This is a genomic window from Vibrio sp. bablab_jr001, from assembly GCF_016464285.1.
Taxonomy (GTDB): Bacteria; Pseudomonadota; Gammaproteobacteria; order Enterobacterales; family Vibrionaceae; genus Vibrio; species Vibrio fluvialis.
Genome location: NZ_JACDWZ010000092.1, coordinates 460,608 through 518,278 on the forward strand (window position 1 = coordinate 460,608; position 57,671 = coordinate 518,278).

At 48.1% G+C, this 57,671-nt stretch carries 55 protein-coding genes (2 of these 55 cut by a window edge); 37 read left to right on the forward strand and 18 right to left on the reverse strand.

Going from position 1 to position 57,671, the window contains the following annotated elements; genetic code table 11:
* Nucleotides 1-1,152, reverse strand: the 5' portion of a protein-coding gene (gene nagE / locus JIG40_RS15755; RefSeq protein WP_020327960.1) for an N-acetylglucosamine-specific PTS transporter subunit IIBC. The gene continues 339 nt to the left of window position 1, outside the view; 1,152 of the gene's 1,491 nt are visible here — the first part of the coding sequence; it begins with the start codon at nt 1,150-1,152; its stop codon lies off the left edge, out of view.
* A gap of 480 nt (nt 1,153-1,632) precedes the next feature.
* Here nagE and nagA point away from each other — a divergent pair, with 480 nt between their 5' ends.
* From nagA to asnB, 4 genes are all read left to right on the forward strand, one after another.
* Entirely contained in the window at nt 1,633-2,769 is a 1,137-nt protein-coding gene (nagA, locus tag JIG40_RS15760; RefSeq protein WP_158142301.1) for an N-acetylglucosamine-6-phosphate deacetylase, read from the forward strand.
* Between the two features lie 2 nt (nt 2,770-2,771).
* Nucleotides 2,772-3,986 (forward strand): ROK family protein, encoded by a 1,215-nt coding sequence (locus tag JIG40_RS15765; protein WP_020327962.1) that lies wholly within the window; start codon nt 2,772-2,774, stop codon nt 3,984-3,986.
* Nucleotides 3,987-4,065: 79 nt separating this feature from the next.
* Complete coding sequence (locus tag JIG40_RS15770; protein ID WP_199465626.1) at nt 4,066-5,652, forward strand: cation:proton antiporter family protein; 1,587 nt, start codon at nt 4,066-4,068, stop codon at nt 5,650-5,652.
* 218 nt (nt 5,653-5,870) lie between these two features.
* Complete coding sequence (gene asnB, locus JIG40_RS15775) at nt 5,871-7,535, forward strand: asparagine synthase B (protein ID WP_020327964.1); 1,665 nt, start codon at nt 5,871-5,873, stop codon at nt 7,533-7,535.
* Between the two features lie 65 nt (nt 7,536-7,600).
* Here asnB and rfaH read toward each other — a convergent pair whose 3' ends face one another.
* Nucleotides 7,601-8,104 (reverse strand): transcription/translation regulatory transformer protein RfaH, encoded by a 504-nt coding sequence (gene rfaH / locus JIG40_RS15780; RefSeq protein WP_020327965.1) that lies wholly within the window; start codon nt 8,102-8,104, stop codon nt 7,601-7,603.
* A gap of 399 nt (nt 8,105-8,503) precedes the next feature.
* On the opposite strand from rfaH, the gene dtpA reads away from it, so the two are divergent.
* A complete protein-coding gene (dtpA, locus tag JIG40_RS15785) occupies nt 8,504-9,988 on the forward strand; it encodes a dipeptide/tripeptide permease DtpA (RefSeq protein ID WP_020327966.1) in 1,485 nt (494 codons plus the stop codon).
* Nucleotides 9,989-10,090: 102 nt separating this feature from the next.
* Here the strand turns inward: dtpA and hemH are convergent, their stop codons facing one another.
* From hemH to htpG, 3 genes are all read right to left on the reverse strand, one after another.
* Nucleotides 10,091-11,053 (reverse strand): ferrochelatase, encoded by a 963-nt coding sequence (hemH, locus tag JIG40_RS15790; RefSeq protein ID WP_199465627.1) that lies wholly within the window; start codon nt 11,051-11,053, stop codon nt 10,091-10,093.
* A 183-nt stretch (nt 11,054-11,236) separates the two neighbouring features.
* Nucleotides 11,237-11,881, reverse strand: coding sequence for an adenylate kinase (gene adk, locus JIG40_RS15795; RefSeq protein WP_020327968.1), 645 nt, complete (start codon nt 11,879-11,881; stop codon nt 11,237-11,239).
* 309 nt (nt 11,882-12,190) lie between these two features.
* On the reverse strand, nt 12,191-14,098 hold the full coding sequence (gene htpG, locus JIG40_RS15800; protein ID WP_020327969.1) for a molecular chaperone HtpG: 1,908 nt from the start codon (nt 14,096-14,098) through the stop codon (nt 12,191-12,193).
* Between the two features lie 280 nt (nt 14,099-14,378).
* Here htpG and JIG40_RS15805 point away from each other — a divergent pair, with 280 nt between their 5' ends.
* The 3 genes from JIG40_RS15805 to JIG40_RS15815 all read left to right on the forward strand — a co-directional run bounded on the left by JIG40_RS15805 (nt 14,379) and on the right by JIG40_RS15815 (nt 16,124).
* Complete coding sequence (locus tag JIG40_RS15805; protein WP_020327970.1) at nt 14,379-15,242, forward strand: transcriptional regulator; 864 nt, start codon at nt 14,379-14,381, stop codon at nt 15,240-15,242.
* Between the two features lie 11 nt (nt 15,243-15,253).
* Nucleotides 15,254-15,775, forward strand: a complete 522-nt coding sequence (locus JIG40_RS15810) for a regulatory protein ToxS (RefSeq protein ID WP_020327971.1) — start codon at nt 15,254-15,256, stop codon at nt 15,773-15,775.
* A 70-nt stretch (nt 15,776-15,845) separates the two neighbouring features.
* Nucleotides 15,846-16,124 carry a SelT/SelW/SelH family protein gene (locus JIG40_RS15815; protein WP_020327972.1) on the forward strand — a complete coding sequence of 93 codons (279 nt, stop codon included), beginning with the start codon at nt 15,846-15,848 and terminating at the stop codon, nt 16,122-16,124.
* Nucleotides 16,125-16,168: 44 nt separating this feature from the next.
* Here JIG40_RS15815 and yfcE read toward each other — a convergent pair whose 3' ends face one another.
* The 5 genes from yfcE to JIG40_RS15840 are packed head-to-tail and all read right to left on the reverse strand — an operon-like array spanning nt 16,169 to nt 19,035.
* Entirely contained in the window at nt 16,169-16,720 is a 552-nt protein-coding gene (gene yfcE / locus JIG40_RS15820) for a phosphodiesterase (RefSeq protein WP_020327973.1), read from the reverse strand.
* Between the two features lie 45 nt (nt 16,721-16,765).
* A complete protein-coding gene (locus tag JIG40_RS15825; protein ID WP_020327974.1) occupies nt 16,766-17,173 on the reverse strand; it encodes a CBS domain-containing protein in 408 nt (135 codons plus the stop codon).
* Nucleotides 17,170-17,520 (reverse strand): P-II family nitrogen regulator, encoded by a 351-nt coding sequence (locus JIG40_RS15830; RefSeq protein WP_020327975.1) that lies wholly within the window; start codon nt 17,518-17,520, stop codon nt 17,170-17,172. Before JIG40_RS15830 ends, JIG40_RS15825 begins: the two co-directional genes overlap by 4 nt.
* A complete protein-coding gene (locus tag JIG40_RS15835; protein WP_020327976.1) occupies nt 17,510-18,304 on the reverse strand; it encodes a DUF1538 domain-containing protein in 795 nt (264 codons plus the stop codon). The genes JIG40_RS15830 and JIG40_RS15835 overlap by 11 nt, the downstream gene beginning before the upstream one ends.
* Entirely contained in the window at nt 18,301-19,035 is a 735-nt protein-coding gene (locus JIG40_RS15840) for a DUF1538 domain-containing protein (protein ID WP_020327977.1), read from the reverse strand. The genes JIG40_RS15835 and JIG40_RS15840 overlap by 4 nt, the downstream gene beginning before the upstream one ends.
* 186 nt (nt 19,036-19,221) lie before the next feature.
* Here JIG40_RS15840 and JIG40_RS15845 point away from each other — a divergent pair, with 186 nt between their 5' ends.
* From JIG40_RS15845 to JIG40_RS15865, 5 genes are all read left to right on the forward strand, one after another.
* Nucleotides 19,222-20,136 (forward strand): TIGR01777 family oxidoreductase, encoded by a 915-nt coding sequence (locus tag JIG40_RS15845; RefSeq protein WP_020327978.1) that lies wholly within the window; start codon nt 19,222-19,224, stop codon nt 20,134-20,136.
* Nucleotides 20,137-20,159: 23 nt separating this feature from the next.
* Nucleotides 20,160-20,987 carry an SDR family oxidoreductase gene (locus JIG40_RS15850; RefSeq protein ID WP_020327979.1) on the forward strand — a complete coding sequence of 276 codons (828 nt, stop codon included), beginning with the start codon at nt 20,160-20,162 and terminating at the stop codon, nt 20,985-20,987.
* Between the two features lie 321 nt (nt 20,988-21,308).
* Entirely contained in the window at nt 21,309-22,163 is an 855-nt protein-coding gene (locus JIG40_RS15855; protein ID WP_020327980.1) for a co-chaperone YbbN, read from the forward strand.
* A 148-nt stretch (nt 22,164-22,311) separates the two neighbouring features.
* The gene (locus JIG40_RS15860) at nt 22,312-23,241 is read left to right on the forward strand and encodes an SPFH domain-containing protein (protein WP_020327981.1); all 930 of its coding nucleotides are present in this window, start codon (nt 22,312-22,314) and stop codon (nt 23,239-23,241) included.
* Nucleotides 23,238-23,696 (forward strand): NfeD family protein, encoded by a 459-nt coding sequence (locus tag JIG40_RS15865; protein ID WP_075988765.1) that lies wholly within the window; start codon nt 23,238-23,240, stop codon nt 23,694-23,696. The genes JIG40_RS15860 and JIG40_RS15865 overlap by 4 nt, the downstream gene beginning before the upstream one ends.
* 37 nt (nt 23,697-23,733) lie before the next feature.
* Here the strand turns inward: JIG40_RS15865 and cueR are convergent, their stop codons facing one another.
* From cueR to zipA, 5 genes are all read right to left on the reverse strand, one after another.
* Complete coding sequence (gene cueR, locus JIG40_RS15870) at nt 23,734-24,138, reverse strand: Cu(I)-responsive transcriptional regulator (protein WP_020431870.1); 405 nt, start codon at nt 24,136-24,138, stop codon at nt 23,734-23,736.
* Between the two features lie 67 nt (nt 24,139-24,205).
* A complete protein-coding gene (locus tag JIG40_RS15875) occupies nt 24,206-25,012 on the reverse strand; it encodes a hypothetical protein (RefSeq protein WP_199465628.1) in 807 nt (268 codons plus the stop codon).
* Nucleotides 25,013-25,093: 81 nt separating this feature from the next.
* Nucleotides 25,094-26,131 carry a chitoporin gene (gene chiP, locus JIG40_RS15880; RefSeq protein WP_020327985.1) on the reverse strand — a complete coding sequence of 346 codons (1,038 nt, stop codon included), beginning with the start codon at nt 26,129-26,131 and terminating at the stop codon, nt 25,094-25,096.
* Nucleotides 26,132-26,618: 487 nt separating this feature from the next.
* Nucleotides 26,619-28,628 (reverse strand): NAD-dependent DNA ligase LigA, encoded by a 2,010-nt coding sequence (gene ligA, locus JIG40_RS15885; RefSeq protein ID WP_199465629.1) that lies wholly within the window; start codon nt 28,626-28,628, stop codon nt 26,619-26,621.
* A 65-nt stretch (nt 28,629-28,693) separates the two neighbouring features.
* Nucleotides 28,694-29,557 carry a cell division protein ZipA gene (zipA, locus tag JIG40_RS15890; RefSeq protein ID WP_199465630.1) on the reverse strand — a complete coding sequence of 288 codons (864 nt, stop codon included), beginning with the start codon at nt 29,555-29,557 and terminating at the stop codon, nt 28,694-28,696.
* A 240-nt stretch (nt 29,558-29,797) separates the two neighbouring features.
* On the opposite strand from zipA, the gene cysZ reads away from it, so the two are divergent.
* The 5 genes from cysZ to crr all read left to right on the forward strand — a co-directional run bounded on the left by cysZ (nt 29,798) and on the right by crr (nt 34,704).
* A complete protein-coding gene (gene cysZ, locus JIG40_RS15895; protein ID WP_154184650.1) occupies nt 29,798-30,544 on the forward strand; it encodes a sulfate transporter CysZ in 747 nt (248 codons plus the stop codon).
* A gap of 157 nt (nt 30,545-30,701) precedes the next feature.
* Complete coding sequence (gene cysK, locus JIG40_RS15900; RefSeq protein ID WP_199465631.1) at nt 30,702-31,670, forward strand: cysteine synthase A; 969 nt, start codon at nt 30,702-30,704, stop codon at nt 31,668-31,670.
* 300 nt (nt 31,671-31,970) lie between these two features.
* Nucleotides 31,971-32,228 carry an HPr family phosphocarrier protein gene (locus tag JIG40_RS15905; protein ID WP_020327990.1) on the forward strand — a complete coding sequence of 86 codons (258 nt, stop codon included), beginning with the start codon at nt 31,971-31,973 and terminating at the stop codon, nt 32,226-32,228.
* A 136-nt stretch (nt 32,229-32,364) separates the two neighbouring features.
* On the forward strand, nt 32,365-34,086 hold the full coding sequence (gene ptsI / locus JIG40_RS15910; protein ID WP_024373355.1) for a phosphoenolpyruvate-protein phosphotransferase PtsI: 1,722 nt from the start codon (nt 32,365-32,367) through the stop codon (nt 34,084-34,086).
* A 108-nt stretch (nt 34,087-34,194) separates the two neighbouring features.
* Nucleotides 34,195-34,704 (forward strand): PTS glucose transporter subunit IIA, encoded by a 510-nt coding sequence (crr, locus tag JIG40_RS15915; protein ID WP_014205560.1) that lies wholly within the window; start codon nt 34,195-34,197, stop codon nt 34,702-34,704.
* 62 nt (nt 34,705-34,766) lie between these two features.
* Here the strand turns inward: crr and JIG40_RS15920 are convergent, their stop codons facing one another.
* A complete protein-coding gene (locus JIG40_RS15920) occupies nt 34,767-35,918 on the reverse strand; it encodes a 2-octaprenyl-3-methyl-6-methoxy-1,4-benzoquinol hydroxylase (RefSeq protein WP_055452357.1) in 1,152 nt (383 codons plus the stop codon).
* A 296-nt stretch (nt 35,919-36,214) separates the two neighbouring features.
* Between JIG40_RS15920 and miaB the strand changes: the two genes are divergently transcribed.
* The 5 genes from miaB to lnt all read left to right on the forward strand — a co-directional run bounded on the left by miaB (nt 36,215) and on the right by lnt (nt 41,795).
* Nucleotides 36,215-37,639: a tRNA (N6-isopentenyl adenosine(37)-C2)-methylthiotransferase MiaB gene (miaB, locus tag JIG40_RS15925; RefSeq protein ID WP_199465632.1), complete on the forward strand. Its 1,425-nt coding sequence runs from the start codon at nt 36,215-36,217 to the stop codon at nt 37,637-37,639.
* A gap of 69 nt (nt 37,640-37,708) precedes the next feature.
* On the forward strand, nt 37,709-38,818 hold the full coding sequence (locus JIG40_RS15930; protein ID WP_020431859.1) for a PhoH family protein: 1,110 nt from the start codon (nt 37,709-37,711) through the stop codon (nt 38,816-38,818).
* Entirely contained in the window at nt 38,815-39,279 is a 465-nt protein-coding gene (gene ybeY, locus JIG40_RS15935; protein WP_024373353.1) for an rRNA maturation RNase YbeY, read from the forward strand. Before JIG40_RS15930 ends, ybeY begins: the two co-directional genes overlap by 4 nt.
* Nucleotides 39,280-39,357: 78 nt before the next feature.
* A complete protein-coding gene (gene corC, locus JIG40_RS15940) occupies nt 39,358-40,233 on the forward strand; it encodes a CNNM family magnesium/cobalt transport protein CorC (RefSeq protein ID WP_020327996.1) in 876 nt (291 codons plus the stop codon).
* Between the two features lie 44 nt (nt 40,234-40,277).
* On the forward strand, nt 40,278-41,795 hold the full coding sequence (gene lnt / locus JIG40_RS15945; protein WP_020327997.1) for an apolipoprotein N-acyltransferase: 1,518 nt from the start codon (nt 40,278-40,280) through the stop codon (nt 41,793-41,795).
* Between the two features lie 49 nt (nt 41,796-41,844).
* Here the strand turns inward: lnt and JIG40_RS15950 are convergent, their stop codons facing one another.
* The gene (locus tag JIG40_RS15950) at nt 41,845-42,315 is read right to left on the reverse strand and encodes a zinc ribbon-containing protein (RefSeq protein WP_020431856.1); all 471 of its coding nucleotides are present in this window, start codon (nt 42,313-42,315) and stop codon (nt 41,845-41,847) included.
* Nucleotides 42,316-42,436: 121 nt separating this feature from the next.
* On the opposite strand from JIG40_RS15950, the gene leuS reads away from it, so the two are divergent.
* From leuS to JIG40_RS16015, 13 genes are all read left to right on the forward strand, one after another.
* A complete protein-coding gene (gene leuS, locus JIG40_RS15955) occupies nt 42,437-45,013 on the forward strand; it encodes a leucine--tRNA ligase (RefSeq protein ID WP_199465633.1) in 2,577 nt (858 codons plus the stop codon).
* Nucleotides 45,014-45,122: 109 nt separating this feature from the next.
* Nucleotides 45,123-45,746, forward strand: coding sequence for an LPS assembly lipoprotein LptE (gene lptE, locus JIG40_RS15960; RefSeq protein WP_199465634.1), 624 nt, complete (start codon nt 45,123-45,125; stop codon nt 45,744-45,746).
* A gap of 8 nt (nt 45,747-45,754) precedes the next feature.
* The gene (gene holA, locus JIG40_RS15965) at nt 45,755-46,780 is read left to right on the forward strand and encodes a DNA polymerase III subunit delta (RefSeq protein ID WP_199465635.1); all 1,026 of its coding nucleotides are present in this window, start codon (nt 45,755-45,757) and stop codon (nt 46,778-46,780) included.
* 68 nt (nt 46,781-46,848) lie between these two features.
* Complete coding sequence (rsfS, locus tag JIG40_RS15970; RefSeq protein ID WP_020328002.1) at nt 46,849-47,166, forward strand: ribosome silencing factor; 318 nt, start codon at nt 46,849-46,851, stop codon at nt 47,164-47,166.
* Nucleotides 47,167-47,168: 2 nt separating this feature from the next.
* On the forward strand, nt 47,169-47,639 hold the full coding sequence (gene rlmH, locus JIG40_RS15975) for a 23S rRNA (pseudouridine(1915)-N(3))-methyltransferase RlmH (protein ID WP_020328003.1): 471 nt from the start codon (nt 47,169-47,171) through the stop codon (nt 47,637-47,639).
* A gap of 6 nt (nt 47,640-47,645) precedes the next feature.
* Nucleotides 47,646-49,529: a penicillin-binding protein 2 gene (gene mrdA, locus JIG40_RS15980; RefSeq protein ID WP_020328004.1), complete on the forward strand. Its 1,884-nt coding sequence runs from the start codon at nt 47,646-47,648 to the stop codon at nt 49,527-49,529.
* Nucleotides 49,529-50,650 (forward strand): rod shape-determining protein RodA, encoded by a 1,122-nt coding sequence (rodA, locus tag JIG40_RS15985; RefSeq protein ID WP_020328005.1) that lies wholly within the window; start codon nt 49,529-49,531, stop codon nt 50,648-50,650. Before mrdA ends, rodA begins: the two co-directional genes overlap by 1 nt.
* Nucleotides 50,650-51,438, forward strand: coding sequence for a septal ring lytic transglycosylase RlpA family protein (locus JIG40_RS15990; RefSeq protein WP_199465636.1), 789 nt, complete (start codon nt 50,650-50,652; stop codon nt 51,436-51,438). Before rodA ends, JIG40_RS15990 begins: the two co-directional genes overlap by 1 nt.
* A gap of 97 nt (nt 51,439-51,535) precedes the next feature.
* Nucleotides 51,536-52,711, forward strand: a complete 1,176-nt coding sequence (locus JIG40_RS15995) for a serine hydrolase (protein WP_020328007.1) — start codon at nt 51,536-51,538, stop codon at nt 52,709-52,711.
* 119 nt (nt 52,712-52,830) lie between these two features.
* A complete protein-coding gene (ybeD, locus tag JIG40_RS16000) occupies nt 52,831-53,109 on the forward strand; it encodes a DUF493 family protein YbeD (protein ID WP_020328008.1) in 279 nt (92 codons plus the stop codon).
* A 194-nt stretch (nt 53,110-53,303) separates the two neighbouring features.
* On the forward strand, nt 53,304-53,960 hold the full coding sequence (lipB, locus tag JIG40_RS16005) for a lipoyl(octanoyl) transferase LipB (protein ID WP_024373345.1): 657 nt from the start codon (nt 53,304-53,306) through the stop codon (nt 53,958-53,960).
* Nucleotides 53,961-53,963: 3 nt separating this feature from the next.
* Nucleotides 53,964-54,929, forward strand: a complete 966-nt coding sequence (gene lipA / locus JIG40_RS16010; protein ID WP_199465637.1) for a lipoyl synthase — start codon at nt 53,964-53,966, stop codon at nt 54,927-54,929.
* A gap of 287 nt (nt 54,930-55,216) precedes the next feature.
* The gene (locus JIG40_RS16015) at nt 55,217-55,543 is read left to right on the forward strand and encodes a hypothetical protein (RefSeq protein WP_020431846.1); all 327 of its coding nucleotides are present in this window, start codon (nt 55,217-55,219) and stop codon (nt 55,541-55,543) included.
* Nucleotides 55,544-55,599: 56 nt separating this feature from the next.
* Here the strand turns inward: JIG40_RS16015 and glyA are convergent, their stop codons facing one another.
* Entirely contained in the window at nt 55,600-56,850 is a 1,251-nt protein-coding gene (gene glyA / locus JIG40_RS16020; RefSeq protein WP_055452362.1) for a serine hydroxymethyltransferase, read from the reverse strand.
* 343 nt (nt 56,851-57,193) lie between these two features.
* Here glyA and JIG40_RS16025 point away from each other — a divergent pair, with 343 nt between their 5' ends.
* Nucleotides 57,194-57,671 carry the 5' portion of a YitT family protein gene (locus JIG40_RS16025; RefSeq protein ID WP_075988775.1) on the forward strand. Its footprint extends 125 nt past the window's final position, so 478 of the gene's 603 nt are visible here — the first part of the coding sequence; its start codon is at nt 57,194-57,196; its stop codon lies beyond the right edge, outside the window.

The following is a 57,671-nucleotide window of genomic DNA, read 5'->3' on the forward strand; positions in this document are numbered from 1 at the left end:
TTTCACGATAACGGTGCGGAATACCACGTAGTAAAGGGTGAAGAATACCAAGCCTTGAACAATCAGCATGTACCAGTTCACAGCCAGTGGGTTACGAGAAGAGAGAACCATATCCACCAGACCCGCAGAGAAGCCGAAGCCTGCAATCCAGTGCATTGATGCCGCGATAAACACTGAGATACCAGTTAGCAGCGCGTGCAGTACGTACAGCAGTGGAGCCAGAAACATGAACGAGAATTCTAGAGGCTCAGTTACACCAGTGAAGAATGAGGCAAATGCTGCGGCGATCATGATACCTGCGACTTTCTCTTTGTTCTTCGCTGTAGAGGTGTGGTAAATCGCCAGCGCAGCGCCAGGCAGACCAAACATCATGATAGGGAAGAAACCAGCTTGGTACATACCCGTTACACCAGGGACAGCCGTGCCTTCAGCAATAGATTTCGCGCCGCCTAGGAAGTTAGGGATATCATTAATACCAGCAACGTCAAACCAGAATACTGAGTTCAAAGCGTGGTGTAGACCTACAGGGATAAGTAAGCGGTTGAAGAAAGCGTAAATACCTGCGCCCGTCGCACCCATGCCTTGGATTGATTCACCGAAATGCACCAGACCGCCGTAAATTGCTGGCCAGATGTACATCAAAACAAAAGACAGGACGATACCAACAAAGGAGGTCAAAATTGGGACCAAACGTTTACCAGAGAAGAACGCCAGAGCTTTGTGCAGTTCTACTGAAGAGTAACGGTTGTAGATTTCAGCTGAGATGATACCCACGAGGATACCCACAAACTGGTTTTGAATTTTGCTAAACGCTGCTGGCACTGTCGCAGGGTCAATGCCCTGAATTTGAGCAACTGCACCTGGCGAAAGCAGAGTGGTTACAACGTACATACAAACCAGACCAGCCAGAGCTGCTGCACCGTCTTTGTCTTTCGACATACCGTACGCAACACCTACCGCAAACAGCCATGACATGTTGTCGATGATCGCAGCACCAGCTTTGATTAGGAACCCTGCTAGTGCGGAGTTTGCACCCCAACCGTTCGGGTCAATCCAGTAGCCGACACCCATAAGAATGGCCGCGGCTGGTAAAGTAGCAACAGGCACCATCAGGGCCTTACCTACTTTTTGAAAATATCCAAGAATATTCACCTTAAGTTCCCCCTATAGGATTTTGGTATATTTGGACCGGGCGACTTATTTTAGTCGCTCAATTTAGTCATAGTCAGTGTATGACATTAATTTTGCTCCGCAAATTAAAACCTTATCAATTGTGATCATAATCACCAGAAATGGTCAAAATTCGACTATTTTGCTAGCGAGATCATAAAACTTATTTTACAATATAAAAAAACATAAAAATAACGATACTATCTCGTGGTTTGTTACGCTAACGACGAGGATATTAGGCTATACTTAGCGGCAACACTGAGTGTGACCACGACTTACAAAGTCCTTGAGTAGTAACGCTGTTTAGTACTTATTTTTAGCCACGATATTTGTGGCCGTTTGCCCCAAAGATAATTCGCGACCTAATTGAAGTCAGCAAAGAAAGTTTTGCCCTGCACGCCTTCGCTGACCTGATGTCGCCAAATAAATTGATAAAATCTCGATAGATAAGGATTAGCTGATATGTACGCGCTAACTAACTGCAAAATCTACACAGGTAACGACGTGTTGACCGAACATGCTGTCATTGTGGATGGCGACTTAATTCAAGCCGTATGTCCCATCGAGCAACTGCCTGAAAATCTCAAAACCGTTGATCTTAATGGCGCAAACGTGAGCCCAGGCTTTATCGATGTCCAGTTGAATGGCTGTGGCGGTGTTATGTTCAACGATGAAATAACAGCTGAAACCATCCACATCATGCACGAGGCCAACTTAAAGTCTGGTTGTACTAGCTTTTTGCCTACGTTGATTACTTCGTCTGATGAAAACATGCGACAAGCTGTCGCTGCCCAGCGTGAATATCAGCAAAAGTACCAGAATCATTCTCTGGGTTTGCACTTGGAAGGTCCTTATCTGAATGTCATGAAGAAAGGCATTCACTGCGTCGACTTTATCCGCACCTCTGATGATGCCATGATCGACTTCATCTGTGACAACAGCGACGTGGTAACTAAAGTCACGTTGGCACCAGAAAACAATAAAGCGGAGCACATTGAGAAGCTCGCTAAAGCTGGTATTGTCGTTTCCATCGGTCACACCAACGCCACTTATGCAGAAGCCCGTCAAGGCTTCGAAGCTGGTATTACATTTGCCACTCACCTGTTCAATGCAATGACCCCGATGGCCGGTCGTGAACCGGGAGTTGTTGGTGCCATTTACGATACTCCGGATGTTTACACTGGCGTCATCGCAGACGGTTTCCATGTTGATTACGCCAACATTCGAATTGCGCACAAAATTAAGGGCGAAAAGCTCGTATTAGTGACCGATGCCACAGCTCCTGCAGGCGCTGAAATGGATTACTTTATTTTTGTCGGTAAGAAAGTATATTACCGAGATGGCAAGTGTGTTGATGAAAATGGCACGCTTGGCGGCTCAGCCCTTACCATGATTGAAGCAGTTCAAAACACGGTTGAGCATGTCGGCATCGCTTTAGATGAAGCTCTACGGATGGCTACTTTGTATCCAGCAAAAGCAATTGGGGTTGCTCATAAACTGGGTCGTGTCAAAAAAGGCATGATCGCCAACCTCACGGTTTTTGACCGTAACTTCAACGTGAAAGCGACTGTGGTTAACGGACAATACGAGCAAAAGTAATAATGAATGGCGGACAAATAGGTAACGTAGATCTAGTTAAGCAGCTAAATAGCGCTGCGGTTTATCGATTAATTGACCAACAGGGGCCAATTTCTCGAATCCAGGTTGCCGATGTAAGTCAGCTCGCTCCGGCCAGTGTGACTAAAATTACCCGCCAACTTCTTGAACGCGGCCTCATCAAAGAGGTCGCCCAACAAGCTTCCACAGGGGGCCGCAGAGCCATCTCTCTGACCACGGAAGTTGAACCTTTTCATTCGGTCGCTGTGCGTCTTGGCCGCGATTACATTCAACTCAGCCTTTTCAATCTTGGTGGAAAAGAGCTGGCGTTTGCTTCCTATGAGTTTCACTACACTAACCAGCCTCAGCTTATCGAAGGCCTGGTTAGTCACCTCAAAGATTTCATTGCCCAGCAAAGCCAGCTTATCGACCAGTTGATTGCTATTGGTATCGCATTGCCTGGTCTGGTCAACCCTGAAACTGGTGTTGTGGAATACATTCCAAACGTCGATGTGGACGCACTGGCATTAGGCGACATTATTCGTGAACAATTTCATGTTGAATGTTTTGTCGGCAACGACGTACGTGGAATGGCGTTAGCCGAGCATTATTTTGGTGCCAGCCAAGATTGTCAGGACTCGATTCTGGTCAGCGTCCATCGCGGTACTGGCGCAGGGATTATTGTGAACGGCCAGGTGTTTCTTGGGTCCAATCGCAACGTTGGGGAGATTGGTCACATTCAGATCGATCCACTTGGTGAACAGTGTCAGTGTGGTAATTTTGGCTGCCTTGAGACCGTGGCAACCAACCCAGCTATCGTTTCACGCGTAAAGAAACTCATCGCTCAAGGTTACGAATCGAGCTTATCCGAACTGAAAGCCATCACTATTGAAGATATTTGTCAGCATGCTAATGACGGCGATGAGTTGGCCAAGCAAGCTTTAGTTCGTGTCGGCAACCAACTGGGTAAAGCAATTGCGATTACAATTAACCTGTTCAACCCTCAGAAAATTGTCATTGCCGGCCAGATTACCGATTCTCCGGACATCATCTTTCCGGCCATTTTGCGCAATGTGGAAAATCAGTCGCTGAAAACATTCCATCGCCATTTGCCGATCGTAACATCGCAAATCGACAAGCAGCCAACCATCAGCGCGTTTGCAATGATAAAACGCGCCATGCTGAATGGAGTCCTGTTACAAAAATTGCTTGAAGATTAATCAGGCGATTGTTCTATAATATTGGGCCGTATCTCTATGAAGATACGGCCCTTTTTATTACAAAAATATAAGAAACATTATGGATCTGATTTTTATATCTGCTGCGTTCATCGTTGGCTTCGTTGCGCTCAAACTTCATTTACCTCCGTTGGTCGGATTCCTGATTGCTGGTTTCGGACTGAAACTTTACGGCTTCGAGTCTAACGAAACGATCTCGATGCTCGCAGATCTCGGTGTGACGCTGATGTTGTTCACTATCGGCTTAAAACTGGACATCAAAACGCTGCTCGAAAAAGAGATATGGGCGGGTGCAACGATTCACAATATCGTTTCAACTGCGGTCTTTACACTCGCTCTAGTTGCGTTTAAGTTCCTTGGCCTCGATAGCCTGAGTTCTGTTCCTTTCAGCAGTTTACTATTGCTCGGCTTTGCACTTTCCTTCTCCAGCACCGTATTTGCAGTAAAGTCGTTGCAAGAAAAGGGAGAAATGAATTCAACCTATGGCACGCTAGCGATAGGTATTCTGGTCATGCAGGATATTTTTGCCGTCATATTCCTCACCGCTTCGACGGGAAAATTGCCTGAATGGTACGCGGTCGGATTATTCATTCTGCCATTCCTTCGCCCGTTGTTATTCGAGCTTCTTGATTGGGTAGGCCACGGCGAAATGCTGATCCTGCTCGGTATTTTCCTTGCCCTCGTGGTGGGCGCGGGATCATTCGAACTGGTAGGTATGAAACCTGACTTAGGGGCGTTGATTCTCGGCCTAATGCTTGCCAAACATCGCAAAGCGTCCGAATTGTCCAAAGCCTTGTTCAATCTCAAGGAGCTGTTTCTGGTTTGCTTCTTCCTCAATATCGGTTTGTCTGAAGAGCCAACACCGACTGGCTTCGTGCTGGCGCTATTGCTCCTCATTCTGCTACCGATCAAAGGGGCGTTGTACTTCTGGGTGATCAACAAGTTCCATTTCAGAGTGCGAACCTCGCTCTTGGCCTCCCTGTCACTGTTTAACTTCAGTGAGTTTGGTCTGATTGTCGGCGGACTGGCGTTTAAGATGGGGTGGTTACCCGGCGACATTCTGGTCGCACTGGCGATCTCTGTCTCGCTGTCGTTTATTCTGGCAGCCCCACTCGGACGTAAAGGCCACGCAATTTATCAGCGTTCTTCGCATTGGTTTCATGAGTATCTTCCTGATGAGCTCCATCAACGCGACAAGCTGATCAATCCAGGTAAGGCACAGGTATTGATTCTCGGTATGGGGCGTATCGGTACTGGTGCTTATGAAGAGCTACATCACCGATATGGACCGATATCTCTCGGTGTGGAACTGCGCGAAGACGCGGCTCAGGGACATCGTGAAGAGGGGCGCAACGTCATTAGCGGCGATGCGACTGACCCTGATTTTTGGGAACGAATTCTGGATACAGGTCAGGTGAAAATGGTGTTATTGGCAATGCCTCATCATCAGGCAAACCAGATTGCACTTTCACTGCTTAAAAAACGCTATTTTAAAGGTCAGATAGCAGCGATTGCCGAGTATCCTGACCAAATGGAAAATCTGATCGAAGAAGGAGCGCACGCTGCGTTCAACATCTACAGTGAGGCAGGTACTGGCTTTGCTCGCCACGTATGCGAACAGTTAAAACCAACATTCATCCGCTATTGATAATTAAGAAAAAAGGAGCTTAAGCTCCTTTTTTTCATCTGTTTTGCTGTCTTTTTCACCAAAAACTAAACGTCATTCACCAATTTAGTTTATAAATTAAATAAAATTCACCACAAGGACTTTTCTTTAAACTTTTTAATACTTATGGGTTGCCTTTTTTAATCAAAGTGGCAAATTGAAGTCATCTGATTCAAAGTCGTCTAATTAAGGAAAGTTGTATGTGTTCTATCTTCGGTATTTTAGACATTAAAAGTGACGCCGCCACACTTCGCCCTGTGGCTTTGGAAATGTCTAAAAAACTTCGTCACCGTGGCCCGGACTGGTCAGGTATCTACGCATCAGACCGCGCAATTCTTGCTCATGAACGTCTGGCCATCGTAGGCCTGAATAGTGGCGCGCAACCTCTTTATAGCCCAGATAGAAAACTTATCCTTGCAGTGAACGGCGAGATCTACAACCACAAAGAAATCCGTGCCCGCTACGCGGGTAAGTATGAATTTCAGACCGATTCTGACTGTGAAGTGATTCTGGCCCTGTATCAGGATAAAGGCGCAGACTTGCTGGAAGAGCTAAACGGTATCTTTGCTTTCGTTCTGTACGACGAAGAAAAAGACGAGTATCTGGTTGGTCGCGACCACATCGGTATCATTCCACTGTACCAAGGTCACGATGAACACGGCAACTACTATGTGGCTTCAGAAATGAAGGCTCTGGTTCCAGTATGTAAAACCATCAGCGAATTTCCTCCAGGCTGTTCATACAGCTCAAAAGATGCGGAACCCAAACGCTACTACACCCGTGATTGGAACGAATTTGACGCAGTCAAAGACAACGTCAGCAGTAAAGAAGAACTGACCAAGGCGTTGGAAGATGCGGTAAAACGTCAGCTGATGACCGACGTACCTTACGGCGTACTGTTATCTGGTGGCCTAGACTCATCGATCACATCAGCAATCGCAAAACGTTTTGCGGCAATGCGTATCGAAGATGATGAGAAATCCGCAGCATGGTGGCCACAACTGCACTCGTTTGCTATCGGTCTTGAAGGCGCGCCTGACCTGAAGGCCGCGCGTGAAGTCGCAGATAAACTAGGCACGGTTCACCATGAAATGACGTACACCGTTCAGGAAGGTCTGGATGCGATTCGCGACGTGATCTACCACATCGAAACCTATGATGTAACGACAATCCGTGCGTCTACGCCAATGTTCCTGATGGGCCGCAAGATCAAAGCTATGGGGATCAAAATGGTACTCTCCGGTGAAGGTGCAGACGAAATCTTCGGTGGTTACCTATACTTCCACAAAGCACCAAACGCGAAAGAGTTCCACGAAGAGACAGTGCGTAAACTGCTGGCTCTGAATATGTTTGACTGCGCCCGTGCAAACAAATCTCTGGCGGCCTGGGGGGTGGAAGGTCGTGTGCCATTCCTGGATAAAGAGTTCATCGACGTTGCAATGCGCCTGAACCCAGCAGACAAAATGTGTGGCAACGGAAAAATGGAAAAACACATTCTGCGTGAATGCTTCCAACACTATCTACCAGATTCCATCGCGTGGCGTCAGAAAGAGCAGTTCTCTGATGGCGTAGGCTACAACTGGATTGATACTCTAAAAGCCACGGCAGAAGCGAAAGTGACTGATCAACAGATGGAAACAGCGAAATTCCGCTTCCCTTACAACACGCCAACCACCAAAGAAGGTTACGTGTACCGCGAAATTTTTGAAGAATTGTTCCCACTGGAATCAGCGGCGCGCTGTGTACCAGGAGGCCCTTCAGTCGCGTGTTCATCGGCAAAAGCAATCGAGTGGGATGAATCTTTCAAAAACTGTATCGACCCATCAGGTCGAGCAGTGAAAGCCGTCCACAACGAAGCATACTAAGAATAAAAAGGCGCCTTGAGCGCCTTTTTTCGTTCAATCATTTGTCAAATACCAACAACTGCCCGCTACTTTTTAAAATCGAGATGTTTGTTATCGATACTCAAAGCGACAGGCTGGCTAATCATTTTGACCAGCATGATAGAACGGGTTTCACCATCCGGTTCCTGATAAATTGCCTTCAAGCCACAGAATTGCCCACCTTTCACTTCGATTTCTTGACCTGGTTTTGGCAGCTCAACACTCGGTGTTTCACTCTTCGACGAAGACTCTAACTGCTTAAGGTCATAAATCAGATCGCCTTGCAGCTCTTTGGGTTCAGAGCCGAAGCGAATGAAATCGGAGACGCCACGAGTTGAGCGGACAGTTGTAAAACTCGGCCCAACATTAAAGTCAAACCGCACAAACATATAAGATGGAAACAGCGGCTCTTTAACCGTCTGACGCTTGCCACGACGAATCTTCTCCACTTCGATCTCTGGGTAAAAACACTCTACTCCCTGATTTTCAAGGTGCATTTTTGCTCTTAATTGTTCACCTCGTTTACAGTACAGCAAATACCAACGTTTCATTTCTTATCAACTCTTTTTCCAATTGGTCGCGATTTTTAGCCGAAAATCACTACTTAATACCAATATATGAATTTGTAACATCGTAAAAGCAAAGTGTAACCAAATATGAAATTTTAGATTTCACAAAAAGTTAACTTCATCATCTACGCGTAACACTTTGCATTTCAATCAGTTAGATAAAACAGTTCATAAAACAACCAAATGACGCTATTGCAGCTTTATCATCTTGGATGTATACGTAACTGCCAAATAAAAAACTTCAATGCATTACATTAACCAAAATAATACTCTTAACGAGAATTTATAACATACACCTCTATCTTAATAGGCACTCCTTGTTTATCTCGAACTAAAGACGCGTGGAGTCGCCAAGATAAGGTTGATTACAGGAAGCTCTTTATGTCTGACTTGAATATATTCAAGCAACCTAAATCATTCTATCTGATTTTTTCTATCGAATTCTGGGAACGTTTCGGTTTTTACGGGATGCAAGCCATCCTGACCGTTTACCTAGTAAAAATTCTGGGTATGAATGAGTCATCATCATTTGTCCTCTTCGGTGCATTTTCCGCTTTAGTTTATGGCTTCGTAGCGGCGGGTGGCTGGATCGGCGATAAAGTGATTGGTACCAAACGAGCAATCACGCTGGGTGCCATTATTCTGATGATCGGTTACGTCTTACTGGGTATGTCGACCACCAAAGACCATTTCGGCGGCGAAACTCTGATTTACATCGCAATGGGCTTTATCACTGTTGGTAACGGCCTGTTCAAAGCGAACCCTTCAAGTCTGCTGGCCAAAGTTTATCCTGAAAACGACCCTCGTCTCGATGGCGCCTTCACCATGTATTACATGGCGATCAACTTGGGTTCATTCTTCTCGATGATCATCACTCCAATCGTGGCAGAACGTGCAGGTTACGGCCTGGCATTTGGTGTGAGTGCCATTGGTCTGGCAATCACAGCCGTCAACTTCATCATTTGCCAAGGTATGCTGAAAAGTGTCGGCTCTCCGGCTGACCTGAAACCAGTGAACAAAAGCTACTTGCTGGCAGTAATCATCGGCTCAATCATCGCAAGCTTTGTATGTAGTTACCTCCTACAAAACCTATCGCTGGCACACGGCATCCTGGTTATTGCTGGCCTGACCATCGTTAGCTTCTACTTTAAGGAAGCGTTCTCTATCACAGGTCTAGAACGCCAGAAAATGCTGGTTGCATTTGTATTGATGCTGCAAGGTATTGTGTTTTTCGTACTCTACTTCCAGATGCCAACATCACTGAACTTCTTTGCGATTCACAACGTAAGCCACGATATTCTCGGCTTTAATGTTGAACCAGAGCAATTCCAGGCACTGAACCCATTCTGGATCATGCTGGCCAGCCCGGTACTTGCGATGATATACGGCAAACTGGGTGACCGTCTGGCAATGCCATTCAAATTCGCTATCGGTATGGGCTTGTGTGCGCTGTCATTCCTAATCCTGTCTTGGGGAGCTAACTTTGCCAATACAGATGGCATCATCAGTTCGAACTGGTTGATCCTGTGCTACGCATTCCAATCTATTGGCGAACTACTGGTTTCCGGTTTAGGTCTGGCTATGGTCGCTCAATTGGTCCCACAACGTATGATGGGGTTTGCGATGGGCATGTGGTTCCTGACCTCAGCAACCGCTGCTGTGATCGCGGGTTGGGTAGCAAGTCTGACATCAGTACCTTCGCACATTGCGTCATCAACTGAGTCTTTGGCTATTTATGGCGACGTGTTCGGTAAGATTGGTTACGCAACGGCTGCAATCACTGTGATTACTTTCCTGATTGCACCAAAGCTGGCGAAAATCTGCCGCGGTGAAAACGAAACTGCTCTGGAAACAGCGCAAGCGTAATCTCGCTGATAAGCCTCTTATCTTGCTAAAAAGCCTCAGCAACTGCTGAGGCTTTTTTATTCGTATCGATTTTCACGACGGGTTTTACTTGAAGTTAGCGCTCTAGATCATTTCTTCCACCAGCTTAGCCATCATCTGAATATGGCTGGCTGAAGCGTTAAGACACTCGATGTAGTGGAAAGCTTCTCCGCCTGCATGCAGGAAAATCTCCTGATTTTGTTCAGAGATTTCTTCGAGAGTTTCCAGACAATCCACCGAAAATGCTGGGCAGAGAATATCCAGTTTTTTGATCCCCTTGGCGGGTAAGGCTTCCATCGTTTTATCCGTATAAGGTTGTAACCACTCTTCCTTCCCGAACTGAGACTGGTAAGTCATCATAACTTTATCATCCGCCAGCCCTAACTCTGCAGCCAACAATCGGGTGGTTTCAGCACAGTGCAGCGGATAGATGTCACCATTGTCCGCATAACGTTTAGGGATACCGTGATAAGAACAAACCAACAGGTCTCCCTGACCATTTTCCTCCCACGACTGGCGCACCTTTTCTGCCAATGCACGGATGTAAAGCGGATGATTATGATAGTCACGCACAAAATGCAGCTCTGGTACCAACGAGACCTTCTTCATTGCCTTCGCCAGACCATCAAACACGGCAGCTGTGGTGGTACCGGAATACTGTGGATAGAGCGGCAACACAATGATGGATTCCACCCCTTGTTGTTGCAGACGTTCTACCCCACTTTGCAAGCTTGGTGCACCGTAAGTCATACCCAGTTCGACGGGCACGTTTAGCAGTTGTTTCAGACCCGCTTGCTGGCGCTTGGAGTAGACCATCAGCGGCGATCCCTCCTCCATCCAGATGCTTTGATAAAGCTTGGCAACTTTAGGCGAGCGAATAGGCAGAATGATACCGTGCAAAATCGGGCACCACAGCCAACGACTCATATCTACCACGCGATGATCATGGAGAAATTCACCGAGAAACCGTTTAACAGCAGGCGCAGTCGGCGCTTCCGGGGTGCCAAGATTGGCTAACAAGACACCGTATTTTTTGTTTTTTTGCATAGCTTCCTGTCGAGTTGTTTTTAGCTGCGGCTTGAGCACGCAGAGCGTAAGACATTGTCTGCCACCAAGGCAAAACACGGTCGTTGTACGCGAAATCCGCGGAAAAAGTTCATAAAAAAAGCGACCTTACGGCCGCTTAACTATAACAAAATTCTTAAAAATTTTGATAATAGGTATTATCTATTATGCTAATGCCTTCTCGATATCAGCACTCACTTCAGCAACCTGCTTGGTGCCGTCAAACTTCAGGTAAGTCGTGTTACCCGCCGCCGCTTCTTTACCGTAGTATTCGATCAGTGGTGCTGTTTGAGTGTGGTATACGTCCAGACGTGCACGAACGGTTTCTTCTTTGTCGTCATCACGAACAACCAGATCTTCACCCGTTACGTCGTCTTTACCTTCCACTTTTGGTGGGTTGTAAACAACGTGGTAAGTACGACCAGAAGCCAGGTGAGCACGACGGCCCGCCATACGCTCAACGATAACATCATCAGCAACGTCGAATTCAATCACGTAATCCACGTTTACGCCCATCTCTTTCAGGCCGTCTGCTTGTGGGATCGTGCGTGGGAAGCCATCCAGTAGGAAACCCTGTTTGCAATCTTCTTCAGCAATACGCTCTTTGATCAGGCCCAGAATGATTTCATCAGAAACTAGCTGACCTGCGTCGATAACAGCTTTTGCTTGTTTGCCAAGCTCTGTACCCGCTTTGATCGCCGCACGCAGCATGTCACCAGTAGAGATTTGTGGAATACCGTATTTCTCCATGATGAATTGAGCTTGTGTGCCTTTACCTGCACCTGGAGCACCTAGAAGAATGATGCGCATGTTTAATCCTCTTAAGAAATGATATTTATACCGAAGCTCACAGTTCCCTCTGTTTCGAGACGGTAAGTTTCGGTATAAGGAGACCAATACAGTCTGCTCAAGCAAACTGGCGTGCAAAATACACGTGTTGGTAGTGACATTCAAGTTTGCGATTCTATCACAGAAAAACGATTGTCTGACGAGTCTAAGACTAAAGAATGCCAACCTGAGTGAAATTTCTCTGCGTTTGCATGAAAGGGCGCGCAACTTCACACCACGTCGTTCATGCTTCAAGAAAAAAGCTCGCACAAGGCGAGCTTTTTCACGGAATTATTCCACCTTAGTCAAAAGCTGGTTGATCGCGGTAACAAACTGCGACGGGTCTTCCATTGAGCCTCGTTCAGCCAGCATCGCTTGCCCCAGTAGGACCTCAACCCAACGGCCAAACGCTTGCTGGTCTGGTTCATCAGCCATGCGTTTCACCATCGCATGTTCTGGGTTGATCTCCAGAATGTATTTCACTTCCGGAACCGCCTGACCAGCGGCAGCCAACAGTTTGGCCATCTGAGTCCCCATTTCAAAGTCATCAGTGACCACCACCGCAGGTGTCGATGCCAACTTGAACGTGGTACGCACGTCTTTAACCCGCTCGCCGAGATACTCTTTCACACGTTCAACAACGGATTTAAATTCCTGTTCGGTTTCTTTGTGTTTCTCTTTTTCCGCTTCGTCTTCAAACTTGCTCAGATCCAAGCCCGCTTTGGTGATGGACTGGAAATGTTTGCCATCAAACTCGGTCAAGTAGTTCATCAGCCACTCATCGATGCGATCGTACATCAGGATCACTTCAATGCCTTTGGCTTTAAACTGCTCTAAGTGAGGGCTGTTTTTCGCTGCGGCATAACTGTCGGCAGTCAGATAGTAAATCTTGTCCTGGCCTTCTTTCATGCGTTCAACATAGGCATTCAATCCGACACTTTGTTCAGCCGCATCGTTATGTGTCGATGCAAAGCGCAGCAGACCAGCCACTTTCTCGCGGTTGGCGAAGTCTTCCGCCGGGCCCTCTTTCAGTACCAGACCGAACTCTTTCCAGAAGCTGAGGTATTTCTCTTCATCGTTCGAGGCCATACGCTCCAGCATGGTCAGAACTCGTTTGGTACAAGCGTTGCGCAGCGATTGCGTGATTTTGTTGTCTTGCAAGATCTCACGCGACACGTTGAGCGGTAAATCGTTCGAGTCAATCAGGCCACGTACGAAACGCAGGTAAGAAGGCATGAACTGCTCAGCGTCATCCATGATGAATACGCGCTGCACGTAAAGTTTCAAGCCATGTTTATGATCACGGTTGTACATATCCCACGGCGCTTTCGCCGGAATGTACAACAAGCTGGTGTAATCGTTTTTACCTTCAACCTTGTTGTGGCTCCAAGCCAGCGGTTCAGCGAAGTCGTGAGAGACGTGTTTGTAGAACTCTTGGTACTCTTCGTCACTGATTTCTGATTTGGAACGAGTCCACAGCGCTTGCGCTTTGTTGATCTGTTCCCACTTGGTCTCGCCACTCTCTTTACCGTCGTCATCCAGTACATTTGACTGAATATAAACCGGTATCCCAATGTGATCAGAGTACTTAGAAATCACATCGCGCAGACGCCATTCGGACAGAAACTCTTTTCCTTCATCACGCAGATGAAGAATGATATCGGTACCACGATTGGCCTTGGTAATCGTTTCAACGGTGTACTCACCTTCACCTTTGGAGTACCATTGCACGCCTTCATCAGCCGTTAAACCAGCGGCACGTGTGCGGACAGTGACCGCGTCGGCCACGATGAATGCGGAGTAGAAACCTACACCAAACTGACCGATCAGCTGCGAATCTTTTGACTGTTCTTCAGATAATTTTGAGAAAAATTCAGCCGTACCTGACTTGGCAATGGTACCCAAATGTTCAATGACGTCTTCACGACTCATACCAATACCGTTATCAGAGATAGTGATGGTATTGGCGTCCGTATCAAACGACAGCTTTACACCCAAGTCTGCGTCACCGTCATACAGTTCCGGTTTTGACAGGGCTTGAAAACGTAACTTATCTGCCGCGTCGGAAGCGTTGGAAATCAGCTCTCGCAGGAAGATCTCTTTGTTGGAATACAAAGAGTGAATCATCAGATGAAGTAGTTGCTTAACTTCAGATTGAAAACCACGAGTTTCTTTGTTTGTCATTGCAGTTTCGCTCATATTAACTCCATAGCATCATTTCGGTTCCCCATGTCAGAGAACAAAAGGGGTATGAGGAACATCGATTTGGTATTAACATGTGGATTACGAATGTAAATTCAAGGTCAAAAACCATAAAAACACTGTTTTTTGTGTTTTTTTTGATTATCCTCTATCCGTATTTTTATCAAGGAAGATAAAAGCCCGTCAGTTCAAAAGTCGTATTTTAATTTGTTAACAAGGAAGACAATCTGGGTAGTTGATAGTCCAAGCTCTAATACTAATTAAAAAGAAGATATCGATGAGTAACACAGGCACAAAGTTCATTCTTGCTGATAGATTTACTTTCGACCCAACGAGCAATTCGCTAGTAGACAAAGACACTGATAACGAGAATGTTCGTCTTGGAAGTAATGAAAGCCGTATTCTGTTAATGCTTTCTCAACGCCCTAATGAAGTAATCACCCGCAACGAACTTCACGATTTCGTTTGGCGTGAACAAGGTTTTGAAGTCGACGACTCCAGCCTGACTCAAGCCATCTCAACCCTACGTAAAATGCTGAAAGACTCGACCAAGTCGCCTCAGTTTGTGAAAACGGTTCCAAAACGTGGTTATCAGTTGATCGCGACCGTCGAAAGCGTTCAGCCCGATGCGAGTAAAGATCCTGATGCCATTGAGCTGTCAGATGAGTCTTACTCAATTGCCGTATCTTCTTCAGAACTTTCCAGTCAAGCTGCTGTTTCTGAAGCAGTTATTACTCAGACGTCGCCTTCTGTAGACTCGACACCTGCGGCACCAAAACCACGAATGGATCTGTTCACCAAATTGATTCTGTTGGTTGCCGTTATACTGCCTATTTGTGTCATTTTGTTTACGACGCCTTCGCAGTCTAAATTTCGACGCTTGGCAGTGTTTAACGATGTGACTGTCAGTACGCCAATCAATCACCCGGATCTCACGTCGTGGCTGCCGCTGATTGAAAGCTGCGTAAGAAAATATGGTGAAATGCACACTGGCGAACTGGCCCCCAAAGAAGTCATTGCAACGGGCGGACACAGTAACCAACTGGTGTTGAATTACATTCACACGCCTCAGTTCTCAGGCGAAAACATCACCTTGAGAATCTTCGCTAACCAAGAAGATGTGAGTAAGATTTGCCAATGAAGAGTCATACCATGAACCGTAAATTCGCCTCTTTCCTGCTGTTTATCTCTGCTGCGTTCAGTGCTTGGTTCTACTGGGGCAGCGATCTTAAAATCGAACAGGTTCTGACCTCGCGAGAGTGGCAATCCAAAATGGTCACCCTGATTGGCAATAAGCAGCAGAACGATTCGGTCGGTCCTCTACGCCGCGTGGACATGACTTCCAACGTCAAATACCTGCCGAACGGCACTTACGTTCGAGTATCGATCGTCAAGCTGTATGCGGTTGATAAGACGGTGCCGGAGGACGTGATCAATATTTCCGAATCGGGCGACTGGGACGTCAGTGATAATTATCTGCTGGTATCACCCACTGAATTTAAAGACGTTTCATCAACGCAAAGCAAAGACTTCACGCCACAGCAACTCGACCTGATCACCCAACTGTTTAAGATGGATTCAGAACAGAGCCGTCGCATTGACATTGTGAACGAGAAAACGCTGCTACTCACCAGCCTGAATCACGGTTCGACGGTGCTGTTTAGTAACGGTTAACCGCAAAGAAATGATGTTTGCGAGCAATCCAGCTTGAATTTTTCGCTCGCAAACTGACGAGAAGGACATCATGGATAAAGCTAAGATTGATATCTACTACTGCCGCCAATGCAACTGGATGTTGCGTTCAACCTGGCTCACGCAGGAATTGCTGCACACTTTCAGTGAAGAAATTGAAACCGTGAGTTTGCATCCCGATACTGGCGGTCGATTCGAAATCTTCTGCAACGGCGTGCAAATCTGGGAACGAAAACAGGACGGTGGCTTTCCAGAGGCTAAAGAACTCAAACAACGCGTGCGCGATTTGATTGATCCCGAACGCGACCTTGGTCACTCAGACCGAAAGTAAGCAATGAATATTTTAAGGGCACCCATCGGTGCCCTTAATTGTCTTTACGCGCGAGTATCGGTTTGAGCAATGACATCGCCATCAAAGCTGCACACCTCAATGATACCGTGACGAAAACGGCCAAAACTGGCGGCAAAACCATTACGGGGAAAAGTCACGGATCCCGGATTAAACAGGTAGTTATGTGGTTGTTTTTCCGCTACCGGCACATGGGTGTGTCCGTGCACCAGTACATCCCCCTCTTTAAGGGGTGGTAGCTTATTCTGGTTGTACAGATGTCCGTGAGTGAGAAACAAACGCTGCCCAGACTCCAGAATGACCCAGGCGTAGTCCGCCATCATCGGAAACGTCAGTAACATCTGGTCGACTTCACTGTCACAATTTCCCCGCACCGCAATAATGCGATCAGCAAATGCATTGAGCCGCTCAGCGACAGCTGGCGGATTGTAACCTTCTGGAATGGGGTTTCTCGGCCCATGATTAAGAATATCACCCAGTAAAACCAGCGTATCGGCACCCGATTGCTGATACGCTAGCAAGACGCGTTCGGTGGCTGGCAGTGAACCGTGTAGATCTGAAGCAAAAAATAATTCCATTGCACACCTCTCGAATTAAACCCTGAGATTGTACGGTTTATGGTGTTATTCGTCATCTCTCGCCATGCCGTTGATCACGATATTGTTGTAACTGACCATGCCAATCACTTTACCATGTTCAATGACTGGCGCCCGGCTGATCCCAAATCGTTCAAACAATCGCGCGCAATATTTGACGTTCATATCCGGCGAAACCGTCAGCGCTGGCTTGGTCATGATTTCGTAAATGTTGGTACGCTTTGGTGAGCGGTTTTTGGCCAACACTTTCTTGGCGATATCGTTCATCAACACAATGCCAAATTCGTCATCTTCGTGACGTTTGTTGACGATCAAGGCTTTTACCTCGTACTTTTTCGCGAGGCAGATCCCTTCATGAACCGTGGTTAAACCGTCCACCATCACGTAGGTATTTGCCATCACGTCGCGCACATGGATTTTGTCTTCACGATTCATAGGTTGTCCTCGACCACTTTAGTTAATGTTGCCACCTGATGCGCCACTCCCACGGCATCCTCAATGTCGATTTGAATAGCGATGCCCTGCCCGGATTCCTGATCAAACTCGCCCACTTCACAAATTGTCTCGAGAATGTGGCGCGACAAATGCTCTTCTACCATCAGCAGCACCACGTCTTTCTGCACCTCCAACGTCAAACCAAAGAAGGTGCGCTTTTTATTCAGTCCCTCTCCGCGAGCGTTATTGATCACCGTTGCACCAGTCGCCCCGGCATTACGCGCGGCGTCGAGCACGACATCAGTTTTGCTGTCTTCAACAAAGGCGAGTATCAGTTTAAACCTCATCATCTTGCTCCTTTAGATTCGCTTTTTGATTAAGCCATTGAGTGATTTGTGCATATCCCATCACCGACATCATCGGGAATAAACTCGCAAAGGCGATGAGGCCAAAGCCATCAATCATCGGATTACGTCCCGGTACCGTCGACGCCAGTCCCAGCCCCAACGCTGCCACTATCGGTACGGTGACCGTCGATGTGGTCACGCCACCAGAATCGTACGCCAGTGGTACAATCAGCTTCGGCGAGTAAAACGTTTGAATGACCACCACGATATAGCCCGCGATGATGTAGTACTGAATGGGGTCACCGACCACAATCCGATAACTGCCGAGAGCAATACCACACGCGACCCCCAGTGCAACCGCTATCCGTAAACCATTCACTTGAATCGCGCCACCGGATACCTGATTGGCTTTGATGGCAACCGCTATCAAGGAGGGTTCGGCTATCGTGGTACTGAAACCAATCAGAAAGGCGAACAGATAAACCCAGTAATAATCCCCCCACTGCAACGTCTGTCCGACGCTGAGTCGGAACTCTTCAAGAAACTCAGGGTCAGTCAGCTGGTGCGCCATCGTTTTACCCAGTGGAAACAGCGCCAATTCCAGACCAAGCAAAAACAGCGACAAGCCAAGAATCACGTAACCAAAACCAATCAACACTTTTACGGGATTAGTCAGCGGTTTTCTCAGCACCGCAAACTGAAAGCCGAAAATAATCACCGCGATGGGGACAATATCCAGAATGGTGGAAAGTAACGTGTCGAAAAAATCTTGTCCGTCGATCATGTCACCACCATGCCAAATACCATGACGAACATCATCGGCAACAGCGATGCAAACGCGATCAAGCCAAAGCCATCCAACATCGGATTCCGCTCTTTAATCGAAGACGCTAACCCGACACCCAATGCCGTCACCAGCGGCACGGTAATGGTTGATGTCGTGACACCACCCGAATCGTAGGCAATACCGATGATCGATTCGGGCGCAAACGCAGTCAGGATCACCACGCCGACATAGCCAAACGCAATCATGTAGTGAATCGGCCATCCTCTCAGGATCCTCAGTACGCCAATCACAATCGCAAGGCCCACCGATACCGCCACAGTCACCCTCAACCCTTGTGCATAATCGTGCCGAGCCAGAGGGGTGTCTGCAATCATTCCGCCTTGTGAGGCAACTTTTGCCGCTTCTTCCGCCACCGCGGTCAGCGCGGGTTCCGCAATGGTGGTTCCGAATCCGAGGCAAAAAGCAAACACTAACAACCAGAATAAGCTACCTTTGCGGGCAAAAGCCTGAGCCATGGACTCTCCGATCGGAAACAGCCCCATTTCCAGGCCAAAGATGAAAAAAGTGAGCCCGAGCACCACCAGCACCAATCCACTCAGCACGCTCAGCAAATGCGGTAGCGGCTCCTGCAACACAAACAGCTGGAAAAAAGCAATCACCAGCACAATCGGCATCAAGTCACGCAAACTGCCCAACATCGCTTTGAGTAATGCTAACGCCCCAGCCATAGTCGCTCCGATACAATTCCTTACACTTATAATGGCAAAGGATAAATCCACGTGATGTGACACGCTTTACGGGGTGGGTAAAAAGTCATCAAAGGTTAAAAAACAGAATGTTGGCACTTAGCAAAGATTCCCTTAAGCTGATCCTCAGGCAGCGGCAGCTATACTTAAGCGAAGCAAGGAGGCGACATGAAAATATTGATCACTGGTGGTACAGGCTTTATCGGCCGAGAGCTGATAAAACTACTCATGACCCATGATTTGGTCGTCTTAACCCGCAATGCCGCTCAGGCCAAAGCAAAGTTGGCCCATATCCAGAATGAGAGGCTCGATTTTCTGGAAAGCTTAGAAGAGCTGCACGATCTCAATACGTTCGATGCGGTCATCAATCTCGCCGGTGAACCCATTGCCGACAAACGTTGGACCAGTGCGCAAAAGCAGCGAATTTGTGACAGCCGCTGGAAGCTGACCGAAAAACTGGTGGAATTGATTCATGCCAGTGCAAAGCCGCCTCACGTATTAATCAGCGGTTCGGCCGTCGGCTATTACGGCGATCAGCAAGATCATCCGTTTGACGAAAGTCTGCAGGTCAAATCGAGTCGCTTTTCCCATCATGTGTGTGAAACCTGGGAAGAGATTGCCCTCCATGCGCAGTCGGACCGCACCCGCGTATGCCTGCTTCGCACCGGAGTTGTACTGGCCCCCGAAGGTGGCGCGTTGAAAAAAATGTTACCGCCCTATCGATTAGGTCTTGGTGGCCCAATTGGCAATGGCCAACAGTATATGCCTTGGATACACATGTGCGACATGGTGCGGGGTATCGTGTTTCTGCTGGAAACGGAACATGCTCAAGGCGCCTTCAATCTGTGCGCGCCACATCCGGTCAGCAATTTGATCTTCAGCCGCAGCTTAGCTGCCACGCTCAAAAAGCCACACGTGCTCACTACCCCTCAATGGGCCATTCGCCTGTTGATGGGAGAAGCCAGTGAATTGCTTTTTGACAGCATTCGCGCCAAACCAAAAAAACTAACGGAACTGGGGTTTCAGTTCACTTACTCTCGAATCGACCCCGCCCTGAAGCATTTACTTCAACATCAGGCTTGATCGCATTCTGACTTGGATATTTCATGACTCGTTCAATATTAATCACCGGCTGTTCTTCCGGCATTGGCTACATGGCCGCCACACAACTCCACCAACGCGGCTATCAGGTGATTGCTTCCTGCCGCCATCTTAAGGACGTCGAACGTCTCAAGGCTGAAGGCCTCACCTGCATTCAACTCGACCTCAGTGATGAGGAAAGTATTCGCGCAGGCGTAGAACAAGCTCTCACATTCTCGGCGAATAAACTGGATGCGGTGTTTAACAATGGTGCTTACGGCCAACCGGGAGCATTAGAAGATTTACCAACGGAAGCTCTGCGCGCTCAGTTTGAAACCAACTTCTTTGGCTGGCATACCCTGACCACGGCTTTGCTCCCCCACTTTCGTCAGCAAGGTCACGGACGGATAGTGCAGAACAGCTCAATTCTGGGCTTTGCCGCGATGAAATACCGCGGCGCGTACAACGCATCCAAGTTTGCCCTTGAAGGCTGGACAGATACCCTTCGGCTGGAATTGCGAGAGAGCGGCATTCACATCAGCTTAATCGAACCCGGCCCGATTGAAACCCAATTTCGCGCCAATGCTCTGGTGGCGTTCAAGCGTTGGATACCCGTCGACAACTCTGTACACGCTCAGCAATATCACGCCCAGCTGGCCAGATTAGGCAATGACAAATCCAACAATGCGTTTGTTCTTCCCGCTGAAGCTTGCCTAGCGCCACTCCTGCATGCTCTGGAATCCCCGCGTCCGCGCCTGCGTTACCGCGTGACAACACCAACAAAAATCTTTGCGGTGTTAAAACGTCTTCTTCCAGGACGAACTTTGGACAAACTGCTGAACAAAGCAGCGTAAAATTATAATTTTGTCATTAATGCGTAACATTTCGATGCCATGATGAAGCTCGAAGTGAACAATTTCACTTCACCTTAACTGATTCTTTAGCGTTGCATTGGATAAGAGATTTATGACATTAAACCAATGGAATTGGCTCAGTGTTGGTGTGGCACTGACACTCTTCATGATTTTATAGAACATCTTTGCTTGCTGGCTCTACGGAGCATACAAAAGCCGTCGTCGTGCGGCTTTTGTGTTTGCAGCTTATTCCGCCAAACCTTGTGTTTTCAAATCACGCCCCCATTTATCTAGAAAAGCGCAAGCGTACAAGGAATCATCATGCAATCACCTCATATTACTGACGTAACCCAACACAACTTTCGCGAAGTGATAGAACGTTCGGCCTCCACGCCCATCCTGTTCTATTTCTGGGCACCGATGAGTGACGAAAGCGCTCAACTTATTCCAGCGCTACAACAGCTTACTCAGCAATATGACGGTGCTTTCCAACTGGCACAATTGAACTGTCAGGAAGAGCAAGCCATCGCAGCACAATTTGGCATTCAGGCGTTGCCTACGATCGCGCTGTTCATTAACGGCCAGCCGGTCGATGGTTTGGGTGGCCCGCAGCCGATTGCCGCCATTCAAGAGATGCTTGACCGCCATTTACCAAGCCAAGACGAACGAACATTGCAACAGGCGCTGACTCTGGTTCAAAACCAGCAGCAGGCTCAGGCGCTGCCACTGCTTCTGTCCTTGAGTGATGAATGGAAACGTAAAGGTGATGCGAAGCTGGCATTAGCCGACTGCTTCCTTGCAACCCAGCAATTCGAAGCGGCTAAAGCTGAGCTCGCCGCCATACCACTGGAATACCAGGACGGCTACTACAAGAGTTTGGTGGCCCGCCTAGAACTGCATGAGCAAGCGGCTGACAGCCCGGAAATTCAGGCGCTGGAAAGTACATTTGCACAAGACAATTCCAACGCAAAAGTAGCGATTGAATTAGCCACTCAATATCATCAGGTGCAACGTGACGAGGAAGCTCTTGAGCTACTGTGGTCGTTCCTCAAGCGCGATCTGAATACACTTGATGGCGATATGAAGAAGATCTTTATGGACATCCTTAACGCGCTTGGCCAGAGCAATAGCACAGCCAGCCGCTATCGCAGACAGCTTTATTCGTTGCTTTATTAATAAAATTATTCGTTACATCATACAGTTAAGGCAGGTTATTCCTGCCTTATTTTTTGGATCAACACGAAGATTCGGTCACATTACGTTGTGACTCCAGCGGTTATCATTCACACTTTAGCCATTAATAAAAACCATCTAAGGAAACGTCATGGCAATAGATTCATTAGTCGCAATTGGTGTATTCGTCTTCGTTGTGATTTCATTTATCGCATCGGCAGTGAAAACCGTACCCCAAGGTAATAACTGGACCGTTGAACGCTTTGGGCGCTACACCCACTCTCTGAAACCTGGCCTAAACATCATCATTCCGTTTATCGACAGTATTGGACGCAAGATCAACATGATGGAGCGAGTTCTCGATATACCCGCGCAGGAAGTGATCAGTAAAGACAACGCGAACGTAGTGATTGATGCCGTGTGTTTTGTTCAAGTCATCGACGCCGCGAAAGCCGCTTATGAAGTCAATGATCTGGAGAATGCGATCCGTAACCTGACATTGACCAATATGCGTACGGTGTTGGGTTCGATGGAACTCGACGAGATGCTCAGTCAGCGTGACATGATCAACACTAAACTGTTATCGATTGTCGACCAAGCGACCAATCCTTGGGGCGTGAAAGTCACCCGTATAGAAATCAAAGATGTACAGCCACCAGCTGATTTGACCTCTGCAATGAATGCGCAGATGAAAGCAGAACGTGAAAAGCGGGCATCCATTCTGGCTGCAGAAGGGGTTCGTCAGGCAGAAATTCTGCGAGCTGAAGGTCAGAAACAGTCTGAGATCCTGCGTGCCGAAGGTGAAAAGCAAGCTGCAATTCTGCAAGCCGAAGCGCGTGAACGTGCAGCTGAGGCCGAAGCAAAAGCAACCGAAATGGTGTCCAACGCGATCGCAAAAGGCGATATGCAGGCCGTCAACTACTTTATCGCTCAAGGCTATACTGAAGCGTTAAAATCGATCGGCCAGGCAGAAAACGGAAAGATCATCATGTTGCCACTCGAAGCCACTGGCTTAATGGGCTCTGTTGCGGGAATCGCTGAAATGTTTAAACAATCTGGTACGAAGAAGGTGGACCTTTGATTGACTGGTTACTCGAACTCAACCACTGGCACTGGCTGGCGCTAGGGCTTGCATTACTGGCAGCCGAACTGCTGGGTACAGCCGGGTACTGCTTATGGCTAGGCGTGTCGGCTCTGCTCGTCAGCGCCATCCTGCTGGTTGTTCCTGTCAGCTGGCAGTTACAATGGTCCGCGTTTGCGGCCTTCTCTCTGATTACCACCTGGTTATGGTGGCGCCGCCAACTGAGCAATGACAAACGCAGCGACGCAGGGCGAACACTTAACCAGAAGCAAAAACAGCTCATCGGGCAAACCGCCGTTGTCAGAGACGATGTCGATGCGGGCCAATTTCGCCTAGCGCTGGGCGATACAACTTGGCTCGCAGAGTGCCAAGAACCGTTGCATGCAGGTCAGCGAGTGACTGTCGTTGATGTCGACGGAACGATACTGAAAGTCGAGCCCAAGAAAATCAACTGATTGCTGCTTAATAATAAAAAAGGCCTTAAGGCCTTTTTTATTTATGCTGACAACAGTGTCCTTTAAGGTCATCGATGATGGGACAGTCGCTGTTTTCATCACCCGGACATTCACGAATCCACTCTTCCAGCTGATCTTTAATCAAGGTTAACTCCTGAAGCTTTTGTGTGACTTGTTTGAGTTTAACTTGAGCCCGTTCTTTGACCGCTGAGCTTGTCCGTTCAGGGTCATTCGCCAGTGCCAGCATCGCTTTGCACTCATCGAGGGTAAAACCAACACGTTTACAGCGCGCAATCAATAACAGATCATCCACATGGCGCTGCCCGTAGTTTCGGTACCCATTCTCTGAGCGCAGTGGTGGCTGAATGAGACCTTTTTCCTCATACAGACGGACTGATTTTGCTGTCAATCCTGTTTTCTTCGCCACTTCACTAATGTTCATTATTGCATTCTCTCAACAACAAAAAAGGCATGGTCAACACCATGCCTCTTCTTATCTTAGTTGGCAATTATTCTTGGCTGATCAACCAAGATAAAATGGCCGCCTTTTGCGTCTTATCAGCTTTCTCATACCAGTAAGCCATCATTTCCAGAGGTTTACTGTCGGTTTTCATCGCCTGTTTAACTTCAGAGCGGTTACTGAATGCCCAATCAGCAAACTGCTTCTGATCCGCGGCGGTGCCTTCGTTAAACCAATATTGCACCATTTCCTCAGACTTGCTGGCTGGTGCCTCATTGACGATCTGAGGAGCCGCGATTACTGGCTGCTTATTATTGAGTACAAACTGTGCTTCCTGCTCGGCAGCGTCAAAATAGGCTTTCGGTACCCAGAATTGAATTTGGTTTTTGTTGGTTTTAGAGGACAACGAAAACTCTACGTTGTCACTGCCTAACTGAGACAAATAAACAGAATTCAACGGGAACTGGAACCACTGTGTGACAGTGCAGTGTTCAGTGCAGGTTTCTGCTAATGGTCGGTAGTTATTCAGTGTGTACTGTTTGCCGCCCAGGGTAACACTATCAAACTGGTCATAGTTTTTGAAATAGGTAACATTCATATCAATGTAGGATTCGCTGACTTTAGTCTCAGCTGTTTTCGGAAAATTACCCACATAGTACAAATTCGATTTTACAATATCAGCACCCGTTATCGCTTTGGCATCAGGCGTGATGTCTTTAGTAATAACTTGTACATAGTTATGTCTTTCCTTCACCGACTTTGCCACATCATCAAATGAACTAGAACTGTCAAGACTACTGCATCCAACCATCATCAAGACTGTGGAAAATACCAAGGTAGTTCTAAAATGCTTCATACATAATTTCCTGTGTGCTTAGTCAAACACCGGCACAAGGCCGGCGTTTGAGTTTTGATTAGAGAAAGACAGCGGTTTTGATTAGAAACCGTATTCAATACCTAGACGAACAAACGCAGTTTTGTCATCGGCATTGTATGCATCATGCTGACCCACTCGAAGATAAGGGACGAAACCGTTCTTCACGTACATCAGCTGCGCTGATAGCACTTCATCTTCATCACCTTGCTTAACACCATTCACTTCTGATTCTAGGTTTGCTGCGTAACCCAGCTTGAAGCCCCAAGGACCATTCCAGTATTGGCCAATGATTGAATATTGGCCTTGTTCACCTTTTTGACCATTTACAGTCTTAGATGCACCCTCGGTGTATTTGTAAGCGCCAGCTAGGCCAAAACCTGCAGGTAGAGGCAGTTCAAAGCCTACTAGGTACGCTGTTGAATCAACTAAATAAGAAACATCTGCATCAGTGCTATCTTTGTAGCTATGCTTGAATTTAGGGTTGTTTTCGTACGCAGCATGAAGGGTAACAATATCGGCTGCATTATAGTGAACGGCTGCACCGAAGTGGTTGGAATCTTTTGTACCTGTATCGCCACGACCCACAGAAACGTTAAATGTCAGACCACCAAAAGCTGGAGAATCATAGCGAGCAATATCACCTTTACGATCGTAGTGGCCAGCAACATCACCACCCCAGTCAAAGACGCGGCCTAAGCCTGGGTTTGAGTATGGCCAGTCAACAACTTCATAGAGAGGCGTTAACATACGACCGAAACGTACTTTACCCCAGTCACCTTGTATACCAAGGAAAGTATCGCGAGCACCCAGTGTAGAACCTTTACCATCTTCACCCACGTAACCAGATTCAATCTGCATAAAAACATTGAAGTTTTCAAACATATCTTTACTTGCGCGGAAACCGATGCGTGATTCGTTTTCATAGTCGTAACCATTGCTGTCTTCTTGATAGAAAACAGAGATGGCTGCAACACCGTATGCTTGAACGTTGAAATCAGAAAGAACACCAATTTGACCTGTCTCGCTCGCCGCGAACGCGCTAGTTGAAGCGATAGCCACTGCCGCACCTAATAGGGTACGTTTAAACATTTTGTCCATGGAAAACTCCTAAAAATAGATATAGCTGTTTTGTTATTCCCTCCCCCAAAGTTGGCCGCCGAGGGGAAGAAAATTTTCCTTACCAGAGTCTCTGTTCGATCCTCTTAAGTTTCTGCATACACCGGGTGTATCCATAGTGATAAGACTAACTTCGCCCTTTAAAACATCAATGAGAACTTAATTTTTGACTAAAAAAATATGAGCCATGACAAACTTTACCCAAGTAAGTGATCGAGATCTAAATCTTATTTTTAGTTTGAATGGAAAATATAAATTTAAATTAAATCAATAATTTAAATTTATATGAAGATCGATTTTGTTGAAGTGCGTCGCATGAGGAAAATTGCCATAATGACAAATAAAGCGATAACTGCTTACCAGGAATGAGATACGGTAGCAAAAACGGAAAGTAGCTGGCAGGTTATTTTTTTACAATAAAAAACCCCAGACATTACTGCCTGGGGTGTTCAATATATGGCCAAATAACTCAGCGAATCATATCGATAAGATCTTGTTCTCCGCGAATTTCGATACCAAGCTCTTGTGCTTTGGCTAACTTCGAACCAGCGGCTTCACCAGCAAACAGAATGTCAGTATTTTTAGACACGCTCCCCGTCACTTTTGCGCCTAATGCTTGCAACGCGGCTTTGGCATCATTGCGAGATAATTGCGACAACGTTCCGGTCAAAACAACGACTTTTCCGGCCAATGGCTGCGGCTCATCCTCCGCTTTAGGCACAATTTCCTGCCAATGAATACCGAGTTCAAGCAACTCTTCCACGACTTTCTGGTTGCGTTCCTGAGCAAAGAACGCGTGAACATGACTTGCCACAATCGTACCGACATCAGGAACTTCAATCAGTTGCTCAACGCTTGCACCACGAATGGCATCCAGAGTCAGGAAATGATGCGCTAAGTTCATTGCCGTTGCTTCCCCGACTTCACGAATTCCCAGTGAATAGAGAAAACGTGGTAGCGTCGTTTCCTTCGATGCATTGATCGCAGTCACGATGTTTTGCGCAGATTTTGGTCCCATGCGCTCAAGAATCGTCAACTCGCCTGCTCGCAATCTAAACAGGTCCGCTGGCGTCGTAACCATCTCTTTATCCACCAGCTGTTCGATAACTTTGTCACCTAGACCATCGACATCCATAGCTTTGCGCGAGACAAAATGTTTCAGCGCTTCTTTACGCTGCGCCTGGCACACCAAACCACCGCTGCATCGCGCCACAGCTTCGCCTTCAACGCGTTCAACATCGGATAGGCAAACTGGACACTGAGCCGGAAAGAGGATGTCACGCGCCGTCTCAGGACGCAGCTCGCTGACCACTGACACAATCTGTGGTATCACGTCTCCAGCGCGGCGAATAATGACTGTGTCGCCGATTTTCACGCCCAAACGCTCGATTTCATCCGCATTGTGCAGTGTCGCATTGCTGACCGTTACGCCACCGACAAAAACAGGTTCCAGTTTTGCCACGGGCGTAATAGCACCAGTGCGGCCAACCTGAAATTCAACATCATTCAGCACCGTCATCTCTTCCTGTGCCGGGAACTTGTATGCTATCGCCCAACGCGGCGCGCGCGCCACAAAGCCCAGCTGTTCCTGCAATACGATATCGTCAACTTTGATCACCACGCCATCAATCTCATATGGCAGATCTCCACGACGAGTCATGATGTCCTGATAATAGGCTTTTACCTCTTCCAGCGACTCGACCCTCTTAGTCTCAGGGCTCATTGGCAGCCCCCAGCCTTTGAGTTGCAGAAATCGCTCATAGTGGCTATCGACGAGTGTGCCGCCCTGAATCACACCTACGCTATACGCATAAAACGCCAGAGGACGTTTCGCGGTAATACGAGAATCAAGCTGACGCAAGCTACCTGCAGCTGCATTACGAGGGTTCACAAAGACTTTTTCGCCCTTCTTGAGCGCTTCAGCGTTCATTTTCTCAAAGCCGGCTTTTGGCATGAAAACTTCACCGCGCACTTCAATACGTGTCGGCCACCCCGAACCTTGCAGACGTAAGGGTATCGACTTGATGGTACGAACGTTTTCGGTAATATTCTCACCCGTGGTGCCATCACCACGGGTCGCAGCTTGAACCAACACGCCATCGACATACAACAGGCTGACCGCAAGGCCATCCAGTTTGGGCTCACAGCAGAATTTGGCCGCTTTGGCCGCAGGAACACGATCACCCATACGACGATGGAAACTGTTCAGCTCATCATCATCGAAAGCGTTATCCAAAGACAGCATTGGAATTTCGTGAGTGACCTGTTCAAAACCTGCCAAAGGTGCACCACCTACTCGCTGGCTTGGAGAATCAGGCGTCACCAATTCCGGATGCTGTGCTTCCAGATCCAATAACTCACGCATCAGACGGTCATATTCCACATCTGGAATGGTAGGATCATCTTCTACGTAATAACGTATCGCATGGTAATGCAGTGTTTCTTTCAGTTCGGTTAATCGTTGCTCTACGTTTTGCATTGTTCGTGCTTCTCTTGAATCATGAAAAAAGGCTCCGACACGGAGCCTTTGTTAAATCAATTTTATTACGCTTGTGCGGTTCTGTCGCGAAAATCGGTAATCTGCTTTCTGTAGGCCGCCAGACGATCCGGCGTCATCAGATTACGGGCATCATCCAGTACATTCGCGCCAAGGTCATCGGCCACTTGCTGCGCGGTTTTCAGCATCAGCTTAAAGTTCTGATCTGGTTCGCCAAAACATGGCAGCGTCATAAAGAACGAAATACCTTTTGTAGTGAACTCTGCCGGGTCATCGTGCTTGAGCGTGCCTGGATGCATCATGTTCGCAACACTAAACAACACTTTACCCGTTCCAGACAAATCGGCGTGACGGTGGAAAATATCCATTTCGCCGTACAGCAGACCATTTTGTTGCAAGCTATCAAACAGTTTAGTGCCGACAAACGGCTCATTACCCGCGCAATGTACATTGAGCACGATAACCTGCATTTCTTCCTCAGCCGGTTGCTCAGCCACGGTTGCGGCTGGTTCGTCGATTTTCATTTCATCGACGATGCCCGCTTCTGACGCTTCTTCTTTGCTTGCCGAAAACGCCGGCACATCATCAATTTCAGGCTCAGGTGTTTTGACCGTTGGTTCGTCAGTATCCACCGTTTCGTAGCCGGAAATAAGGGGATCGACTTCCGACGACTCATCGAGACCGAAATCTGGTTGCTTTCGGTCTTTACGAATAATTTCGTAATCGTCTTCCGGTGCAAACGCTCGAGAAGCAACCACATCGTCTGCTTCTGGTTCTACATCTATTCTGCCCAGTGGTTTATCACCAAACTTAGATTTCCCTTCTTTTTTACTGGTCCATAGACCATGAAATAGCAAAGCGGCTATCGCTAGCGCGCCAACAATAATGAGTACGAATCGCAATTCCTGCATCTTAAACTCTCAGTTTCTCGATTTTTGATGTCTGAGCTTCAACGCTTGTCGTGACGTCTGCCAAGGTAGGTTTTATCGGCTTATCGGGATACTCTACCAAAAGTCTTACCCTATTTAGAACAACTTAATGTTAGAAGTTGCACGTATGGCGTGATTTTTACCAAGCTTTTAATCCTTGGTCGCTTCGATACAATAGACAATCACTTACGTTAAATTAGCCCATTGCGCACGGAATATACTATGCAAGCTCAACAACGCTCAGGTTTAGGCTACTTCTTTTACGGGTTCGATATCGCCGTTTCTCCCGGGATTCGTCGTTTTGTCCTGATGCCATTGCTGACCAACATTCTGCTGGTTGGTGGCGCGCTTTACTACCTGTTTTCTCATCTTGATAGCTGGATTAATGACTGGATGGGCCAAATCCCCGACTGGCTATCTTGGCTCAGCTATATTCTTTGGCCTTTACTGGTGATTACCATCCTAGCGACGTTCTCCTATTTCTTTAGCACTCTGGCAAACTTTATCGCTGCGCCGTTCAATGGCCTGCTAGCCGAAAAAGTAGAAGAAAAACTGACCGGTAAAAAAGTCAATGACGATGGCGTACTGGCGGTAGTTAAAGATGTGCCACGCATTATGGCGCGCGAATGGCGCAAACTCGTGTATGTATTGCCAAAAGCGATTGGTCTGTTCATCCTGCTGCTTATCCCAGCTTTGGGTCAAACATTGGGGCCGATTTTGTGGTTCATTTTCACGGCTTGGATGTTGGCTATTCAGTACTGCGATTATCCATTCGATAATCACAAAGTTACCTTTAATGACATGCGTAACAGTTTGAAACAAAAGCAGGGTAAAGCGTACACGTTTGGTATGCTGGTTTCTGTGCTGACAACGATTCCGGTCGTCAACCTGCTTGTGATGCCTGTTGCGGTCTGTGGTGCGACCGCCATGTGGGTAAACGAATTCAGAGGGCAATATGTGAACCAATAGTCATTTCAGCAGCGCAAGCTGCTGAAATCTATTTCAAACCTATAAGTTATAACTTTTTAATCCTTTTACCTTTTTCATCGAGCACATATGCTCTATCGGTATCCACTAATGTATCGACATATCGATACCAAAACGTGCGTAATGAAGGAACATCACAATGAGCAAAATCTACGAAGACAACTCTCTGACCATTGGTAACACACCACTGGTTCGCCTGAACAAAGTCAGCAAGGGCAAAGTACTGGCTAAAATCGAATCACGTAACCCAAGCTTCAGCGTGAAATGCCGTATCGGTGCCAACATGATTTGGGATGCTGAAAAACAAGGCAAACTAAAACCAGGTATCGAACTAGTTGAGCCAACCAGTGGTAACACAGGTATTGCTCTGGCCTTCGTTGCAGCAGCTCGCGGTTACAAACTAACGCTAACAATGCCTGAGTCAATGAGTCTTGAGCGTCGCAAACTACTTAAAGCCCTGGGTGCTAACCTGGTACTGACTGAAGCAGCGAAAGGCATGAAAGGCGCAATTTCAAAAGCAGAAGAAATTGTGGCAGGCAATCCGGAAAAATACCTGCTGCTGCAACAGTTCGACAACCCAGCGAACCCTGCAATTCACGAAAAAACGACAGGTCCTGAAATTTGGGAAGCCACTGACGGTCAAGTAGACGTATTCGTTGCTGGTGTTGGTACTGGTGGTACATTGACAGGTACTAGCCGCTACATCAAAGGCGAGAAAGGCAGAGCCATCATCTCTGTTGCCGTAGAACCAGCTGAATCTCCTGTGATTAGCCAAGCACTTGCTGGCGACGAAATCAAACCAGCGCCACACAAAATTCAGGGTATCGGCGCAGGTTTCATCCCGGGCAACCTCGATTTAGAGCTTATTGACCGCGTAGAAACCGTGACATCAGACGAAGCGATTGAGATGGCTCGTCGCCTGATGGAAGAGGAAGGTATTCTGGCTGGTATTTCATCAGGCGCAGCAGTGGTTGCAGCAAATCGCCTTGCAGAACTTCCTGAATTTGAAGGAAAAACCATTGTAACTGTACTACCAAGCTCTGGTGAACGTTACTTGAGCACTGCCCTGTTTGCAGGCATTTTCACAGAGAAAGAAAACCAACAGTAACCTGTGGTGAAATCAATTTTTCGTTTAAAAAAGCCCCATTCAGGGGCTTTTTTGTTGATCCTTGCCTCACCTTTGGTAATATCAGCCATGTTTTATTTCTAGCTTCAAAATAAAGAAGCAGACAAGATTAGATTCGATGGCTCGAGTTCGCAAATGCGTGCAAAGGCGATTGGTTATTTTTAGACCAGTATCAGTTCTGACACGAAAAGCCCGTTACTGAACTAGCAGAAACGAGTGGTTACGGTTAAGCTAATTCTGGTTAACAAACTTACAAAAAATAAATTAATTGGGGTATAAAACATGTACGAGAAGCAAGTTGAAATCACTGCAGAAAACGGCCTTCACACTCGTCCAGCTGCACAGTTCGTTAAAGAAGCAAAAGCATTCGATGCGGACATTACTGTGACTTCTAACGGTAAAAGCGCTAGCGCAAAAAGCCTATTCAAGCTTCAGACTCTTGGCCTGGTTAAAGGCACTGTAGTGACTATCTCTGCAGAAGGTTCTCAAGCGAAAGAAGCGGTTGATCACCTAGTTGCTCTGATGGACCAACTTCACTAATTCGGTTCTTCCTTTCAAAGCCATTTTGCTCCCGCAAAGTGGCTTTGTTGGAAATAAACCAAAGAATACGCTAAATGTTATCGTTAGCGACGTCCATTTATCTCCCGTTTACAGTTGACCAATTTAAGGTAAGGCTATGATTTCAGGCATCCTAGCATCTCCTGGTATTGCTATTGGTAAAGCACTACTACTTCAAGAAGATGAAATTGTCCTAAACACTAACACCATTTCTGATGCTCAAGTTGACGCTGAAGTTCAGCGCTTCTACGACGCGCGCAACAAGTCTGCAGCGCAACTGGAAGTGATCAAGCAAAAAGCACTTGAAACATTTGGTGAAGAAAAAGAAGCCATCTTCGAAGGCCATATCATGCTGCTTGAAGATGAAGAGCTAGAAGAAGAAATTTTAGCGCTCATCAAAGATGAAAAGCTGACAGCAGACAACGCAATTCACACCGTGATTGAAGAGCAAGCAATGGCTCTTGAGTCTCTGGACGATGAATACCTTAAAGAACGTGCAACGGATATCCGCGATATCGGTTCTCGTTTCGTTAAAAACGCTCTAGGCATCAACATTGTGTCACTTAGCGACATCAATGAAGAAGTAATTCTGGTGGCTTACGACCTGACTCCTTCTGAAACTGCACAAATCAACCTGAACTACGTTCTGGGCTTTGTGTGTGATATCGGCGGTCGTACCTCTCATACATCTATCATGGCTCGCTCTCTTGAACTGCCTGCGATCGTTGGTACCAACAACATCACTGCGCAAGTGAAAAATGGCGACATGTTGATTCTGGATGCAATGAACAACAAGATCATTGTTAATCCAACTGACGCTGAGCTTGAAGAAGCCAAAGCAGTAAAAGCTGCGTTCCTGGCTGAGAAAGAAGAGCTGGCGAAGCTGAAAGATCTGCACGCAGAAACGCTAGACGGCCATCGTGTAGAAGTTTGCGGCAACATCGGTACAGTGAAAGACTGTGACGGTATCACCCGCAACGGCGGTGAAGGTGTTGGTCTGTACCGTACTGAATTCCTGTTCATGGATCGCGACGCACTGCCGACTGAAGAAGAACAGTATCAGGCATACAAAGAAGTTGCGGAAGCGATGGAAGGTCAAGCTGTCATCATCCGTACTATGGACATCGGCGGCGACAAAGACCTGCCGTACATGGACCTACCAAAAGAAATGAACCCGTTCCTGGGCTGGCGTGCAGTACGTATCAGCTTGGATCGTCGTGAAATTCTGCGCGACCAGCTACGTGGTATTCTGCGTGCATCAGCACACGGTAAACTGCGTATCATGTTCCCGATGATTATCTCTGTTGAAGAAATTCGTGCCCTGAAAGCAGCAATCGAAGAGTACAAAGCAGAACTGCGTGCTGAAGGCTTGGCATTCGACGAAAGCATCGAAATCGGTGTAATGGTTGAAACACCAGCTGCTGCAGCTATCGCACACCACCTGGCGAAAGAAGTGTCATTCTTCTCAATCGGTACCAACGACTTGACCCAGTACACGCTGGCAGTCGACCGCGGTAACGAAATGATTTCGCACCTATACAACCCACTGTCTCCAGCGGTACTGACTGTAATCAAACAAGTGATTGATGCGTCACACGCTGAAGGTAAGTGGACGGGTATGTGTGGTGAGCTGGCTGGTGACGAGCGCGCAACCCTTCTGCTGTTAGGTATGGGTCTGGATGAATTCTCAATGAGCGGCATCTCTATCCCTAAAGTGAAGAAAGTGATCCGTAACTCTAACTTCGCTGAAGTGAAAGCGATGGCAGAAGAAGCACTTTCTCTACCGACAGCAGCAGAAATCGAAGCTTGCGTTGAAAAGTTCATCGCAGCGAAAGCTTAATAGTCTGTGAATACCAAAGACATAGGCGACTAAAAGTAGTCGTCTATTGTTTTTGATTGGTATACTATACTTCGACAGAATAAATCTAAACGTTAGGAGCATGACACAATGGGTCTGTTTGACAAACTTAAGAAGCTAGTCTCTGACGACAGCGCTGACGCGGGTGCAATTGAAATCATCGCACCTCTTTCTGGTGAAATTGTAAACATTGAAGACGTGCCAGATGTCGTGTTTGCTGAAAAAATCGTTGGTGATGGTATCGCTATCAAACCTGCGGGCAACAAAATGGTAGCTCCTGTTAACGGCACTATCGGTAAGATCTTCGAAACGAACCACGCGTTCTCTATCGAATCTGACGACGGCGTTGAGCTTTTTGTTCACTTCGGTATCGATACTGTTGAACTGAAAGGTGAAGGCTTCAAACGTATCGCTGAAGAAGGTCAATCAGTGAAAGTGGGCGACACTATCATTGAATTCGATCTAGCTCTGCTGGAAGAGAAAGCGAAATCAACTCTGACTCCTGTTGTTATTTCTAACATGGACGAAATCAAAGAGCTGAACAAACTGTCTGGTTCTGTGACAGTTGGTGAAACTCCAGTTCTGCGTGTAACTAAGTAATTAGTCTGCATTCATAAAAAAACGCTGCGATATCGCAGCGTTTTTTGTTTGTAGCTTTGTCGCTATAGTCCTAGTGCATAGCGCAGAACTTGTTCTTTGACCGGGCCTGCATGTTCAGCGATTTTCAGCGCGGCATTACGAACCAACTTCAGCGGTGCCACATCATTACTAAACGCTTTATAGAAAAAATCCATCCCGGTTTGCATCAATAAATTATCTGGGCGGCGTCGGCGCTCGTAACGCTGGAATTGAGCCAGTGTCAATACCTCCTGTCCTTGAGTCACGTCCAGCATCGCTGCCACATCTTTGAACCCCAAGTTAACGCCCTGCCCTGCCAGCGGATTGATGGTATGAGCAGAATCCCCAACCAATACACATCGATTACGAACATAGCTTTGTGCATGACGACGCGTGAGCGGGAAAGAGCCATGCTGCAGCACGGAGATATCACCGAGTTCTGCGGGGAAATGACTGACAATCTCTTGTTTCAACTGCGTAGGATTCATTTGGCTCAATTGCTTAATACGCTGCGGTGCGTCATACCATACCAGCGACGCCTGATGTCCATTCAAAGGTAAGAACGACCGTGGGCCAGACGGAAAGAATTGCTGCCAGGTGACATCCTGCTGTGGTTTTTCGGTTTCAACGTTAATCAGCATGCAGTGCTGACGGTAATCCCACGCCGTCACGCCAATACCAGCCAACTCTCGCACGCGCGAATTCGCGCCATCCGCGCCGATGATCCAGTCACAGTGCAGAACCGTGCCAGATTGCAGAGTCACAACGTGGGTATCACCAAAGGTAATGTCTTTTAACGTATCAGGGCAAAGCAGCGTCACATTGGGGTAATCGGCAAACTGTTCCCACAAACCCAATTGGATCAGGCGGTTTTCCACCATGTAACCCAACTGCTCTAACCCCAACGATTCACTGGAAAATCGCGTACGACACTCTGGGTGGTCCCACGTTTCCAAACCGCGATAAGGGCATACCCGTTTAGAGGCAATCGCGTCCCAAGCGCCCAAAGAGGTCAGCAGATCAACCGAGGTTTGAGAAATGGCAGAAATGCGCACATCCATCGGTTGCGATTCGTCATAAGGTTGAGGCTCAAATCCTTCGACCACGGCCACTCGACGGCCCTGTTTGGCAAATCCAATCGCGGCAGCGGCACCGACCATTCCGCCGCCAATTACCACAATGTCAAAATCGTTCATCGTTACTACTTCTGTTTTGGCTGAGCTACACGCAAGTTATTGTACGTAGCGGGACTTTTTTTGCGAACGATTTTGTTAAAAAACCTTGGTCCAAGCAGGGTAAAAAGCCAGAAGCCACAACGGTTGCAAGAGATTTAGCCCGATCACTGGTCACTGAAAGTTGAAAGCAGTACAATACGCCGCTTACCGTCGAGAAGGCGGCTAAAATTTAGTCATCGACAAGCGATTTTCGGTGACTTTCTGGAAACATTGGGCGATTTGCTCCCTTAATTTAAACTAACGATCGAGCGAACAACATGAGTAAAAAACTGCTAATCAAAACCTGGGGCTGCCAGATGAACGAATACGATTCATCAAAAATGGCCGACCTGCTTAACGCTACAAACGGCTATGAGCTGACCGAAGAGCCAGAGGAAGCAGACGTACTTCTACTTAACACCTGTTCGATTCGCGAAAAAGCGCAAGAGAAAGTATTCCACCAGCTTGGCCGTTGGAAAACGTTGAAAGATAAGAAGCCAGGCGTGGTGATCGGCGTAGGCGGCTGTGTGGCGACTCAAGAAGGCGACCACATTCGTGATCGCGCACCCTTTGTAGACGTTATCTTTGGCCCACAGACGCTACACCGTCTACCAGAAATGATTAAACAGTCACAAACTGACGATGCGCCGATAATGGATATTTCTTTCCCGGAAATCGAAAAATTCGACCGTCTGCCGGAACCACGCGCAGAAGGCCCAACCGCCTTTGTCTCCATTATGGAAGGCTGTTCAAAATACTGCACATACTGCGTCGTGCCGTACACGCGTGGCGAAGAAGTGAGCCGTCCAATGGACGACGTGCTGTTTGAAATTGCACAACTTGCTGAACAGGGCGTCCGTGAAGTCAACCTGCTGGGTCAAAACGTGAACGCGTACCGTGGCCCAATGCACGATGGCACCATCTGTTCATTCGCAGAATTGTTGCGCCTCGTGGCCTCAATCGATGGCATCGATCGCATTCGCTTTACCACCAGCCACCCATTGGAGTTCACTGACGACATCATCGCGGTGTACGAAGACACGCCAGAACTGGTGAGCTTCCTGCACTTGCCTGTTCAAAGCGGCAGCGATCGCATTCTGACGATGATGAAGCGTCCGCACACAGGCATCGAGTACAAGTCGATCATTCGTAAGCTGCGTAAAGCGCGCCCGGATATTCAGATCAGTTCAGACTTCATCGTTGGCTTCCCTGGCGAGTCGGATAAAGACTTCCAAGACACCATGAAGCTGATCCGCGATGTCGATTTTGACATGAGCTTTAGCTTTATCTTCTCACCGCGTCCGGGTACACCGGCGGCCGATTACCCATGTGATCTGTCTGAGGAAACGAAGAAAGAGCGTCTGTATGAACTGCAACAGCAAATCAACGCCCAAGCCATGCGTTACTCTCGCCTGATGATGGGTACAGAGCAACGTATTCTGGTTGAAGGCCCTTCGAAGAAAAACCTGATGGAACTTCGTGGTCGTACAGAAAACAACCGTGTAGTAAACTTTGAAGGACCGGCAGAACTTATCGGCCAGTTCGTAGACGTGAAAATTGTCGATGTATTCCCGAACTCTTTACGTGGTGAACTCGTACGAACTGAGAAAGAGATGAACCTGCGTGTGGTCACTTCCCCATCGGAAATGATGGCCAAAACGCGTCGTGAGGATGAGTTGGGAGTCGCTACTTTTACTCCGTAAGCTCGTATAAACTGTCATGGATGCCCGGTCGAAATCGGGTATCCGGATATGACACACTGAGAGGCTAATTTGAGCAATAAAATCGTTACTTTAGAGATCAATCTCGAACCTTCAGACAACCGCCGTCTTGCCAGTCTGTGCGGCCCTTTCGATGACAATATCAAACATTTAGAACGTCGTTTAGGCGTTGAAATCAATCATCGCAGTAACTATTTCACTATCGTCGGTAAAGCGCACACCGCTGCTGCTGCACTCGACATCATCAAAACCTTGTACGTCGATACGGCTCCTGTTCGTGGTGAAATTCCTGATATCGAACCAGAACAAATTCATCTGTCGATCAAAGAATCCGGCGTCCTGGAACAAAACACCGAATCCGCTATTGCCCATGGCAAAGAAGTGTTCGTGAAAACCAAAAAAGGCGTGATCAAGCCGCGTACGCCAAATCAGGCTCAGTATCTGGTGAATATGGTGACTCATGACATCACCTTTGGTATTGGCCCTGCGGGTACCGGTAAAACATATTTGGCGGTAGCGGCTGCGGTTGACGCTCTGGAACGTCAGGAAATTCGCCGTATTCTGCTGACCCGTCCAGCGGTTGAAGCAGGCGAAAAACTGGGCTTTCTGCCTGGTGATCTGAGCCAGAAAGTCGACCCTTACTTGCGCCCGTTGTACGACGCACTGTTTGAAATGTTGGGCTTTGAACGTGTTGAAAAACTGATTGAACGCAACGTCATTGAAGTCGCCCCGCTGGCGTACATGCGTGGTCGTACATTGAATGATGCCTTCATCATTCTCGATGAAAGCCAGAACACCACGGTTGAACAGATGAAAATGTTCCTGACCCGAATCGGTTTTAACTCGCGCGCGGTCATTACCGGCGACGTGACTCAGATTGACTTGCCTCGCGGCGCAAAATCGGGGTTACGCCATGCGATTGAAGTATTGAATGAAGTCGATGAAATCAGCTTCAACTTCTTCCTGGCCGATGACGTTGTTCGTCACCCTGTGGTTGCCCGGATCGTCAATGCGTACGAGAAATGGGAAGCGCAAGACCAGAAAGAACGCAAAGAGTACGAGAAACGTCGCCGCGAAGAACGTGAGTCCAAATTGCTGGAAATGCAAAAAGCTGAACTAACGGCACCGCACAATGCATTAGAGGAATCTGGCGAGTCATGAGCATTGAACTCGATTTACAACTGGCCGTCGACAGTGACGACGGCCTGCCAACATTTGAACAGTTTGCCATCTGGCTGCAAGCGGCCGTTGCTCCCTTCCAGCCTCAGGCGGAAGTGACGATTCGCATCGTTGATGAGCCGGAAAGCCATCAGCTCAATCTCGAATATCGCGGTAAAGATAAGCCAACCAACGTGCTGTCTTTCCCGTTTGAAGCGCCTCCGGGCATGGAGCTTGATCTGCTGGGTGACCTGATCATTTGTCGCCAGGTGGTTGAGCAGGAAGCGGTTGAGCAAAACAAGCCCCTACTGGCACACTGGGCGCATATGGTTGTACATGGTAGTCTTCATCTGCTAGGTTATGACCATATTGAGGATGACGAAGCCGAAGAGATGGAGTCCCTCGAAACGGAAATCATGCAAAATATGGGCTTTGAAGACCCGTATTTGGCTGAGAAAATCTAGCTCACGCACCACAGAAAAATGTCGTGAGCTGGCATGTGAGCTATCACACATCTGATAGCGTTATTGAATAGAGTAACAATGAACGAAGATAATTCGCAGAATTCTGACGGTCCGAGTAGAAAGTCCTTCTTTGAACGCCTAGGTCAGTTATTTCAGGGAGAACCTAAGGATCGCCAAGAACTGGTTGATGTGATCCGCGACTCTGAAGTCAATGACCTGATTGACCACGACACCCGCGACATGCTGGAAGGTGTCATGGAAATAGCTGAGATGCGTGTACGGGATATCATGATTCCGCGCTCTCAGATGGTCACCATCGAACGTACAGATAATCTGGATTCGCTGGTTGCACTGATTACCGATGCTCAGCACTCACGCTACCCGGTGGTTAGTGAAGATAAAGACCATGTAGAAGGCATTCTGCTTGCGAAGGACTTACTTAAATACTTAGGTTCCAATAGCTCCCCGTTCAACATTGAAGAAGTGATCCGCCCTGCCGTGGTGGTTCCAGAAAGTAAACGCGTCGATCGCCTGCTAAAAGAGTTCCGTGAGGAACGATATCACATGGCGATTGTCGTAGATGAGTTCGGGGGCGTCTCTGGTCTGGTGACCATTGAAGACATTCTGGAAGAAATCGTTGGCGATATCGAAGATGAGTTCGACGACGAAGAGCAACTGGATATCCGTAAGCTCAGCAAACACACTTACGCGGTGAAGGCGCTGACCACCATCGAAGAGTTTAACAACACCTTCGGTACCCGCTTCAGCGATGAAGAGGTGGATACGGTAGGCGGATTGGTAATGACTGCTTTCGGTCACTTGCCAGCACGCGGTGAAGTGGTAGAAATTGATCGTTACAATTTTAAGGTCACTGCTGCAGACAACCGCCGAGTGGTTCAACTTCAGGTAACCGTCCCCGATATGGAAACTCTTCCGGAGATCGCCGAAGAGTAGTTCGAAGCTCCTCTTACTCTGTAAGAGCATCAGAAAAGTTGCAGATGACGAATATTTTCAACCATCGCCTAATGCGGCCGCTTGCGGCCGCTTTTGTTGGCGCGCTTACCACCCTATCGTTTGCTCCCTATCAGATCTGGCCATTGGCCATTCTCAGCCCTTTCCTGCTATTGCTGTTATTAAACGGACAGCCCCCCAAACGGGCGGCATGGATTGGTTATGCCTGGGGATTGGGCCAGTTTGGTTTCGGAATCAGTTGGGTACATGTCAGTATCGACACCTTTGGCGGTATGCCCAAAATTGCCAGCTTATTTTTGATGGCGCTATTAGTTGGCTACTTAGCCCTTTATTCCGCACTCTTTAGCTGGGCGCTCAATCGCTTTTTCCCGAAGCAGAACCGCAGCCGATTATTACTGGCGGCGCCTGCGCTTTGGCTGGTCTGCGACTGGCTGCGTGGTTGGGTCATGACTGGCTTTCCCTGGTTGTGGCTCGGTTACAGCCAAATCGACAGCCCGCTGGCTAACTTCGCCCCGCTCGGCGGCGTTGAACTACTGACGCTGATAGTATTGCTGTGTGCAGGCGGTCTGGCGCTCGCTTGGCAGAAAAAAAGCGTTCTATTGCTTCTCATCCCAGCGGTTTTGTTTGCTGCTGGATTTGCGTTGAATGCCGCACAGTGGGTGACACCACAACCGCAACGCACCACAAAAGTGGCGCTGATTCAGGGCAATATTGAGCAGGCTCTCAAATGGTTACCCAGCCAACGCTGGCCGACCATCATGAAATATACCGATCTCAGTCGTCAGAACTGGGATGCCGATATCATCGTCTGGCCCGAAGCAGCAATTCCTGCGTTTGAATTTGAGATCCCGGCATTTCTGCGCAATCTAGATACCGCCGCACGGATGAATCATAGCGCGCTCATTACGGGCATTCTCAACCAGGATGACAATAAGCGTTATTTCAACAGCATATTGACGCTGGGTGAGAATCCGAGCGGTGATTATCACTACGATTTAGCGCAGCGTTTTCATAAGCATCATCTGCTGCCCTTTGGTGAATTTGTGCCGTTTGAAAGCATTCTGCGCCCATTGGCTCCGTTCTTTAACTTGCCGATGTCTTCGTTCAGCGAAGGGGATTATGTTCAGCCGAACATCGTCGCCAATGGCCACGCGTTGGCTCCGGCGCTGTGCTACGAAATCATTTTCAATGAACAAGTTCGGGCCAATGTGACCGATGAGACTGACTTTCTGCTGACCTTGTCCAACGATGCCTGGTTTGGTCGCTCTATCGGCCCACTGCAGCATATGGAAATCGCGCGCATGCGCGCGCTGGAATTAGGCAAGCCGCTGATTCGTTCCACTAACAACGGCCTGACGGCGGTAACCGACTACAAAGGACGTATCACCCAGCAGCTCCCTCAATTTGAAACGGGTGTGCTGCGTGCAGAAATGGTCCCAACCCGCGGTCAAACCCCCTATCACGCGCTGGGTAGTTGGCCATTGTATGCATGGACACTGTTTGGCCTTATCGTGGCGCTGGTGATTCAACGCCGCAAAGCATAGCCTAACCGAGCAACACAACGAAAAAGAGTCCCATTGGGACTCTTTTTACTTAAGGCTTCAACGGTTGCCGACTGAACGCCGTGTTACCACAGCGAATGCAGGGCACAATTTCGGTCGGATGGTTGTATTCAACATGGTGTCCGCAGTTCTCACACACAAGAATACCAAGACCAATCATATCGCCGGCTTTGTACAATCCCTGATGTTCAAGATCTTGAAACAGCTCCACCCATTCCACTTTGGTTTTATCGGTGATCTCCAGCAGTCCCTGCCAAATAGAATTGGCAATCATCAAATAAAACGGACTACTTTTCTCTTCTTCATAGCTGTCCGCAAACTCTTTGAGATCCGATTTTACATACGCAGAAATCAGCGCCAGCTCATCTTTTGTCAAGTCGTTTGCCGCGGCCACAACTTTACCGGATGTTTCCAGAATGTGGTCCACTTCTTCCGGACTTTGTTTCAGGGTTTCCACCACCTCTTCGAGTAAAGCTTCGTAACCCGTTTTTTGTTTTGGCATAAGTCACCTCTCTCAAACCCGATTGGCTATTGTTGTGCTCCCTTGCTTTAGGTATTCTATGACGATCTATTAGTATCTGTTCAAACTGAACTCACAAATTCCAAGATAACCGGATATATCGATGCAAGAGCAATACAACCCGCAAGACATTGAACAAAAAGTTCAACAGCATTGGGAAAGCAACAAGACCTTCGTTGTAAGTGAAGACCCAAATAAAGAAAAATTCTACTGTCTTTCTATGTTCCCGTACCCAAGCGGCCGACTGCACATGGGTCACGTGCGCAACTACACCATCGGTGATGTGGTTTCTCGTTTCCAGCGTCTGCAAGGCAAAAACGTCATGCAGCCAATCGGCTGGGATGCATTCGGTCTACCGGCAGAAAACGCGGCGGTTAAAAACAACACCGCTCCGGCACCTTGGACTTACGAAAACATTGAATACATGAAAAACCAGTTGAAACTGCTGGGTTTCGGCTACGACTGGAATCGTGAATTCGCGACGTGCCGTCCTGAGTACTACCGCTGGGAACAAGAGTTCTTTACCAAACTGTACGAGAAAGGTCTGGTTTACAAGAAAACTTCTTCGGTTAACTGGTGTCCGAACGACCAAACCGTTCTGGCGAACGAACAGGTTGAAGACGGTTGCTGCTGGCGTTGTGATACTCCGGTTGAGCAGAAAGAAATTCCTCAGTGGTTCATCAAGATCACTGCTTACGCACAAGAGCTGCTAGACGATCTCGACAACCTGAAAGGTTGGCCTGAAATGGTGAAAACCATGCAGCGCAACTGGATTGGCCGTTCTGAAGGTGTGGAACTGAAGTTTGCCGTGAAAGATCAAGCGCAAGACTTGGAAGTCTACACCACGCGTCCAGACACACTGATGGGCGTCACTTACGTAGGTATCGCAGCGGGCCACCCTCTCGCAACCGAAGCGGCGAAATCAAACCCTGAGCTGGCTGCCTTCATCGAAGAGTGTAAAAACACCAAAGTTGCTGAAGCAGAACTGGCGACGATGGAGAAAAAAGGTATGGCAACGGGCCTTACCGCAATTCATCCATTGAATGGCCGTGAAGTGCCAATCTTTGTCGCGAACTTCGTGTTGATGGATTACGGCACAGGTGCGGTCATGGCCGTCCCAGCGCACGATCAACGTGACTTCGAATTTGCGACCAAATATAACCTGGACATCATTCCGGTCATCAAGCCACTTGATGGCAGCGAACTGGATATCTCAGAAGCGGCATACACCGAAAAAGGCGTACTGTTCGATTCCGGCGAATTCGACGGTCTGGAATTCCAAGCCGCTTTCGATGCCATTGCAGCGAAACTGGAAGCCGAAGGTAAAGGCGTGAAAACCGTCAACTTCCGTCTGCGTGACTGGGGCGTGTCTCGTCAACGCTACTGGGGCGCACCAATTCCAATGGTGACCACAGAAGACGGCGTTGTACATCCCGTACCCGCCGACCAACTGCCAGTGATTCTGCCAGAAGATGTGGTCATGGATGGCGTCACCAGCCCAATCAAAGCGGATAAAGAGTGGGCGAAAACCACCTTTAACGGCGAACCGGCACTGCGTGAAACCGATACTTTCGATACCTTCATGGAATCGTCTTGGTACTACGCGCGCTACTGTTCACCACAAGCAGACGACATTCTGGACCCAGAAAAAGCCAACTACTGGCTGCCAGTAGACCAATACATCGGTGGTATCGAGCACGCATGTATGCACCTGTTGTACTCACGCTTCTTCCACAAACTGCTGCGTGATGCTGGTTATGTGACTTCTGACGAGCCATTCAAGCAACTGCTGTGTCAAGGTATGGTTCTGGCTGATGCCTTCTACTACACCAATGACAAAGGTGGTAAAGAGTGGGTTTCACCAACCGAAGTGAAAGTTGAACGTGACGGTAAAGGTCGTATTACGACTGCGGTAGATTCACACGGTCGCAGCGTTGAACACTCAGGCATGATCAAAATGTCTAAGTCAAAAAACAACGGTATCGACCCACAAGAAATGGTCGACAAATACGGTGCCGATACCGTACGTCTGTTCATGATGTTTGCTTCACCAGCAGATATGACGCTGGAATGGCAAGAATCTGGTGTTGAAGGTGCAAACCGCTTCCTGAAACGTGTGTGGAAACTGGTTCGTGAACATACCGAAAAAGGCGAAGCAACTGCGGTTGAGACTTCTGCACTGACTGGCGATCAAAAAGCGCTGCGTCGTGACGTTCACAAAACCATCGCGAAAGTAACCGATGACATCGCACGTCGTCAGACCTTCAACACTGCTATTGCCGCCGTGATGGAGCTGATGAACAAGCTGGCTAAAGCGCCTCAGGATGACGCACAAGATCGCGCGATTCTGGATGAAGCCCTAAAAGCGATCACTGTGATGCTTTACCCAATTGCGCCACACATCTGTTTTGAAATGTGGGCAGCGCTGGGTCAGACAGACATCGACAACGCAACTTGGCCAACGTTTGATGAAGCTGCGCTGGTTGAAGATGAAAAACTGATCGTACTTCAGGTAAACGGTAAGCTGCGTGGCAAGTTGACTGTGTCTGCTGATGCAACTAAAGAACAAGTTGAAGAGCTGGGCCTGAAAGACGAAAACGTGATGAAATTCACCGATGGTCTGACAATCCGCAAAGTCATCTATGTTCCAGGAAAACTGCTGAACATCGTTGCGAACTAATTCCGTATATTACGGTCTGTAAACAGGGCTTCGCGCCCTGTTTACTTATCTCAGTTTATCGCTGTGGTGAACTGAGATAAGTAAACCCAATTCATGAGAATAGAGCCCCATGCGTTTGACACTGCCTTCCACCTTCAAGTTATCACTGGTTGTTCTGACCGCCACCCTGCTTAGTGCCTGCGGTTTTCATCTTCGTGGTGATTATGACGTTCCGGAGGAACTGAGCACCATGTCACTGACCAGCTATGACCAATACAGCACATTTACCCGCATGGTAAAACGCCAGCTACGAATGAATGAGATCACCGTGGTGCAACCGGCTGAAGATGTACCTAACATTCATCTTTTAAGTGAAGGTACCGGAGAAAGAACATTATCTTTGTACCAAAACACTCGGGCCGCTGAAATTGAACTGACTTTTGTTGCGTCATATCGCGTGACAATTCCTAATCTGGGGGAAAAGACATTTTCCACCAGCGTGACTCGCAGCTACTTGGATAACCCGTTAACCGCATTGGCAAAATCGGTTGAACGCGACATGATTGAAGACGAAATGCGCAAACTGGCCGCCAGCCAGATTGTACGTCAAATGGCGCGCCTCAAAGCCAACATTCAAGCGGGGACCATGGACGAGCAATCGGAAGTACAAGCAGTCGAGTCGAACCAAGACTACATCATCAACACAACCGAAACACAGGTTGCTCCTTCGGCCAACACGTCTGAAGTTCAGTAGATTTTATAATGAGACTCTACGCTGACAAACTGGCCGATGCGCTGAACAGAACGCTGGCGCCAGTGTATCTTGTCTTTGGCAATGAACCTCTGCTGATCGAAGAATCGCGCAGCGCGATTGAGCGCAAAGCACGCGAGCAAGGCTTTGAAGAGAAACACCGTTTTAATCTTGATGCCAGTCTCGACTGGAACGAGGTCTACGATTGCTGTCAATCCATGAGCTTGTTCTCCAGTCGCCAAGTGATCGAACTGGAGATCCCGGAAGCTGGTATTAATACTGCTGCGGGCAAAGAACTGGCCAACTTGGCACAGCATCTTAATCCCGATATTCTGCTGCTGATTGTCGGTACCAAGCTAACCAAAGCTCAGGAAAATACGGCCTGGTTTAAAGCCCTGATGAGTCAGGGCTGTCTGGTGAACTGTTTAACCCCGGATATCAGCCGCCTACCACAATTTGTCGCCGCTCGTTGCCGGGCTCTGGGGCTGACTCCTGATGCCGAAGCGATTCAAATGCTGGCACAGTGGCATGAGGGCAATTTGTTTGCTCTGGCACAGAGCCTGGAGAAGTTGGCTCTGCTCTACCCAGACGGTCAACTGACGCTGATTCGCCTTGAAGAGTCGCTGAGCCGCAACAACCACTACACCCCATTTCACTGGGTCGATGCTCTGCTTGAAGGCAAAGCCAATCGCGCGCAACGCATTTTGCGCCAACTGGCCGCTGAAGACGTAGAACCGATCATTCTGATGCGCACAGTCCAAAAAGAGCTGGTGCAACTGCTGCAGATGCGTCTGGCGATGAATCATCAGCCACTCGGCGCTATCTTTGACAAATACCGCGTCTGGCAGAATAAACGCCCGCATTACTCAGCTGCGTTGCAGCGCTTATCGGTTCAACGTCTGCAACATTTACTTCAGCTGCTTGCTCAATGTGAAATTGTCGCAAAAACTCAGTATGAGCAATCACCTTGGCCATTACTGCATCAGTTGAGCCTCGAATGTTGCGTTGCGCAGGCAAACTTGCCTTTGCCTGCCTGAAAGCGTGATATACTGCCGCGCTTTTGACAAAATCATTTTTATAGTTAGTTATCTCAGAGGAAATTCCCTTGCAACGTGAAGAATTAAAAGACTTTCTTGCAGACAAAGCCGACGATATGAAAGCGGTCGATATTGTAACCCTAGACGTACAAGGCAAATCCAGTGTCACTGATTACATGATCATTTGTACTGGCACGTCCAAAAGACACGTCTCTTCGATTGCCGATCATGTCGCGAGTGAAGCGAAAAAAGCCGGTGTTGAGCCACTGGGTATTGATGGCGAGAACGAAGGCGAGTGGGTTGTCGTCGATATGGGCACAACCATGCTGCACGTGATGCAGGAAGAGCATCGCGCCATGTACCAGTTGGAAAAACTCTGGGGCTGAGCGTGAAGATTCAATTGATTGCCGTCGGCACCAAAATGCCAAAGTGGGTGGAAGAAGGCTTCCAGGAATATCGCCGCCGCTTTCCTCACGACATGCCGCTGGAGCTGATTGAAATTTCCGCTGGTAAGCGAGGCAAAAACGCTGATATTGCAAGAATTCTGCAAAAAGAAGGCGAAGCCATGCTGGCCGCCGTGCCAAAAGGCAACCGAATTGTTACTCTCGACATTCCAGGCAAACGCTGGGACACCGAACAACTGGCCGCTCAGCTGGAGAGTTGGAAAATGGATGCAAGAGACGTCTCTATTTTGATTGGTGGCCCAGAAGGGCTAGCTCCGGCGTGTAAAGCCGCCGCAGAACAAAGCTGGTCACTGTCGCCACTCACATTGCCGCACCCGCTGGTGCGCGTGGTCATGGCCGAGAGTCTGTACCGTGCCTGGAGCATTACAGCAAACCACCCTTATCACCGAGAATAGACACTGATGTTACGTAAGCGTAGCCCTATTCGAGACTACCTGGCTGAAGCGCGGTTATTTCGTAACCGTGCTGTCGTGTCTTTTGTGGGGATTGTCTTGATGATGGGTATTCTGGTTGCCAACCTGTATAACATTCAGGTCAATCAGTATCAGGATTACAAAACCCGTTCCAACGATAACCGCATTAAAGTGGTACCGATTGCGCCTAACCGGGGTCTGATCTATGACCGGAATGGTGTGTTACTGGCCGAAAACCGCCCTGTTTTTAGTCTGGAGATCATTCCAGAAAAAGTGAAAAACATGGACGAGACCATCGCCCGCTTACAACAGATTCTCACGATTACTCCCGAACAGATTGCTGCATTTGAAAAAGAGCGCCGCCAGACACGCCGCTTTAACTCAGTGCCGCTGTTAACTCAGCTGACCGAAGAAGAAGTCGCGAAATTCTCCGTTCAACAATACAAATATCCCGGTGTTTCCGTCAGCGCAAACCTCAAGCGTTACTACCCATACGGTGAAGTACTGACCCACGTGATCGGTTATGTCTCTCGAATTAATGATCGCGATATCGAACGCTTAGTCCGCGAAGGTAAAGAAGCCAATTATCAAGCCACCCGCGATATCGGTAAGCTCGGTATTGAGCGCTACTACGAAGACTTGCTGCACGGGGAGGCCGGCTATCAGGAAGTCGAAGTGAACAGCCGGGGACGCGTGATTCGTACTCTGAAATACGTTCCGCCAACCCCGGGCAAAGACATTGTTCTCAACCTCGATATTAAGCTGCAACTTTACGTGCACAGCCTGTTCAATGGTCGTCGTGGTTCAGCGGTAGTGCTCGATCCAAAAGACAACGGCGTGCTGGCGATGGTATCAAGCCCAAGTTACGATCCGAATGCTTTTGTGCACGGTATTTCTGGTAAGGAATACAGTGAGTTACTCAACGATAAAGACCGTCCGCTGGTAAACCGCACCACGCTGGGTATTTATCCTCCAGGTTCGACCGTCAAACCATTTATTGCTGTTTCTGCCTTGGAAGAAGGCGTGATCACGCCGAATACCACTCGAAACGATCCGGGTTACTGGCGCATTCCGAATTCAAAAACCCGGCCATTCCGCGATTGGCTGCGCTGGGGTCACGGTAAGGTGGATATCATCAAAGCACTGGAAGAATCGGTGGATACCTTCTTTTATCAGATTGCTTATGATATGGGCATTGATCGTCTGTCTGATTGGATGATGAAATTTGGCTTCGGGGATTACACGGGTATTGATATCACCGAAGAGAGTAAAGCCAACATGCCGACCCGTGACTGGAAAATGGCCCGTCACCGCACACCTTGGTATCAGGGTGACACGATTCCTGTGGGTATCGGTCAGGGTTACTGGACGGCAACGCCAATGCAGCTTGCGAAAGCAACCTCTGTTTTGGTGCATCACGGAAAAGTAATTGCACCGCACTTACTGCGTTCTACCATCAATAATGGCGAAGAATTCTCCACCCAAAAAGAAACCGAATACGTGACTTACCCACCGATTACCGGTGTACCGGATAAGTACTGGAATATGGCGATTGAAGGAATGTATCTGGTCAACCACGGTAAACGCGGAACGGCGCGGCGCGCTTTCCAAGGCCTGCAATACAAGAGTGCAGGCAAATCCGGTACTGCACAGGTATTTGGTCTGGCAGAAGGCCAGGAGTACAACGCCGACGAACTGGCCGAACATCTGCGTGACCACGCACTGTTTACCGGGTTTGCGCCAGTCGACGATCCAAAAGTGATTGTGACCATCGTACTGGAGAACGCCGGTGGCGGTTCAAGCAACGGTGCTCCGGTGGTAAGACAAATCTTTGACCGTGTCATTCTGGGTAACGGCGAGGCAGACAAATAATGAAAATGGATCCCTCAACAGGTCAAAACCGGGCGTTCTTTGAGCGTTTACACATCGACTTGCCATTATTGCTTGGCCTGCTGGTCGTGATGGGCTTTGGCTTGGTTGTCATGTACAGCGCCAGTGGTCAGAGCCTGGAAATGATGGATCGCCAGGCAATGCGTATGGTATTGGCGTTAACCGTGATGATCGGTCTTGCTCAGCTGCCCCCGCGTACATACGAGCGTCTGGCTCCGGTGCTGTTTTTCGTGGGTGTGGCGTTATTACTCGGCGTTCTGTTGTTTGGTGAAGTGTCTAAAGGGGCGCAGCGCTGGCTGAACCTGGGGTTTGTGCGCTTTCAGCCCTCGGAACTCCTCAAGCTCGCCGTGCCTCTGATGGTTGCGCGCTTTATCGGTAAGCGCCCGCTTCCGCCCAGCTTCCAGACACTGGTACTGTCCATGGTGATGGTATTCGTGCCCACCATTTTGATCGCTAAGCAGCCAGACCTGGGGACTTCCATTCTGATTGCGGCATCGGGTATCTTCGTGATCTTTCTTGCCGGGATCAGTTGGAAAATCATCTTTGCCGCCGCAGTGGCAGTGGGTGCATTTATTCCGGTGCTGTGGTATTTCCTGATGCACGAATATCAGAAGACACGCGTCAGAACCCTTTTCAACCCGGAATCCGATCCTCTTGGTGCTGGTTACCACATCATTCAGAGTAAAATTGCCATCGGTTCAGGCGGCGTGGTTGGCAAAGGTTGGCTTCACGGCACACAATCTAACCTGGAATTTCTTCCTGAACGACATACTGACTTTATCTTTGCAGTTATCGCGGAAGAATGGGGCATGATAGGCATTCTTGCACTGCTGACGGTGTACTTGTTTATCATCGGCCGAGGTCTGTATCTGGCCAGTAATGCGCAAACCGCTTTTGGCCGTATGATGGCTGGCAGTATTGTGCTGAGTTTCTTCGTTTACGTTTTCGTAAACATCGGTATGGTAAGCGGTATTCTGCCGGTAGTGGGTGTGCCACTTCCATTGATCAGTTATGGCGGTACGTCTATGGTTACCCTCATGGCCGGTTTTGGCATTCTGATGTCAATCCATACCCATAGAAAAGCGTTTTCAAAGGCAAACTAATGAAGCATTCCACGCTCCTATTCAGTTTATGTTCTGTCGCCATTCTGGCCGGATGTAGTTCGTCTTCAGGCCGTTATGACATCAAAGATGACATCGCGCCGGATGCTCCACTTTCCGTCGATCATATTGAAGATGCCAATCCGCAGTACGAACCCTATAGTCTGGGCGGTAATAAAGATTACACTCTGCGCGGCAAGAACTATCAGATCGTCAAAGACACCACGGGGTTCAAAGAACGTGGTCAGGCATCCTGGTACGGCAAAAAGTTTCATGGTCACCTGACGTCAAACGGTGAAATTTACGACATGTACTCCATGACGGCGGCACACAAAACCCTGCCGCTGCCCACCTACGTCAAAGTGACCAATCTGGACAACGGCAAATCGACTATTGTCCGGGTCAATGACCGCGGGCCTTTCCATGACGGACGCATTATTGATTTAAGTTACGCAGCCGCGTATAAACTTGGCGTCGTGCAAACCGGGACGGCCAACGTTGAAATCGAGACCATTGCAGTCGCGAAACAAACCACGACTAAACCCAAAGTTGGCGCTCCTCAGTACATCATTCAGGTGGCATCTTCACAAAATGAAGAAAGAGTGCGAACTTTAGCGCAAAATCTTGGTCAAAGCTTATCGGTGCAAAGTTTTGTCGAAAGTGTTAATGGTAGTCACCGGCTCTTTCTCGGGCCTTTCAGTGATTACACCCTGACGCAGGACACCTTGGAAAAGGTGAAAACGCGGGGTTATGACACCGCCTTTATAAAAAAGCACCCCGTCGCGCAATAATGACCACTCAAACCTGACCAGCTAAGCATTCGGGTCTGGTTTGGGAAGTCGTTTCTGTTAAGATAATGGACAATTAAACACACAATTCGCATTCATCATGAAAAAAACCATCCTAAATTCTGTTCTAGCGTCTTCAATAGCGCTTTCCGCTACGTTCTCAAGCACGACCCTCGCTTCTCCTGTCGTCATTCCAGATGCGCCACAGATCGCTGCGAAAGGTTTTGTACTGATTGACTATCATTCAGGCAAAGTTCTTGCCGAAAAAGAAATGAATACCAAGCTGTCACCAGCCAGCTTGACCAAAATGATGACCAGTTACGTAATTGGTCAGGAATTAAAACGCGGCAACATCTCGAACGATGATGACGTGACTATCAGCCGCAATGCATGGGCGAAAAACTTCCCAGATTCTTCCAAAATGTTCATTGAAGTTGGCACCACCGTCAAAGTGCGCGACCTGAACCAGGGCATCATCGTTCAATCTGGTAACGATGCCTGTGTGGCAATGGCCGAACACATCGCAGGTTCGGAAGATGCATTCGTGGATCTGATGAACGCGTGGGCCAACACTCTGGGTATGAAAGATACTCATTTTGCCAACGTCCACGGCTTGGACAACCCGAACCTGTACTCAACCCCGTACGACATGGCTCTACTGGGTCAGGCCCTGATCCGTGACGTACCAAACGAGTATAAGATTTACTCGGAGCAAAAATTTACCTACAACGGCATTACCCAGTACAACCGTAACGGCCTGCTGTGGGATAAAAGCATGAACGTGGACGGCATCAAAACCGGTCACACCAGCAACGCAGGGTACAGCCTGGTCAGCTCAGCGACCGAAGGCAAGATGCGCCTAATCGCTGTTGTGATGGGTACCAAAGACATGAATGCACGTAAGTCAGAAAGCAAAAAGCTGCTGAGTTACGGTTTCCGTTTCTTTGAAACCGTTGCACCACACAAAGCGGGCGAGACTTTCGTTGATGAGAAAATCTGGATGGGTGACAAGTCAACGGTTGCGCTGGGTGTGAATGAGGACACTTACGTGACTCTGCCACGCGGCCAAGCGAAAGATCTGACTGCCAGCTTTGTGCTTGAAAAAGAGCTAAAAGCCCCAATTAAGAAAGGTGATGTAGTCGGTAAGCTGTACTATCAGCTTAACGGCGAAGACGTTGCGCAATACCCTCTGATGGCATTGGAAGATGTTGAAGAAGGTGGTCTGTTCAGTCGTCTGTGGGACTACATTGTGCTATTGTTCAAAGGCTTATTCTGATCCACTGAGATCGACCAAAAAAGCCGCCTTGGGCGGCTTTTTTGTTAACTTGAGATCCCATTCGATTGACTGTACTATTCGTCACCGTTTTATCGAATACCCAACTTGGAGTTTCCAATATGTTAAACATCAACTCTGATGCAAAATTGAAAGACCTGCTTGAGTTCCCGTGTTCATTCACTTACAAAGTGATGGGCCACGCGAAACCTGAATTGCCAGAGCTTGTGTTGGAAGTTATTCAGCGTCACGCTCCAGGTGACTACAGCCCACGTGTCAAACCAAGTGGCAAAGGTAACTACCACTCTGTGTCTATCACCATCACTGCAACCTCAATTGAACAGGTAGAAATCCTGTACAAAGAACTGGGCGATATCGAAATCGTTCGCATGGTGCTGTAAGTTTTATTTATCTGTAATTATTTGATAAATTCAATTTTTTTTGAAAGCAGCCGAGGCTGCTTTTTGTTTATGTATCATAAAGTTAAAATAGTTACATAAAACTTATGGTCAAAAAGTTAACCGTCATGAGTAGTTCAATCTGCTTAAGACGTTTATAATCCAAACACTTTATATATCACTGACGGACTTCGATGATGGATAACCAGCTTGTTGTCAGACGATTAGGTCGACAGGATTACCATCCTGTTTGGCAGGCCATGCATGACTTTACCGACCAGCGTGATGATTCAACACGCGACGAAGTCTGGCTTGTGGAACACAACCCCGTGTTCACTCAGGGTCAGGCCGGCAAGGCTGAACACCTTCTTAATACTGGCGATATCCCCGTGGTTCAAAGCGATCGTGGCGGCCAAGTCACCTATCACGGTCCCGGTCAGATCGTCGCCTACTTTCTGATCAACTTACGTCGTAAAAAGCTGGGTGTCCGAGAGCTCGTCACTGATATTGAGAACCTCGTAATTAATACGTTAAAAGCTTACAATATCGACTCTGCCGCTCGCCCGGATGCTCCAGGCGTTTATGTCGATGGTAAAAAAATCTGCTCACTCGGCCTGCGTATTCGCAAAGGCTGCTCGTTCCATGGTTTAGCGCTCAACGTCAACATGGATCTCTCTCCGTTTCTGCGCATTAACCCATGTGGTTATCAGGGAATGGAAATGGTTCAAGTGAGCAATTTAGGTGGACCGACTCGTATCGAAGATGTCGAGCAACAACTCATAAAAGAACTCGTCAGCCTATTCGGTTACGAGGAAGTAGAATTCAGCACAGAAGCACCTGTCATAGGTAAATAGAGCATGAGCAAACCGATCCAAATGGAAAAAGGCGTTAAATACCGTGACGCCGACAAAATGGCATTAATTCCAGTTAAAAACATGCCTGCGGAGCAGAAACAAGTGCTGCGTAAACCGGAATGGATGAAAATCAAACTGCCAGCAGACAGCCAACGCATTCAGGACATCAAGGCCGCAATGCGTAAGAACAACCTTCACTCTGTATGTGAAGAGGCGTCTTGCCCTAACCTGGCCGAATGTTTCAACCACGGCACCGCAACCTTTATGATTCTGGGTGCTATCTGTACCCGCCGCTGCCCATTCTGTGACGTTGCCCATGGCCGCCCTCTGGCTCCTGATGCAGAAGAGCCAAAGAAACTGGCCCAAACAATCAAAGACATGAAGCTGAAATACGTGGTGATCACCTCGGTTGACCGTGATGATCTGCGTGATGGTGGCGCTCAGCACTTTGCCGACTGTAACCGTGAAATTCGTGCCCTGAACCCAGAGATTCGCATTGAAACTTTGGTTCCGGATTTCCGTGGTCGTATGGATGTGGCGTTGGATCTGCTAAAAGATAACCCGCCAGATGTGTTCAACCACAACCTGGAAACGGCACCGCGCCTGTACCGTAAAGCTCGCCCAGGCGCGAACTACAAATGGTCGCTGGAACTGCTGCAAAAATTCAAAGAGATGCACCCGGAGGTTCCGACCAAATCTGGCCTGATGATGGGCTTGGGTGAGACCAAAGAAGAGATCATTGAAGTGCTGAAAGATCTGCGTGCACACGGCGTGACTATGCTGACGCTGGGTCAGTATCTGGCACCGAGTCGTCACCACCTGCCCGTTGAGCGCTATGTTCCGCCAGCTGAGTTTGATGAACTGAAAGATATCGCGCTGGAACTGGGCTTCACTCACGCCGCTTGTGGCCCGTTTGTCCGTTCTTCTTACCACGCAGATATGCAAGCGAAAGGTCTGGAAGTGAAGTAATCACTTACTCGATTGAATGAAAGCCGGCGACTGCCGGCTTTTCTTTTATCCGCGGTGAGCAGATGCTCAACAAGCGTGTAGCACTTTTTGTACTGATATCAGAAAAGCTGTGTCGGCCTTCACTCCTACCAGCATCAGCTTGAGGTTGATAGCTAAAATGGTCTAAACTTTGGGCTAACTACCCAAAACAACTCGGAATTATAGGTCGTAAGCCGAAATAGCACTGTCGGTAAACCGTTAAGTCCGAACTAATGGGATATGCGTCTCGCACCATAAGGATCAAGATAATGAAAAAACTGAGCCTGCTGGCCATGCTGGCAGTAGCCGTCGCATCTGGTTGTTCATCCAATACTACGCAAGACAACTTCCGTGAAGCCTCTTTCGAACTGTGCAATACCGAAGTAAACATTTACTCAGTCAGTGATGATGGCAAAGTGCGAATCGTGTGTGCCGACGGCGCTAAATTTGCGCTTCAGAGTGAGAATACGCTGGAGACCATGCGTCAGATTAATATCGATTACTGTGACGGTGAAGGATTGGGTAAATTCAGCGAGAGCAGCAGTTACTACCTGTTCAAATGTAAATCCGGCACCCTGCTCAGCATCGCGAAATAACGAACCAGCAATAAAAAAGGCCTGCATTGCAGGCCTTTTCCGTTATTCGATTCCGCTTATGCGTAAACTGGCAGGCGTTTACAGATATCCAGAACTTTCTGTTTCGTCGCTTCAATCACCGCTTGGTCATTGATGTTGTCCAGAACGTCACACATCCAGTTTGCCAGATTCTTCGCGTCTTCTTCAGTGAAACCACGACGAGTGATAGCCGGCGTACCCACACGAATACCAGAAGTCACAAATGGGCTACGTGGATCGTTTGGCACTGAGTTTTTGTTTACGGTGATGTTTGCTGCACCCAGCGCGGCATCCGCTTCTTTACCCGTAATGTCTTTGTCGATCAGGTCAACCAGGAACAGGTGGTTTTCAGTACCGTTTGATACGATCTTGTAGCCACGCTCTTGGAACTGAGCAACCATCGCTTTTGCATTTTTCACAACGCGCTGTTGGTAAGCTTTGAATTCAGGTTCCATCGCTTCTTTGAAGGCTACCGCTTTACCCGCGATAACGTGCATCAGAGGACCACCCTGACCGCCAGGGAATACTGCTGAGTTCAGCTTTTTGTACATCTCTTCACCAGCGTTTGACAGGATCAAACCGCCACGTGGACCAGCCAGTGTTTTGTGCGTTGTTGTCGTAACAACGTGTGCGTAAGGGATTGGCGTTGGGTAAACACCCGCCGCAATCAGACCCGCAACGTGTGCCATATCAACAAACAGGTAAGCGTCGACTTTATCTGCGATTTCGCGCATGCGTTTCCAGTCAACGATTTGCGAGTACGCTGAGAAACCACCGATGATCATCTTAGGTTTGTGCTCAAGTGCCAGCGATTCCATTTCGTCGTAGTTGATTTGGCCCGCTTCGTCGATACCGTAAGGAATAACGTTGTAGTGTTTACCAGAGAAGTTCACTGGTGAACCGTGAGTCAGGTGACCACCGTGTGCCAGGCTCATACCCAGAACCGTATCGCCAGGATTCAGCAGGGCCATGTACACCGCGCTGTTTGCCTGAGAACCTGAGTGTGGCTGTACGTTCGCATATTCACAGCCGAACAGTTTACACGCACGGTCAATCGCCAGAGATTCAGCTTTGTCGACGTACTCACAGCCGCCGTAGTAACGCTTGCCTGGGTAACCTTCAGCGTATTTGTTTGTCAGCTGAGAACCTTGCGCTTCCATTACACGTGGGCTGGTGTAGTTTTCTGAAGCGATAAGCTCAATGTGTTCCTCTTGGCGAAGAGTTTCTTCTTGGATTGCTGCGAATAGCTCCGCATCGTAATCAGCGATATTCATATCACGCTTTAGCATCTGTATCTCCTGACTCAGATTTATCTGAAATTAGCTAAAAACCACACAATGACCCAACGCAAACGTTTTCGTCACCTCTTTGGCGCGCATTCTACATAATTTGATCTTCATCATAAAGCCCAAATTGCAGAAAATATCATGCAGTTTTTTCATAGTGACTGACGAAGTATTTCATCCCGAGGGGTTCAGGCAGATCCTACCTCATCAAAGTGTCAATTTTATGCTTTACACCCTGTAAAGCGGCAATTACATAGGTTTACCTCAATTTCGCTTCACTAGCTACCGAAAATGTCCGCTTTTCATTACTATGCGCGCCATTCTCAGCCTTTAATTTATATATTTGATGGAAAAACACACACGCAAAGAGGACTGGATTGCGATCCTGACTGGCACCTTTCTGGTTGCCCAAGGCGTTTTCTTTCTGCAGGCAGGTCAATTATTGACTGGCGGCACAGCCGGACTGGCACTTTTGATGACCCATTTTCTGCCTTGGTCGTTTGGCTGGCTCTATTTTATTGCTAACTGCCCATTCTATTTATTAGCCTGGAAACGCTTTGGCCGCCATTTCGCTGTCAACACGGCCATTTCCGGTGCTCTGGTCGCACTTTTTACTGACCATTTGTCGATGTTTATCACTTTCAACAATATCAACGAAGTTTACTGCGCCCTATCTGGCGGACTGCTGATGGGACTGGGCATGTTAATTCTGTTCCGTCATCGCGCGAGTTTAGGCGGATTTAACGTGCTGTGTCTGTTTATTCAGGACAAATTCGGCATTTCCGTCGGCAAAAGCCAGATGGCGATCGACTGCCTGATTCTGT

Coding starts and splice junctions, on each gene's coding strand:
- nagA (WP_158142301.1), top strand. CDS start 1,633: ATGTACGCGCTAACTAACTGCAAAATCTACACAGGTAACGACGTGTTG.
- JIG40_RS15765 (WP_020327962.1), top strand. CDS start 2,772: ATGAATGGCGGACAAATAGGTAACGTAGATCTAGTTAAGCAGCTAAAT.
- JIG40_RS15770 (WP_199465626.1), top strand. CDS start 4,066: ATGGATCTGATTTTTATATCTGCTGCGTTCATCGTTGGCTTCGTTGCG.
- asnB (WP_020327964.1), top strand. CDS start 5,871: ATGTGTTCTATCTTCGGTATTTTAGACATTAAAAGTGACGCCGCCACA.
- rfaH (WP_020327965.1), bottom strand. CDS start 8,104: ATGAAACGTTGGTATTTGCTGTACTGTAAACGAGGTGAACAATTAAGA.
- dtpA (WP_020327966.1), top strand. CDS start 8,504: ATGTCTGACTTGAATATATTCAAGCAACCTAAATCATTCTATCTGATT.
- hemH (WP_199465627.1), bottom strand. CDS start 11,053: ATGCAAAAAAACAAAAAATACGGTGTCTTGTTAGCCAATCTTGGCACC.
- adk (WP_020327968.1), bottom strand. CDS start 11,881: ATGCGCATCATTCTTCTAGGTGCTCCAGGTGCAGGTAAAGGCACACAA.
- htpG (WP_020327969.1), bottom strand. CDS start 14,098: ATGAGCGAAACTGCAATGACAAACAAAGAAACTCGTGGTTTTCAATCT.
- JIG40_RS15805 (WP_020327970.1), top strand. CDS start 14,379: ATGAGTAACACAGGCACAAAGTTCATTCTTGCTGATAGATTTACTTTC.
- JIG40_RS15810 (WP_020327971.1), top strand. CDS start 15,254: ATGAACCGTAAATTCGCCTCTTTCCTGCTGTTTATCTCTGCTGCGTTC.
- JIG40_RS15815 (WP_020327972.1), top strand. CDS start 15,846: ATGGATAAAGCTAAGATTGATATCTACTACTGCCGCCAATGCAACTGG.
- yfcE (WP_020327973.1), bottom strand. CDS start 16,720: ATGGAATTATTTTTTGCTTCAGATCTACACGGTTCACTGCCAGCCACC.
- JIG40_RS15825 (WP_020327974.1), bottom strand. CDS start 17,173: ATGAATCGTGAAGACAAAATCCATGTGCGCGACGTGATGGCAAATACC.
- JIG40_RS15830 (WP_020327975.1), bottom strand. CDS start 17,520: ATGAGGTTTAAACTGATACTCGCCTTTGTTGAAGACAGCAAAACTGAT.
- JIG40_RS15835 (WP_020327976.1), bottom strand. CDS start 18,304: ATGATCGACGGACAAGATTTTTTCGACACGTTACTTTCCACCATTCTG.
- JIG40_RS15840 (WP_020327977.1), bottom strand. CDS start 19,035: ATGGCTGGGGCGTTAGCATTACTCAAAGCGATGTTGGGCAGTTTGCGT.
- JIG40_RS15845 (WP_020327978.1), top strand. CDS start 19,222: ATGAAAATATTGATCACTGGTGGTACAGGCTTTATCGGCCGAGAGCTG.
- JIG40_RS15850 (WP_020327979.1), top strand. CDS start 20,160: ATGACTCGTTCAATATTAATCACCGGCTGTTCTTCCGGCATTGGCTAC.
- JIG40_RS15855 (WP_020327980.1), top strand. CDS start 21,309: ATGCAATCACCTCATATTACTGACGTAACCCAACACAACTTTCGCGAA.
- JIG40_RS15860 (WP_020327981.1), top strand. CDS start 22,312: ATGGCAATAGATTCATTAGTCGCAATTGGTGTATTCGTCTTCGTTGTG.
- cueR (WP_020431870.1), bottom strand. CDS start 24,138: ATGAACATTAGTGAAGTGGCGAAGAAAACAGGATTGACAGCAAAATCA.
- JIG40_RS15875 (WP_199465628.1), bottom strand. CDS start 25,012: ATGAAGCATTTTAGAACTACCTTGGTATTTTCCACAGTCTTGATGATG.
- chiP (WP_020327985.1), bottom strand. CDS start 26,131: ATGGACAAAATGTTTAAACGTACCCTATTAGGTGCGGCAGTGGCTATC.
- ligA (WP_199465629.1), bottom strand. CDS start 28,628: ATGCAAAACGTAGAGCAACGATTAACCGAACTGAAAGAAACACTGCAT.
- zipA (WP_199465630.1), bottom strand. CDS start 29,557: ATGCAGGAATTGCGATTCGTACTCATTATTGTTGGCGCGCTAGCGATA.
- cysZ (WP_154184650.1), top strand. CDS start 29,798: ATGCAAGCTCAACAACGCTCAGGTTTAGGCTACTTCTTTTACGGGTTC.
- cysK (WP_199465631.1), top strand. CDS start 30,702: ATGAGCAAAATCTACGAAGACAACTCTCTGACCATTGGTAACACACCA.
- JIG40_RS15905 (WP_020327990.1), top strand. CDS start 31,971: ATGTACGAGAAGCAAGTTGAAATCACTGCAGAAAACGGCCTTCACACT.
- ptsI (WP_024373355.1), top strand. CDS start 32,365: ATGATTTCAGGCATCCTAGCATCTCCTGGTATTGCTATTGGTAAAGCA.
- crr (WP_014205560.1), top strand. CDS start 34,195: ATGGGTCTGTTTGACAAACTTAAGAAGCTAGTCTCTGACGACAGCGCT.
- JIG40_RS15920 (WP_055452357.1), bottom strand. CDS start 35,918: ATGAACGATTTTGACATTGTGGTAATTGGCGGCGGAATGGTCGGTGCC.
- miaB (WP_199465632.1), top strand. CDS start 36,215: ATGAGTAAAAAACTGCTAATCAAAACCTGGGGCTGCCAGATGAACGAA.
- ybeY (WP_024373353.1), top strand. CDS start 38,815: ATGAGCATTGAACTCGATTTACAACTGGCCGTCGACAGTGACGACGGC.
- corC (WP_020327996.1), top strand. CDS start 39,358: ATGAACGAAGATAATTCGCAGAATTCTGACGGTCCGAGTAGAAAGTCC.
- lnt (WP_020327997.1), top strand. CDS start 40,278: ATGACGAATATTTTCAACCATCGCCTAATGCGGCCGCTTGCGGCCGCT.
- JIG40_RS15950 (WP_020431856.1), bottom strand. CDS start 42,315: ATGCCAAAACAAAAAACGGGTTACGAAGCTTTACTCGAAGAGGTGGTG.
- leuS (WP_199465633.1), top strand. CDS start 42,437: ATGCAAGAGCAATACAACCCGCAAGACATTGAACAAAAAGTTCAACAG.
- lptE (WP_199465634.1), top strand. CDS start 45,123: ATGCGTTTGACACTGCCTTCCACCTTCAAGTTATCACTGGTTGTTCTG.
- holA (WP_199465635.1), top strand. CDS start 45,755: ATGAGACTCTACGCTGACAAACTGGCCGATGCGCTGAACAGAACGCTG.
- mrdA (WP_020328004.1), top strand. CDS start 47,646: ATGTTACGTAAGCGTAGCCCTATTCGAGACTACCTGGCTGAAGCGCGG.
- rodA (WP_020328005.1), top strand. CDS start 49,529: ATGAAAATGGATCCCTCAACAGGTCAAAACCGGGCGTTCTTTGAGCGT.
- JIG40_RS15990 (WP_199465636.1), top strand. CDS start 50,650: ATGAAGCATTCCACGCTCCTATTCAGTTTATGTTCTGTCGCCATTCTG.
- JIG40_RS15995 (WP_020328007.1), top strand. CDS start 51,536: ATGAAAAAAACCATCCTAAATTCTGTTCTAGCGTCTTCAATAGCGCTT.
- ybeD (WP_020328008.1), top strand. CDS start 52,831: ATGTTAAACATCAACTCTGATGCAAAATTGAAAGACCTGCTTGAGTTC.
- lipB (WP_024373345.1), top strand. CDS start 53,304: ATGGATAACCAGCTTGTTGTCAGACGATTAGGTCGACAGGATTACCAT.
- lipA (WP_199465637.1), top strand. CDS start 53,964: ATGAGCAAACCGATCCAAATGGAAAAAGGCGTTAAATACCGTGACGCC.
- JIG40_RS16015 (WP_020431846.1), top strand. CDS start 55,217: ATGAAAAAACTGAGCCTGCTGGCCATGCTGGCAGTAGCCGTCGCATCT.
- glyA (WP_055452362.1), bottom strand. CDS start 56,850: ATGCTAAAGCGTGATATGAATATCGCTGATTACGATGCGGAGCTATTC.